The following is a 55,838-nucleotide window of genomic DNA, read 5'->3' on the forward strand; positions in this document are numbered from 1 at the left end:
GTTCCCGCTTCGTAAGCCGTCATTTCTCAACTCGGCCGATCTGCAGAGCTGGATTTTGGCCCGCACAGGCGGGACCATAGGGGAAATAGCTGCTCTGTTGCGTTCGGCTGCGGTTGCCGCGGTCGAAGGCGGGGAGGAGGCGATCAATCAGCGGTCGCTCCGCCAGATGAAATACCAAGGTCCGGCAGACCGCCGACGTCTCACCGAGAAGCTTCTGGTCTGAGGATGGCGACAAGGCTGCCGATTCATCCTCAGCCATTGCCGCAAGAAGCTTTGTCTTCATGGCTGTGGCGGCTCGCTGATGCTTATGACATGGGCGTCGGCGAATTCGCTGAAGCAGCCCTGGGGATCAACAGGCCGGATATCGAATTGGCGGATTTCTGGCCATCGGCTCTTTTGATCCAGAAGCTGGCGGAACGCACAGGTGTTGCTATTGGTCGGATCCGGGCCATGACGATGGCGGCCTATGTGCCCTATCTGTTGGACAGTCTGTCGCCGCGAGGCGACATCTTTCGAGCCTATTGCTGTCAGTTTGGTATCTTTGAGAATCCGGCGTTGCGAGTGCGCCCGGCGCGGGCTGCTTGGTGGCTCCCTTGGATCTCGGACGATCTCGCCGACGGCAAGATGATCGGGTGCATTGAATGCCTGCGGGGCGATCGGCAGCGTTTCGGCCGGCTACATTGGCGAGCGAACTGGATGGCGAGTTGCCCGAAGCACGGCGTCCTGCTGCACGCTGCCAGTCCCGCCGAACAATCCGAGTATCCAGTTTCCAAGGAAACCGCCACAGAACTCGCGGCGCTCGACGGGTTGACCCTGCAGGCCGTTACGAAGGGCAGGGTACAGTTGCCCGGTGGCCGCCTTGTTCACGGAGGCCTTTGGCTTCGTGTTCTGCGTGGCGTTATCGACGAGATCTGCCGCCCGCGCCGCATGAAGGATGTGGCACGTCCGATAATTGAGGCTGCGTGGGAAGCAGCAGGCCTGCCCTATCGCCATGCCCTGGGGCGCTGGGGTATTTACGAGAAGTTGGGTCGTTTGGAGCGGGCGAACGTGCTGAAAGTCGCTGCCTTGGCCATGCGGCCGCTGATCAGGGCGGGCTTCCAGCCTTTGAAAGCATCCACGCGCCCATTGGAGGCTGAAGCGTCACGGGCCGTCTCGCCTGCCGTTCTCGTGCGGGATTTCCAACTGATGCCCATCGAAATCGAGAACATCACCATGCTGGCCCGTGAAAACGACGACGTTGCGATCGATCTGCGCCGAATGCTCAATCATCAGCCGCGCAGTGCACGGTTCGTGGCTCAGACTGACGAAACCCTCAAAAGCTTGGGAATTCCGGTGTTGGCGCCGCTTCTCGTCGCCCGGACGCCTGATCTCGCCGGTGACCCCTACTGAAGTCAGCTTTGTCCCGCCAGTGCAGTCCACTGTGACAAATGACACTCCAACGGCGAAACGAGCGCGGCGTACAATTTCAAAAGACACGAGAAAACGGTCGTTTGATGACGTGGTTTGAGAACGTTGCGTTAATCACCACGCCCGATTGGGCTTCCCTTATCGGGCATTCTCAGCCCTAGAATGGCTCATCTCTGGCGATTCTGGCACGCGATCGCGAATTTGAGCGCGGTGACCGGGCCAACGCGGGCGGCGGTCGTAAATCGGCTGCGGAGGGGCTTCTGAACGCACCCGTCCAGCCCATCTACGAGCCGTAGAAAGCCATTGCTTCGCTTCCGCAAGCAGCTTTAACCTTTGGTGGGTCAACCACTTATGATTCGTGGGGCGCAGCATGGTCGTCGGGGGCAGGATAGGGGATCTCGGTCGCGACGAGGAAATCCGGCCGCAACTCTATGACCTGCCGGATCTGCCCTGGGAGGCGATCGCCGGCCGGCTCGAACGGGTCGCCATCGCGGTCATGAAACTCGATGCGCGGCTCGAGGCCTCCGGTCTTGCGGCCGGCTGGCAATCGCGCTGCGACATGACCGAGGCGGTGCGGGCACTGATCCTCGACGGTCATCTCGTCGATATCGGTGACGTCGTGCTGCACGATGCCGGCATGGATGTCAGAAGTCCGACCCACGAATTGACCCGCGCCGCGACGGCCTTGCGCGCGCGACGAACCGTGATGGTCCGCAAGGCGCCGTGGCCACTCTCGATCGACGGTCTCGCCGCCCTGCGCGGCATCATGCCGGCAAGCGGGGAGGGCAGGGGGGCACGCTCGACCTCTCCCTCGGCCGCGGACGACGATAACAACGACGCGTTTCCGGCCTTCGCCACCGACGCCGATCCGTGGAAGGCGCAGTTCGCCGATATCGATGCCCTGCTCGCACGCACCAACAATGTGCTCGCCGGCGAGACGCCGATCCGCACCAGCCGTTCGCATCTGGTCTATGACCCTGACATCGACGAGGGCGAGGATGAAGACCTCTGGCTCGATGTCGTCAGGCGTACCGCACCATGGCCGGCGGTCGCCGCCGCGGCAATCGCCTGGAAAGCCTGGCTCGATCTCAACCTCTATCCGCGCCAGCCCTGGCTCGGCTTCATCATGGCCGGTTGTATCCTGCGGGCGCGTGGTCTGACCGACCACCTGCTGCCGCTGGCCTCGGGCTTTCGGACCGCGAAATTCCGGCCGCAGGGCAGGGAAGGAGCACCCGAGATTGTGGCGGGCTTCTGCGCCATCGTCGAGGAAGCGATCGCCCAGGGACAGAAGGATCTCGAGCGTCTGCTTCTCGCACGCGAGACCATGGACCGGGTCACCCGAACCCGCCGCAGCAACTCGAAGCTGCCCGAACTCGTCGCGCTGTTTCTGTCGCGCCCGCTGGTGACGGTGGCGCTTGGCGCCAAGCTCCTCAGGGTGACGCCCAAGGCCGTCGACCTGATGCTGATCCAGCTCGGCGGCGCACTGCCCCGCGAACTCACCGGACGGCGCCGCTATCGCGCCTGGGGCATCGTGTGATGTACTCCACCCCGGAACTTGATTCCCGCGCCTTCCGGGCGAAACGCCCGGCCGATATCTTCCGCACCATTCCTGCATTGGCGACGCCAAAGATTTACCCTGCCATGACAACGCCGATCAATCTTCCTCGCCGTTTTCCGCGGAGCATTTCAGACGGCTAGAATCGGAGCTGTGAGGTGACAAGCACGGACCTGCACGACCTATCGTTGAGCTTGGCTATCGTCGCAGGTGGCCTGTCTGTCGTCTTGCACGGAATGGCTTGGCAGGCCCGCAGACGGCTCAGGGCTTCGTTGAAAATTCAGCTCACGGAAGCGGTCGAAGAACTGACACAAAGATGGGAGGGACGCGCTGCTCTTTGGCATAGCATCGGGCTTGCACTGTCCCTTGTCTCAATCCTTTGTGTCGCAGCGTGGCTTCTCCTCAGGCAGTGAGCTGACGTTCCTCACTTCCGCAATCAGGGCGTACCCGACGGGAACGGGTGGCTGAGGGGAGCGTTGCCAACCTACAAAAGGAGCCCAACCATGCTGAATGCCAGCGATCGGGATGACAAACCCGCTGAAATGAAGATCAACAGCGACGAGCGCCAGGACAAGAGGCTCGACCATGGAATCAAAGAGTCCTTCCCGGCCAGCGATCCGGTATCCGTGCAGGTGAGCAAATGCTCCCGGTGATCCTCGCGGCGAAGGGGACACGGCGAGTTCTTCGTTACAAGAGCCTGGCGTCGAAGGTGTTATACCGGGCGTTGCGCAGCAAGCTCGCCAAGCCGCAGCCGCCCTCTCGGACGGAGCACGGGGGGCGGCCGAAAATCTGCTCGCCAAAAGCCGGGAATATCTCCCCGGTCTGGAGAGCAGCGTTCAGAGGAGACAGACCGCAACGGTGGATGCGATCGGCCGGCACCCGATCGGGGTCGCTGTGCATTGTTGATCGGCTTCGGAGTCGGGGTGATTGCCTACGAGTTTATGGCAAGCAGACAACCGCGTCAGTCTCGATCGCGGCAGACCGGGTAGCTCATCTCACAAGAAGCGAGCAGCAATGGTAGCGCGCCAAGGCGCCCGCCCCTCGTCAGGTATAGGTCGAGCTTGCGAGCGCCGCTGTTAAGGGTCGAACCACGGCAGCCTCTTCATAGGAGAGTGGAGAGACCTTCCAGAATAACCAGCGCTAGCGCCTCTTGATGGTCAAGCGGAAGACACGCGAAGGCAGCGGCGAATTGTTGATGGGCGAGTTTGTCCTCCTGTTCAGGGGGAACACTGAGCGAAAGGGCCAAGGAACCGTCCGCCATCTTCGACCTCTCGTCGGGCGCGACGGGTGCCGCTAAAAAACAGGTTCCTGAGGATGGTGAAAAGCTAGGCCCGGAGATTGCCCGCCTCGTATGCTTTATCGCAGACGACATTGAAACCTCGCAAACTCCCCGAGAGCAGACCGACAAGTCGAGGGGCTTAGGGCCAGAGGACTCCCCTTTTGCGCAGAGTGCAGCCGAGGTCCACGCGACGCTTCGCCTCGGCGACGGCTTCGATATCGATCAAATGGTGTCAGAGTACCGCGCCCTGCGCGCGAGCGTGGTCAAGCAATGGATGGCGGGGAAAGAGGCTCTTGCTGCGACAGATCTCGATGAGCTCACTCGTTTCAACGAAGCCATCGATCAGGCTATGACTGAGTCAGTTGCCAAGTACACGGAAATTGTCACCAACTCGCGGAATATCTTTCTCGGCGTCTTGGGGCACGATTTGCGCAATCCTATCGGCGCGGCGTCTATGGCAGCGCAGGCTATGGTCAAAATGGGCGTGACGGGCGCAAGGCAAACTCGTCTCGCATCTCAGATTGTTGACACCACCCAACGTGCGACGGCAATCCTGAATGACCTTCTCGACATTACGCGCTCGGCTTTCGGAGCCGACCTTCCGATGGTGAAGGCGCCGATGAACATGGGGCAACTTGCCATCCAGCTCAGGGATGAAATGCGTGCCCTCTCCGAGGGGCGTTCAATCGAAACTGAAATCATCGGAAACACCGAAGGCGAGTGGGATAGGATCCGGATCGGGCAGGTCTTCTCGAACCTGATTGGCAACGCCATTCAGTACAGTCCGCCAGCATCGACTGTTTCTGTGACGGTTTCCGACCGCCAAGAGAAGGTCGTCGTATCCGTGAACAATGAGGGGGCCCCGATCAGTTCGGAAAAGATCAAAACGATCTTCGATTTCATGACGCGGGGCAACGAGACCGACGTAGGGGGCGAGGTTACCACCAATCTCGGGCTCGGATTGTTTATTGCGAAGAAGATCGTTTCGGCCCACGTCGGCGAGATCACGGTTACCTCAGATGCCAATACCGGAACAACTTTTACGGTCATTCTTCCGAGGCGTTAGCCTGTGAGGTGACTTTGTAATTTGAAGTGGGACGCTCGGACTCATTCTTGCGAGTGTCAATCGACATAGCGTGGATATGGTAGCGTCCGAGATGAAGCATTAACTGAGATCGAATTCGATTCGCCTCACTGATGGCGCGGCGGCACCCTTAAGAAGCCGCGCCGGCCGATCCAGCGAGCAAATGTCGCCGCGACCAAAGCCGTGAGTCGGCCTCTCGTCGGCGACACCGTAGACCCGCGCCAAGCCACGCTCTTTGACCTTCCGATCCCCGATTGGATAGAGCCATGTCTCCCTACGCTCGTCTTGAGGGCACCCACCGGGCCTGAATGGATGCACGAGATCAAATGGGATTGCTATCGTATTTCTATTTTCATCAACCACGGCAAGGTGACTATCCGGACCCGCCGGGGCCGCGACTGGACCGATCGATTTCCCGCTGCACGGCCGATCGAGCGGTGCTCTACGCCTTTTGATCTCCTCTTTCTCGACGGGCACGACTTACGTCCCTGGAAGCTTGAGGATCGGCGGGATGCGTGGAATCCATTGTCGACCTGACCAGCCGCACCATCATGTTGTCGGAGGAGATCGAAGGTGATGGACCCATCATCTGGGCCCATGCCTGCCGTCATGGACTGGAAGGGATCGTCTCGACGCGCCGTACTGCTCCGGCCGGCGCCTCGATTGGCGCAAGACGAAGTGCATCCAGTCCGAGACTTTCCTCGTCATCGGATATGAGACGACGGCAGGCGAGTTGGCGTAAGCGGTGTTCTCAGGCCACGGCCTTGATCTCGGAAGCGGCGATATAGGCCCAAGGCAGGAGATCGTCGATTTGGCTGTTTGGATGGCCGTTGACGATCCTTGCGAGCACGTCGGCGATGTAGCGGAGCGGTTCGACGTCGTTGAGCTTGCAGGTTTCAATGAGAGAAGCGACGACAGCCCAATGCTCGGCGCCACCGTCAGAGCCCGCGAAGAGAGCGTTCTTGCGGTTGAGCGCAATCGGTCGGATCGACCGCTCGACGGTATTGGAGTCGATCTCGATACGTCCGTCGTCCAGGAAGCGGGTGAGCCCCTCCCAGCGTGAGAGCGTATAGCGGATTGCCTCGGCGAGTTTGGTCTTCTGGCTGATCAGGCTGAGCTTCTCGTGCAGCCATGGCTCGAGTTCGGCCAGGAGCGGCCGACTCCTTTCCTGGCGCGCGGTGCGACGTTCGCCTGCCGACTGGCCGCGGATGTCGTTCTCGACGCGATAGATCTCTGCGATGCGCCGGAGCGCCTCGCTGGCGATGGGCGCCGGGCTGGCGGCCGCGAGCTCGTAGAAGCGCCGGCGTACGTGTGCCCAGCAGAAGGCGAGCGTTGCGCCGCTCTTCCCGGCCAGCACGCGATAGCCGCCATAGCCGTCGACCTGCAGGATGCCGGTAAAGCCCGCGAGATGAGCGATCGGTCGCTCCGCCTTTCGGTCCGGCGCATAGACATAGGCGACGCCCGGCGGGTCGCTCCCGTTCCATGGTCGGTCATCGCGAGCGTAGGCCCAGAGCTGCCCGGTCTTGGTCTTGCCGCGGCCGGGATCCAGCACCGGCGCCGTGGTCTCGTCGGCAAAGAGCTTCGGCGAGGCCTTCAGCTTCTCCAACAGCCGCTCGTGGACCGGACGCAGGTGCCAGGCGGCGCGGCCGACCCAGTCGGCGAGCGTGGAACGGTCGAGGTTGATACCCTGCCGAGCATAGATCTGCGCCTGACGATAGAGCGGCAAATGATCGGCATATTTGGAGACCAGAACCTGCGCGACCGTCGCCTCGGTCGGCAGACCGCCTTCGATCAGCCGGGCAGGCGCCGGAGCCTGCACGACCACGTCATCGCAGGCACGACACGCATATTTGGGTCGACGCACGACGATCACGCGCAATTGCGCCGGCACGATATCGAGCCGCTCGCTGACGTCTTCGCCGATCCGATGAAGGTCGTTGCGGCAGCATGGGCAGGCATGGTCCTCGATGTCGACGACCATCTCGATGCGTGGCAGATGCGGCGGCAGCGCGCCACGGTTCGCCCGCCGCTTCGCAGCGCGTTCCCTGCGGATAGCCGGATCAGCGTGTTCGGCTTCTTCCTCGCCCGCTGCTTCGATCTGCTCTGCTTCCTCGAGGCCAAGAAGGAGTTGATCCTCAGGCAGGCTCTCGGCCCGACGACCGAAGCGGTGGCGCTGCAATTCCTTGATGATCTGGGTCAGGCGAGCGTTCTCGACATCGCGCGCCAGGACCATCGCCTTCAGCACATCCGGATCGTCGGGAAGCTGGTCCGCCGTCATCGCCATGACGGGAGCAGACCATATTCGCCGGCTCCGGGCGACAGCGGAATCGAGGCTGATTCACTTCGTCGCGGATCAACTCGCCTGCGTGGGAACGCTTGTCTGGCGGGCTTCATGGACCCGCCGCCAATCGAGCCCCTCAAGCAGCGCCGACAACTGCGCGGCCGTCAGGCGCATCACGCCATCCTGCACCTTTGGCCAGCGGAACTCCCCGTCTTCCAGCCGCTTTGCATAGAGGCAGACGCCGGTACCGTCCCAGAAGATCAGCTTGATCCGATCCGTGCGCTTGGCACGAAACACATACACCGCACCGCTGAACGGGTCGGCGCCCATCGTCTCGCGCACCAACGCAGCCAGCCCCTCCGCCCCCTTGCGGAAGTCTACCGGCTTCGTCGCCACCATGACCTTGACGGCGCCCGTCGGCCCGATCACGAGGTTGCCTTCAGCGCACGGATCACCGCCGCAACCGTCTTGGCGTCGGCGCCTCGGCCAACCCGCATGGCAATGCCGTCTATCTCCAGCTCGATCATCCCAACGTCGCGGATACTCTTGCGCCTCCGCGGCTGTCCAGGACGCTTCGGCGCGGATCCCCGAGGCGGGGCTGTCACCACCGCGGATACGAAGGCCAGGGATTCCTGCTGCACCGAAGCGGCCTGTTTGCGCGCTTCGCGCCGCCAGGCGAACACCTGCTGCGGCCTGAGACCATAACGCCGGGCAACTTCGGAAATGATTGCGGTCGGCTCCAGCGTCTCCGCGACGATCCTCGCCTTGTCATCCATCGACCAGTGACGCCGGCCGCCAGCACCGTTGATCACCTCGAAACGCCGAGGCTGCCGCTCCGGGTCAAGCGTAAGGTCAAGTCCAGACACAAATCTATCTCCGATCCAATACAGGACCGGCAACCTCACAGATCGCGATCACTCCCGAAAGATGGCCCGGAAACACCGCTTACGAGTTGGCGAGCGTTCGCCTAGCTGAAGAGCGGGGAGGGGTGTTGTACCCCGTCGGGGGGGGGCGGCTCGGGCTTTTAGCGGCGCCACGGCGCGCGATCTGGAGCGGCGGCTGGCCCGTTTGGTTGTCGACAAAGCCCCAATCGCGGGCCTGAAGGACAAGGCCGTCATCTGGACAAAGCCTGATGTGCGCGTCGAGATCGAGTACCGCGGAGTGACGAGCGACCGATCTCTTGGCCATGCCGCTTTCAAGCGGCGTTCGAGAAGACTAGCGCAACACAAATGAGGGTTCGGAGACCTTCGTCGCTCCAGGTGTCCTCATTATGTTCTCATCATGAGGACGACATGAGCAGGCCAAGAGAGACATTTCCGTTGACCGTTTCCGCGCGGAGGTCGCTCCGTTCATTCTCAAAGAGATCGAAGGTCTCAAAGAAATCGAAGGTTTGCGCCGGACCGTGAGTGCCGCCTGGTTCCCGCTCAACACTCCAGAGAATAGGGCTAACCTAGCCTTTACGAAGAGCCTCGACGAGTTCGTCGGGGTTCTATGTGGCTATCCTCACGGCCGTTCCAACACTCCGCTCCCAACGGACCCTTGGCCGGTCGTCCCTGGAACAGAAAATGGTGGCGGCGCCGGATTGCGGAGGCGAGGCGTCCTGATTGTCAGCCTCGCCCGCTGGAAGTTGCTTGCGCCTCAGTTTGTTGCGCAGGGGAGAAATAAGACAGGGTCAGCGAACTCTTGCCGTAGTCCTAAGCGCGAAAGCCTCGCGCGTGCCCCTCCTCGACCCGAGTATGGCCGCACCCATGCCAAGCAGCATTGCCAGAAACACTGCGATCGAGGTCCACAATGCGCCCTTAGCGGTGGCGTCAGCCGCCTCTCGCGCACGCTGCACCGTCGCCTCCGCATAAGCGAATAACAGCTTCGCTCCATGCTTGATGAGACCGCCATATTCCTGCGAGGTTCCGGGCAGGAAGCCCGGCACGTCCTCGAACGTGACGACGGGAATGTCGAAGGCGTCGCAGAAGCGGATGAAGCGCGCAGCTTTCCGCGAGGCATCGGAATCGAGCACGCCCGCCAGCACCATCGGCTGGTTCGCCACGATGCCGACGGTGCGGCCCTCGATGCGGCAGAAGCCCGTGATGATGTTGCGCGCGAAGGCTTCCTGAATCTCGAAGAAATCGCCCTCGTCGACGATTTTCAGGATCAGTTCCTTCATGTCGTAGGGCTTGTTGGGATTGTCGGGGATCAGCGTGTCGAGACTGTCATCGACCCGGTCCGGATCGTCGAAGCTCGGAATTTCCGGCACGCCGTCGATGTTGTTGGAGGGCAGAAAGTCGATCAGCCGTCGCACCTGCAGCAACGCCTCGACATCATTGTCATAGGCGCCGTCGGCCACCGAAGATTTGGTGGTGTGGATCTTCGCGCCGCCGAGTTCTTCCGACGTCACGGTCTCGTTGGTGACCGTCTTCACCACGTCGGGGCCGGTGACGAACATGTAGGAGCGGTCGCGCACCATGAAGATGAAATCGGTCATCGCCGGCGAATACACGTCGCCGCCGGCGCAGGGGCCCATGATGACGGAGATCTGCGGAATGACGCCGGATGCGATCACATTCCGCTTGAAGACCTCGCCGTAACCACCGAGAGCCGCAACACCTTCCTGAATACGTGCTCCGCCGGCATCGAACAGGCCGACGATGGGCGCGCGCATCTTCAGCGCCATGTCCTGGATCTTGATGATCTTCTGCGCGTGGGCTTCGGACAGCGAGCCACCGAATACCGTGAAGTCCTTGGCGAAGACGAACACCGTACGGCCGTTGACCGTGCCCCAGCCGGTGACGACGCCGTCGCCGGGAATGCGGGTCTTCTCCATCCCGAAATCGGTCGAGCGGTGCTCCACGAACATGTCGAATTCCTCGAACGAGCCGTGGTCGAGCAACAGCTCGATCCGCTCGCGGGCGGTCAGCTTGCCGCGCGCATGTTGCGCCGCGATGCGCTTCTCGCCACCACCGAGCCGCGCCCGCGCGCGCCGGTCTTCAAGTTGTTCGAGCATCGTTCTCATTGTGCTGGCTACCTCGTGTCGATGGATGCGAGGACGTCGTTCAGTTCCGGCAGGATTGTGAAGAGATCGCCGACGAGGCCGTAATCGGCGACCTGGAAGATCGGCGCCTCCTCGTCCTTGTTGATCGCCACGATGACTTTCGAGTCCTTCATGCCGGCGAGATGCTGGATGGCGCCCGAGATGCCGACCGCGATGTAGAGCTGCGGCGCCACCACCTTGCCGGTCTGGCCGACCTGCCAGTCGTTGGGTGCATAGCCCGCATCGACCGCCGCGCGGGAGGCGCCCATGGCGGCTCCGAGCTTGTCGGCGATCGGCTCGATGTACTTGGCGAAGTTCTCGGCCGAGCCGAGAGAGCGGCCGCCCGAGATGATGATCTTCGCCGAGGTCAGTTCGGGCCGATCGTTCTGGGCGATCTCCTCGCCCTTGAAGCTGGAGAGCAGCGGATCGGCTGCCGCCGCCACCGCCTCGATCGGGGCGGCGCCGCCCTCGGCTGCGGCCGGGAAGGCCGAGATCCGCACCGTGATCACCTTCTTGGCATCGCCCGATTGCACGGTCTGGAGCGCGTTGCCGGCATAGATCGGCCGCTCGAAGGTGTCCGGCGACACCACCTTGGTGATGTCCGAGACCTGCATCACGTCAAGCAAAGCCGCCACCCGCGGCAGCACGTTCTTGCCGGTGGTGGTGGCGGCCGCCACGATGGCGTCGTAGGGGCCGGCGAGCGACACGATCAGCGCCGCCAACGGTTCGGCGAGCTGGTGCTCGTAAGGCGCGGCATCGGCCAGCAGCACCTTCTCGACGCCCGCCAGCTTCGACGCCGCCTCGGCGGCGCCTTGCGCGTTCGCGCCTGCCACCAGCACATGAACCGGGCCGCCCAAAGCGGCGGCGGCGGAAAGGGCCTTGTGGGTCGCGTCCTTGAGGTGAGCGTTGTCGTGTTCGGCGATCAGCAATGTGGTCATGGTCAAATCAATCCTTCTCAGAGCACGCCGGCTTCGGTCTTGAGCTTCTCAACCAGTTCGGCCACCGAGCCGACCTTGACGCCCGCCTTGCGGCCGCCGGGCTCGACGGTCTTGAGCACCTTGAGGCGGGGCGCGATATCGACGCCGAGCGTCTCCGGGGAGGTCTCGTCGAGAGGCTTCTTCTTGGCCTTCATGATGTTGGGCAGGCTGGCATAACGCGGCTCGTTGAGGCGCAGGTCCGTGGTCACGACCGCCGGCAGCTTCAGAGCCACCGTCTGCAGACCGCCATCGACCTCGCGGGTCACGTCGATGGATCCCTCGGCAGGCGTCAGCCGGAACGCGAAGGTGCCTTGCGGCCAGCCCAGCAGAGCCGCCAGCATCTGGCCGGTCTGGTTCGAATCGTCGTCGATCGCCTGCTTGCCGAGGATCACCAGATCGGGCTTTTCCTGCTCGACCACTTTTTGCAGAAGCTTCGCCACCGAAAGCGGCTCCACCGCCGCGTCGGTCTTCACCAGGATGCCGCGATCGGCGCCCATGGCGAGCGCCGTGCGGATGGTCTCGCCCGCTTGCTGCGGGCCGATCGACACCGCCACGATCTCGCTCGCCTTGCCCTGCTCTTTCAGCCGGATCGCCTCCTCGACGGCGATCTCGTCGAACGGGTTCATGGCCATCTTTACGTTGGCAAGCTCGACGCCCGAGCCGTCACCCTTCACTCGAACCTTCACGTTGAAATCAACAACGCGTTTCACACACACCAGAAGCTTCATAGCTGCCCTTCAGGGATAGATTCTGCAGTCGTGGAACTCGCGGGAAATCGAATTTCAATAACGCGTGGCAGATCGGTTAACGCGACGATGGCGCGCGTAGTTGAAAATTTAGAATGAGCGCGGCAAGCCGAGACTTTCTGCGATTGAGTTACGGACCATTTCATTGGTGACTGGGGCTATCCGGAGGATACGTTGATCGCGCCAGTACCGCTGCATATCGGTCTCCGCGGAGTAGCCCATTCCACCAAGGATTTGGATTCCCAGATCAGCGGCTTTGACCGCGTACTCCGACGCCACCAGTTTAAGCATATTCGACTGTACACCGCATGGGCGTCCCTGCGATTGCAGCCAAGCCGTATAGAACGTGAGAAGTTCAACGCTCTTCTGCCAAGAGGCGATGTCAGCGATATAGTGTTGGATCGCCTGGAACGAGCCAATCACTCGACCAAACGCTTTGCGTTGCTTTGCGTACTCGACCGCGTCCTCCAGGACGCCATCAATTGCACCAAGACACTGCGCACCTACGAGGATTCGCTCGTTGTTTAGAGTCGGCAACACCTGCTTCCAGGCGTTGCCCGGGGTACCAAGGACGCAATCGTCCGGTACGAAGACATTGTCGTAGTGGACGGTACAGGAACCGGCGCCACGCATACCAAGCTTCGGAAGGAGCGTCGTCGTGATACCTTTCGACTTGGCGGGTACGAAGAAGACCGTCAGACCGTGATGGCGCTTCTCCACGTTCTTCTCTGACCGTGCAAGAACAAGAAGGTAGTCGGCGACATGTGCGCCGGTCGACCAGATCTTTTCCCCATTGATAACCCAGCCACCGTCGACCTTTTCCGCGAAGGTGCGCATGGCACCAAGCACGTCGGTACCACCGCCTGGTTCGGTGAAGCTGATCGTTACACGTGTGTTGCCTGCCGCGATATCGGGCAGGAATCGCTGGCGCTGTTCCTCGTCTCCAATCTCGCTTATTGCACGTCCGCCAGCAAACGACGTAGGCCCCCAAATCCAAAGCAGACCAGCAAGATTGCGCGCCGCCTCGCGAGCGAAGATCGCCTGCATGATGGGATCTCCGCCTTGACCGCCGTACTTCTCGTCGATGCCGATCCCATGAAAGCCGGCCTCCGACATTTTGTCCCACAGTGCGAACGGAAAATTTTCCTCGTCGCGTTCCAGTTCGCGGCACCAACTTTTTGGCGCTTCGGCGTCAACCCACCGTCGCACCATATCGCGAAACGCGGACTGTTCCTCGGTCAAATCGAAATTCATCGTCCAAACCTCACTTGATATGTCTATGAGCGGTTGTCAGGCTTTCGCTACAAGCTCTGCGAGAATGTCCTCGCGCAGTTTCCCGCGCTGTATCTTGGTCGCGGACATCGGCCAATCAGAAACGATCCGCACGACGCGCGGCACCTTGAAGGAAGCGATTGTTCCTTTGCAGAAGGCGACGAGTTCGGCTTCGGTGACGCTCCTGCCCTCGTGAAGTTCAACGAACGCCACAGGCACCTCGACGAGGCGGGTGTCCGGGATACCGACGACCTGGGCAAGCTTCACGGCGGGGTGCCCTTCAAGGAATTGTTCGACTTCTGCCGGGGCGACGTTCTCGCCCCCGACCTTCAGCATGTCCTTGAGGCGCCCCCGGAAGGTAAGACGCCCAGAGGTGTCGAAATCCCCGATATCACCTGTGTGCACCCAGCCGTCGCCATTGAGCGTCGCTGCGGTCTTCTCAGTATCCTTGTAGTAGCCGCGCAGTGTGTTGTAGCCGCGATACCGTATCTCGCCGGCAGAACCCTGCGGCATCTCGCTCCCGGTCTCAGGATCGACGACCCGTACCTCTACACCCGGCATCGGCAGACCGCCGGTCGTCATTCGCGTCTCATAGTCGTCCTCGGGCGACGTCATCGTGACATAGCCGCCTTCGGTTGATCCGTAGAGCGTCACCTGAGCCGCATTCGGGATCGCTGCCTGCATCCGCCGCAGCGTCTCCGGTGGCGCGACGTTAAGCCACGCAATCGTCTGACTGAAATCCGTCGTCTCAAATTTTGGATGGCTGACCAGATCCATCGTCAGCGGCGGATATGTCGGATAGAGCATATTCGGCTTTTCGGCACTGATCAGATCGAGCGCCTTGCCGGCCTCGAAATGCGTGTCTGTGACAAATGTGCCGCCGAGGGCGAGCGTAAAAACAAGCGGGCCAATTCCGGCGATGTGAAAAAGCGGACACGGGTCCCAGAATTTTACTCCCGGCTTCACACCCCAGCGAAAGCCCGCCATGGTCCAATGGCGAACCAGGGCTTCTTGCGAAAGCATTGCGCCGCGCGGCTGCGACGTCGTGCCCGAGGTGTAAATAATCGCGGCGATGCTCGCCGCTGAAACGCCCTCGCACCAGTTGCGCACGCGGGCTTCATCAGCCTTGGCGGCAAGATCATCGAAAACCTTCTCTCCGACAAACCCGTTCCGTTCCGCCCCGCCAAGGAGGACCACGGCCCCCAGCGCCGGAGCCGCTTCAACCGAGAGCGCGATCGGATTTCTCGCCTCCTTGAGAGCGGGAAGGGCATCGGCAAGGAGATCGGCGTAGTCAGTATAATCCTTTGCCTTGTCGTGTGTGATGATCGCTCTCAGGTCGCAATCTTTTGCGATAAAGCCGATTTCCCAGCTTCGATATCGGTTATTGATCGGCACCGCCACGGCGCCGAGCATCGCAATGCCAAACACAGAAACGACGAAATCGGCGCTATTCGTCATAAGGATGCCGACGTTCTCTCCAGGCTTCACACCGAGCGCGGAAAGACCGAGCGCGATGTGCCAGGCGCGATCTGCAATCGACCGGTAAGTGTGACGTTCGTCGGGCAGAATGAGTGCCTCGTCGTCGGGCCAGGTTTCCGCGCTCCGCAGGATCACGTCGGCTAGAGAAACCGGAGTGGACGGACGCGATGTTGGTAAGAAGTAGGATTTGGTCATGATGAGGTTCGCTCCCTTATATCCCGCCATTCGCGCCAGTCATGTAACTTGCTCGGTTACTCGCCAGGAATGCGACAACTTCGGCGATCTCCTTGGGATCGCCGAGTCGTTTGAGCGACGTCATGGACGAGAACCGTTCAACATGCGCCTCGGTGAGACGAAGGCCCATCCCGGCTTTTATCAGACCTGGCGAGACAGCGTTGACGCGGACACCATGCGGCGCAAGATCGCGCGACCAGCTCTTCGTCAGATTGATCACGGCGGCCTTCGACGCGGCGTAGTCGCAGGCGGTGCTCCCGATCTCACCGGAAATGGACGCCATGTTCACGATCGCACCGGGCTTTCCAGCCGCGATGAGCGTGCGCGCGAAGAGCTGCGCCAAATGAAAGGGAGCAAGGACATTGACCGCTACGGTCTTCTCGAGCTGCTCCATCGGGAGTTCCAGAAATGGCGTGACAGCGTGATAGCCGGCATTGTTGACGAGAACAGTCGGGATCCCCCGCTCGTTTGTGATCCGAGTCATGGTCGCCCTTGCCGCGCCGTGGTCGGTCAGGTCGCAGGAATAGACGGCATCCGCATCGCTCGGTTCATGGAAAGCAATGTCGAGGCCGATCACTACTCGGCCGTCTGCCATTAACCGTCGCACGATCGCCCGGCCGATACCGCCTGCGGCGCCTGTTACGATGGCGACCATACTCTTCTTCTCCCAACCACGACAATCGCAGACCATCGGGGCGATGTCCCGGGCGAACTGATCATGCGGGGAGCCCTGCGTATCGCACCTATCCAGGGATAGGCTGCTGCCGGGCGGCTGCCTGTCTTTGGGTAGGTGTGGCGATCAGGTACGAAGGGCACGAGAAAACATGATGCGATTGCGCCTGAAAGGATTTCCCATGAAGACAGCTTATATCGTCGACGCGGTCAGGACGGCGGGCGGCAGGCGCGGCGGCGGACTGAAGGAATGGCATCCCGCCGATCTGGGCGCGCTCGTGGTGAACGCGCTTATCGATCGCAATTCGGTCGATCCGACACGGGTCGAGGACGTCATTTTCGGCTGCGTCAGTCAGGCTGGCGAGCAGTCGACGAACGTCGCCCGCAATATTGCTCTCTCATCGAAGCTTCCTGATACGGTCCCCGGCGTCACGCTCGACCGACAGTGCGGCTCGTCCCAGCAGGCGGTGCATTTCGCGGCCCAGGCCGTCATGTCCGGCTCAATGGATATCGTGATTGCCGGTGGTATCGAGAGCATGTCCCGCGTTCCAATGGGTATGCCTCTCAGTTTGCCGCAAAAGAACGGCCTTGGTCATTACAAGGGCCGCCGACTTGAGGAACGCTTCCCCGGTATAGACTTCAACCAGTTCCACGGTGCCGAGATGGTTGCGCGGAAGTACGGGCTCGAGAAGGATGAACTGGACCGATTCGGTCTTCTCAGCCAACAGCGCGCCGCTGCCGCTACCAAAGAGGGCGCTTTCAGGGACGAGATCGTTCCCGTCCCGTTCATGGGACCGAACGGTCCCCAGGATCACGTGGTAGACGAAGGCATCAGGTTCGGTGCAAGCCTCGAAGCGATGGCAGGTGTCAAGCTGATCCAGGAGGGCGGGCGCCTGACACCCGCGACGGCGAGCCAGTTCTGCGACGGGTCGGCCGGACTGCTCATCGCAAACGAAGATGGGCTGAAGGCTCTCGGCGCCAAGCCCATCGCTCGCGTTCACCACATGAGCGTGATCGGCGGCGATCCCGTCATCATGCTGGAAACGCCGATCGCCGCCACGCAGCGCGCCCTCGCCAAGACCGGCATGTCGATCGACGAGATTGGACTTTACGAGGTGAATGAGGCCTTTGCCTCGATACCGCTGGCTTGGGCGAAGGCGCTCGGCGCCAATCGGGAACGCATGAACGTTCATGGCGGGGCAATTGCTCTCGGCCATCCTCTCGGCGCCTCTGGCGCCAAGATTATGGCGACGCTGGTCCACGCCATGCGCCGGCACGGCGTCCGTTATGGACTTCAAACCATGTGCGAGGGCGGCGGCCTCGCCAATGTCACGGTTATCGAACGGCTCGGCGGTTAGTGAGGCCGAGAAAAACATTGCCCGACCGCGCGGGCAAGCATGATGCGCGCGGAATATCAAGGCACCCAGTCTTAGCACAAAGGAAGGAGCGCGATTGTGACCGAAGGTTCTGTATTGGTGTTCGGCGGCAGTGGCGGTCTCGGCAGCGCGATCTGCACGCGACTGACCGAGGAGTGGAAGTCTCTGGTCCTTACCTACCACGGCAATGCAGAAAAGGCCGCATCGATCCGAGCTGATCTCGCGAACAAGATCGAGGCCGATGCTGTGCGCGCGGATATTCGCAGCGATTCGGACGTGCAGGCGGCGATCGACAAGGCCGATGCCATGAACAGCGGCTTGAAAGGCGTTATCTTCGCCTCAGGGGCGAATATCCTGCAACCCTTCGTGTCACAGATAGACCAGAAGCAATGGGATGACGTGATCTCCATTGAACTTCTCGGGTTCACCCGAGTGATTCGGCTGACGCTGCCGGTGCTGCGCAAGAACGGCGGCGGCGCTTACGTCAGCGTGGTGTCCTTTGGGACGTACTGGTTCCCGCCCGGTGACGCAATTTCCGCCGTGCCGAAAGCCGGCATTGAAATGCTGACGCGGGCCGTTGCCAAGGAAGAGGGACGTTACGGCATTCGTGCCAATTCTGTCGCGCCTGGCATCATCAATGCGGGTCTCGGCAGCGTGATGCAGGACAAAGTCTACAATGCGAAGATCTGGGAGGATCAGAAGAAACGAGTGCCGCTGCGCCGGTTCGGCGAAGCCTCGGACATCGCCGAGGCGGTGGGATTCTGCGCCTCGCCCCGCTCGTCCTATATTACGGGCCAAACGATCATCGTCGATGGTGGTTTGCGACTTTGATGTGGGAGGATTGCTCATGACCGATTCGCCCCTTACCGTCGGCGCCTCGCTTTTCCGTGCCGCCGGCCTTTGGCCCGATCGGACCGCGCTGATCATTGCCGGTCGTCAGGCCAGCTACCGTGGACTGTTGGATGAGGCCAGTCTCTGTGCACGCGGCCTTGCCGGACTTGGCGTGAAACCCGGGGACCGCATCGGAACATTGATGCACAATTGCTGGGAGAGTGTCATTCTCTTCTACGGCGCAAGCCTGATCGGCGCTGGACTGTTACCGTTCAACGCCCGCTACCGCGGGGACGAGCTCAGCTTCACCGTCGGCTTTTCTGATGTGGTCGGACTGTTCACTACAGCGCATGGACGCGAACACGTCGAGCTGCCGGAACTGCTGCAAGATACGTACCCCATTTTGCGGGAGTGGAAGGCGGGCGAGCCGCTTAAGATCGCCGAGGCTCCGTCGCTTCGCTTCGTTGCGAATCTTGCAGACCCGGAGGAAGAACGCTGGGTAACTGAGAAGCATCTAGCGGAAGCGGCGCAGCGAGTAAGCGCCGAAACCGTCGAGGCCATGGCCGCCGCCGTGAAGCCGGGCGACAACTGCATTACCATGTTCAGCTCTGGCACAACGGCGCGCCCCAAAGCCTGCATGCTGTCTCATGAGAACGTCAGTCGTGTGGGTTCGGCACTTGCCGAGCGCTTCGAAATGACGGCGGATGACCGATTTTGGGATCCGCTGCCGTTCTACCACATGTCGACACTCATGCCCCTGGCCGCCTGCCGGACAGTGGGCGCGACCTTCATTGGCGTCGAGCATTTCGAAGCCGGTGCGGCACTGGCCGAGATCGAGAGAACCCGAGCAACGATCCTGTATCCAGCCTTTCCGACGCTCATGGCATCAATGGTCGCCCATCCTGATTTTCCTCACCGGAACCTTTCGACAGCGCGCTTGATGCTCAATATCGGTGCTCCGGATTTGCTTCGGCGTTTCTGCGAGGCGATGCCAGGCGCCAAACAGGCATCGTGCTATGGACTGACCGAAGGCGGCGGCGTGTCGGTTTGGAGCGACAAGGACGATACACTGGACGAGCGGATCTTTACCTCTGGCAAGCCCATTACGGGAACGAAGGTCCGGGTCGTGGATCCCGACACATTGGAGGACAAGCCGTTTGGTGAGAACGGTGAGATCTGGCTGTGGGGCTACTGCGTCTTCTCTGGTTACTATAAGGATCCGGAAATGACCGCGGCGGTCATCACGCCGGATGGCTGGCTGCGGACGAACGATATCGGACACCTCCTCCCCTCTGGTCACCTTGTCTATAAAGGCCGCCTCAAGGATATGCTGAAGATCGGCGGTGAGAATGTCGCGGCGGTGGAGATCGAAAGCTTCCTCATGAAGCACCCCGCGATCAAGATGGCGCAGGTTGTGAGCGTACCCGACGAGCGCCTCGTCGAAGCGGCAGCCGCCTTCATCGAGTGCATGCCCGGGAAGAGCATCACGCCCGAGGAAGTGGTAAAGTTCTGCGCGGGCCAAATGGCGAGTTTCAAAATACCTCGCCACGTTCAGTTCGTGAACGACTGGCCGATGAGTACGACGAAGATCCAGAAATTCAAGCTTCTGGAGAATTACGTGCCGTCCTCCCCCCTCGATGTCTCTGGGATTGCGAGAGCGTTGAAGCGCGGCGCATAAACGTCTCGGAGAAATACATGGATCTCAACGAAAACGGCGCCCTTCGGCGCCGTCCTTTTGTTTTGAATCTCGCGCTTTAGATCTTCAGCTGGACGCCCGGTGTGGGCGGATCAATGATTTCACCGGCCGGGATCTCGAAATAGGTCTTCAGGTTTGCGCCATCCGGACCCGGAACACTGCCGAGGATGCTGACCGGCCCAACCTGCTGGTGATCCTCCTTGCGGAAATAGATCTCACCCTTCGGCGTAAGAACCTTGACATTTTCGAGCGCGTTAACGACGTCCGCCGTCTTTGTGCTATTGGCGGCTTTGATCGCCGCTGCGTAGCTAAAGACCGCCCCGTATGCCGGACCGGTAAGGCTTGAGGGTGTCTTGTCGCCCGTGCGCTTCAAAATCTCGGCCACGAGATCCTGGTTCGCCTTGTTCGGGTTCGTGTTGCCGAAATACCAATGGAGCACCGACCAAACGTTCTTCGGCATGTCCCTCCCGAGAATGATCGGCAGATCGAGCTCTCCGCCCGCATCGACCACCACTTCGAGCTTGTCGCTCAGACCGAGAGTCTTGGCCTGTTTCCACATCGTGATCATGTCCGCGCCGATCATGACGCTAAGAACGCCCTGGGCCGGAGATTGCAACAGGCGGAAAATCTGCGTCTTGTAGTCCGTGGTTCCGAACTTCGCGGTCGTGACGTCAAGAATGGTGACATCCTTCTTGGCGTATTGTGGATAAAATTCCTTCAATCCGGCGGTGAACTGTTTCCAGGAATCATGGCCCACGGAGAAGTCCGAGATCATGCCGCCCCAAACGGTGACATTCGGGAAGTTCTGGGCCATCGCGCGGGCAAGAGCACGATTGCGAGTGAAGTTATTGTCCGCCAGTCGGAAAAAATTCCGATTAAACAGCTCATGTGTCAGAGGATCAAACGGCGAACTTGGCGTCATCATTACCGCATCGAGTGACTGGATAACGCCGGTCAAGGCGATAGAAAGCGCTGTCAGTGATGGGCCAATAATGAGATTAACGCCGGAACCGGTCATTTCGCGCGCGCGGGCGATGGTCTGATTCGGATCGCCCTTATCGTCGCCGAAGACGATTTCGATTTGGCGGCCGAGCACGCCACCGGCCGCATTAATCTGGTCGCGCGCTATCTCGATCCCGATCCGTTGCTTCGTTCCCACCAGCTCAGCCGTGCCGCTGAGCGGAAGGATCGCACCGATCCGGATTCGGTCGGCGGCGAACACGCGCCGACTGCCGAGTGTCGAAAGGCCTGTTGTCGCTGCTGCACCTAGCACTAAATGTCTGCGATTGATCTGCATGATCGCTCCCAATGTTTCCCCAAAATGCACCGGCTCTTCGGCCAGCCTTTCGTGATGCTCCGCATGAAACCTCGCGCGGGCTCCTATCCTTTGATAGGTCTCCCGCCGATACGAAGTATTCACAGTGCTCGTTTCCCGTTCTCGATCGCCTTCAGGACGAATGCCTGGCGCTCCGGATGCATGCCGTTGCTGAGTGGCATGATCGCAGTCCCCGACCGGGAGGAGAGCGTCGATATCGTATTGGGCAGATCGTCGGTCTCAATCTCGTAGATGGCGAAATAGGTCCATGGGAAGGGCGGCGTCATCCGCTGTGCAGCGCTGAGCTTGTAGCGCTGCGCTGCAACGATACCCGGCACCTGGAGTACATCATCGAGGTGACGGTCGTTATACCATTCGTTGAACTCCTCCTCACGCCCCTCTACGGCGTTCGTCAGAACCAATAGTAGATGTTTTTCCGTGGCCATTTGATCTCCCCTTATGGTGATACGCGATGGTGCCGGCTTAAAAAATCAAGGACTGGCGGCATGAAGGTATCGTTGCTGTCGGCGGTCAACATGTGACCGATATTGGGTATCTCTACCACCTGCAGCGACGGCAGGACGGAACGAAAATGAGCGACATCCTGGTCGCGAACGAGCTCGCTTTTGCCGGCTCGAATTAACAGAACGGGATGCGTCGTTCGCCGCGCCGCGGCCTCCACGATCACAGGTTCAGACGGCGGGCGCACAAAGTCATCCTCGGCGATGCGCGGGTCCCACTGCCAGAAGAGCAGCCCCGACGAGTCCTCGCGCATGATGCGGCGCAGCCCGTCAGCATTCTCGGGCGACGGCCTGTTTGAGAAGGTTGCCAGGAACTCGCTCGCCTCGGCGACGGAGCGGAACCCCCGAGCACTTCGCTTCAGAAACCAGCCGATCTTTTCAGCGCCCTCAGAACTCGTTTGCGGTGTCATGTCGACGAGCACCAGGCAGCTGACACGCGAGGGCTGCTCAACTGCCGCTATCAAAGCGCTTTGACCGCCGCGCGAAGCACCAACGATCGCAATCGGACGAGGATCGTCCCGACCGAGATCGATCAGGAGGCGCTCAAAATCCTCGGCCCAGTGCTGGGCCGCGTAAAGACCGTCTGGCGCCCAATCGCTGTCGCCATGGCCCCGCGTGTCGACCGCGATCGCGTGGTAGCCAGCTTTGGCCAGTTGCATGAGACCGCGGGACCAAGCTCGCCGGCTTTGCGCACCGCCATGCAACAGAAGGACCTTCGGAGCGTCATCAGGGCCGGCCACATCGGCCGCGAGAAAAAAATTATCGGCCAGACGAAAGCGAAGTGACGTAACCCGGATCTCCTCTGTAACAGTCACCTTCCGTGCCTGTGGAACCGTCATGCCGCTACTCCAGGGAACGCCGAAAAAAACGATGCGCCACGTTGTGGCGCATCGCGTGTTAAAGCCTCACTCTTCGGCCGGGTACCATTTCCCGTCGCCCTTGCTCTTGTATGGCTTTGCCACCTCAACCAGCACGCCATGGGCGTGCTTCGGTGAGATCCAGCCCCATTTCTGCCAGCTCATTTCCGGATCGCCGGAAATTTCGCCAACTGAATCGATGCCCTTCTCCTTGAGTGCGGCGAGTGAGCCTTCGACATCATTGGTCGTCAAAGCAATATGATGCACACCCTCGCCGTACTTCTCCAGCCTGCGGCCGAGAGGTGTGTTGGGCGCCGGCTCCATCAGCTGGATCTCGGCACCATGATCGGAAACGAACGTGGCCCAGCGCATACGGTCCTCGCCGCCCTCGAAGCCGTCATAACGCACAACGCGCTTCTCGAGCTGCTTCGGATCGAGAACGGACAGAATCTTCGTCCAATGGTCGACGGCTTCGTCGAGATTGCGGACAAGAAGGCAGACATGGGCAAATGGACCGCTTGGCATCAATAACTCCTATTTTTGATCCGGTTTGGATGGTTGTTCAATGATCGCTTTTCCGCCGAGAACAAGATCACGACCGAGAGTCCTCAGGGTGACATCGCAGGCAATGCGTTTCCTGCCGTCGACAACGGTGACCTCGGTGACCGTTCCCGACGCCTCGACCTCATCGCCGCCGTAGACATTGTCCAGGAATCGAACATCAATCATGGTGATTGCACCGCCCGGGAACGCCCTGTGCAGCGCGTTCATGACATAGGCAACATTGGCGGGCCCTTGGTTGATCACGCGATCTCCCAAACCTTTGGCGTGGACGACCGCTGGGTCGAGATGGATTGGATTCGGGTCATGCAGGAAGTCGGCCCATTCCTTCATCGCTTCGGGTTTCGCCACGATCCGGAAGGGCGGAATCACATCTCCGACAACAATCATCGCAACAATTCCTTTCGAGGAAGAACCCAGGTGTTGGTTGTCTCGAGAACCGGCGTGCCGTCCTGTTCGAGCAGGCGCAGTCGGTATTCGAGGACATCCATGACGCCGAGCTTGCGGCTGGCTTTGCGCACGAGGCTGACAATTTCTCCACTTACCCGGTAGGGCTTTCCGGTCATCAGTGGGCCCATGAACTCAACCTTGCTCGATCCCATCATCGGGCCTTCATTCACGTCGAAATCACATATGTCGCAGATGCCCTTGACCGTCTGGCCCATGCCAACCTGAGTGGCGATGAAGAAATATATCGGGTGGGCGCTGCCATCCAAAGATGGCTCTGCATTCGTCGAACGGCAGAGCGCGGCGTTTTCAGCCGGTTCAATGATGATCGGATCTTTTCCATCTAGAGTAGTTCCGGCAACGGCGGGAGCGGGCGGAAAATCCATGATACACACCCCTCAGAATGACCGAGGCAAGCCGAGGTTTTCGGCAAGCGTATTGCGAACCATCTCGTTGGAAATGGGCGTCATGCGCAGAATACGGTGATCCCGCCAATAGCGTTGCATGTCCGTTTCCGCGGAATACCCCATCCCGCCGAGGATCTGGATGCCGAGGTCGGCAGCCTCAACGGCACGCTCCGTCGCCATCATCTTCAGCATGTTCGCTTCATTGCCGCACGGCTTGTTCTGCGCCTGCAGCGAGGCCGTATAATAGAGCAGGAGCTCCACCTCCTTCTGCCAGCATGCGATGTTGGCGATATAGTGCTGGATCGCCTGGAAGGAACCGATAGGTCGCCCGAACGCATGCCGCTGTTTGGCATAGTCAAGCGCATCTTCAAGGATACCGTCGATTGCTCCAAGGCACTGCGCACCAACCATTGTGCGCTCGTTGTTGAGGGTTGGAAGCAGAGTATACCAAGCCTTGCCGGGCTCGCCGAGCACAAGTTCATCCGGCACGAAGACATTGTCAAAATGAACAATGCAAGATCCGATTGAACGCATCCCGAGCTTCGTTACGGGCGTGATCGTAATGCCTTTCTGCTTCGCAGGGACGAAGAACACGGAAAGCCCATGGTGGCGCTTCTCGACGTTACTGTCTGTGCGAACAAGAGTTAGCAAGTAGTCAGCCACCTGCGACGCTGACGACCACATTTTTTCACCGGTAAGAACCCAGCCACCTTCGACCCGCTTGCCGTTCGTGCGGAGCGCGCCGAGAACGTCGGTGCCTCCGCCTGGCTCTGTGAATGCGATCGAGACGCGAAGCTTCCCTGCGGCGATATCAGGCAGAAACCGCTTCTTCTGCTCATCGCTACCATAAACGCCGATTGACTTGCCGCCTGCGAACGACGTGAGGCCCCAGACCCACAACATGCCGCCAAGCGTTCGTGCCAGTTCACGGGCGAAGATCATCTGCATGACGATGTCGCCGCCCTGGCCGCCATATTCTTCAGGGATGCCGATGCCGTGGAACTCAGCTTCCGTGAACTTGTCCCAGAGAGCAAATGGATACTCGTGCTCGTTCTTTTCAAGCTCGCGCGCCCACGATTTCGAAGCCTCCTTATCGACCCACCGCCGCACGGATTCGCGGAAGGCAAGTTGTTCGTCGGTCAGATCGAAATCCATCTCGGGCCCTTCTCGGCGCTAGCAAATTTGTAGGTTTTCTCTTGGATCGCCGGCTCCGTCACACCTATCCGTAGATAGGGCGTGACGGTTCTCCCTATCTCCGTCACTCCTTCGTCTCGATGAGTGGCAAGCCGTGCGTGGCTCGCATATTGCGACAGCAGCCGGGGGAGCCCGCTCTATTTTTGCGGTCGGGAGGCCCCCATGCAATCTCGATCGACCGGGCGACCACCCGACGCGTGTCGGCTGGTTCGATGATGTCATCGAGAAACAGATGGGCCGCCGCCTCCCAGGGTTCGGATTCGACTGTCCACTGTTCCGTCAGTTCGTCGACGAGTTGTTGCACAGCCGCCTGCCCCCTTCCGCGAAAAAGCTGTTCCATGCGACGGCGGTACACAGTCCGCACGCCCGTCTCCGGCGTCATGAAGCCCATCTCCGCGGACGGCCAAGCAAACAGGAAATTGGGGCGCGTGGGCCTTCCGCCTATAGCGAAATGGCCGCCACCATAGCCCGTGAAGTGCGCCGTGGAAGCATGCAAAGCGGAATCGCCATAGGAAGGGCCGAGGATGGCTGCCGCGCGCGGAACCAAGGCCTGCCCCGGCGCGGGTTTAAAGCGCGGCGATGGAAGCCATCGCCGCGTTCCTTTCGTATCTCCCCTCCAAAGCGCTGGGCCTGTTCGATCAGCCGGTTCTGTTTGCGCATGCTCATCGGTGCGGTAGTGCCCGCAAGGATAGTGGGATCGATGCCGATGACACCAACCGCCACACCGTCGATGCGCCCGAAGCCAGTGACCACGCCGTCGCCAGGCACGAAAGCGCCCGGTCCGAAGTTCGGGCAGAACGAGCGCGCCCGTCTCGAAAAAGGCCCCCCCGTCGAGGAGCAGATCAAGCCTCTCCCGCACGGGTAGACGACCGGATGCGCGATGTTTAGCCACCGAATCCTCGCCCCCCATCGCCGTAACGCGGGCCTAAGAGACCGTTTGAGAATGGGTTGATGTGACGGCTGGGTCATGATTCAAGCTTGGGATGTGGACCCGAGCGAGCCGTAGCCGGATGGCTGGATTTGAGAAGCGATCGAAGCGCTACCCGACCGATCTGACGGACGAAGAATGGCTGTTCGTTGAGCCGTTTCTACCACCGGTGGCCAAGCGTGGACGCAAGCCGGCGACGGACCTGCGTGATGTGCTTGATGCGCTTCGCTATCTGGCGCGCACAGGTGGTGGATGGCGGATGTTGCCGAACGACTTTCCGCCCTGGCAGACGGTGTATTGGTGGTTCCGCCGCTTCGTGCGCCGGCTACTGTTCCGTACGATCCACGACGTCACACTGATGCTCGACCGCGAGCGCGAAGGGCGTGAACAGAGCCCGACGGCCGCCGTCGTTGACAGCCAGTCCATCAAGGCACCAGCTGCGGAAAAGCGGGGCTTTGATGCCGGTAAGAAGGTGGTCGGTCGTAAACGGCACATTGCCGTCGATACCGATGGTAGGTTGCTCATGGTCAATCTGACCACTGCCGACATCTCCGACAGCGCCGGTGCTCAAACGATCGTCGCGGCCGTCCGCAAGCGATGGCCATGGCTCAAGCATCTGTTTGCCGACGGTGCCTACGACCGCACCCGCCTTATGGACGCCGCGGCATATCAGGACTTCGTCCTCGAGATCATCCGTCGCTCCGACAAGGAGCCGGGCTTCAAGGTGCTGCCCAGACGCTGGGTCGTCGAGCGCACCTTCGGATGGATGACGCGCTGGAAACGGCTCGTTCGCGATTATGAGAAGCGGATCGACGTTTCAGAGGCGATGATCCACCTCGCTCTCGGCAGCCTCATGCTCCGAAGAAGTGTCCATCCATGACCATTCTCAAACGGACTCTTACGCGCACGAAGATCGGCGATTTTGGCGTCCATACCTGTGCTTTGATCCTGTTCGCTCATGTCTTGTCCCGGCTCCCATCCCCGGAGGCATCATGTCTGCGGACACTCGGACTGCACATATATCTTTCGATAGGTTGCAGGATGTGCCACCGATCTTATCGTAGGCGAAAGCCTCGCATTTCGCAGCAGCCATGCCCGCTACTATCCTGATCGCTAATCGCGGCGGAATCGCCGTCCGATTAATCCGTGCCTGCCGGGCTTCGGGTCTCAGCCCTGTCGCCGTTTTCAGCGATGCTGACCGCGACGGCAGCATGTCCGTCTTGCCGATCGAGCTGTCGCGTTGGGTGGCACGACGGCGCGAGACTCCTATCGCCGGGGGCATGCCATACAGGCGCGAGTTGCGTCGGAAGATCCACATGCTGATTTCACACCCTCTCCAGGCCAAATCAAAGTGCTGGCCCTGCCATCAGGATCATGGGTTCGGACTGATTTCGGCTTCGAGGCGGGCGATCCGTCCCGCCCTTCTACTCCATGCTCGGCAAGATAATTGTGGGAGGCTCTGACCGTGAAAGCGCGCGCTGCCGCCTGGCCTCGGCGCTTGCGGAGGCGGGTATCACAGGCATCGCAAACAACCTCACCTTTTTGCGGACCCTGGTTGAAAGCGACGCCTTTCAAATCGATACAGCATGACGTGCAAGGGGTCGGCCGGGAGCCGATGCGCCTGGAGGCCCCGGCAGAGGAGCCGAGCGTGGTTGAGGCAGATAGCCGGCCTTCCGTCGAGGATCGGTTCTGCCACGCTGTTCTCAATACGCCGCAGGGTGAGATAATCCTCAATGTCTTCATAGCTCACCCCCGCAGACGCTGCACCCTCGGAAAAGCGTGCGGCTGCGGCCTCGTCGGGATCATTCGGCAACGCTACGCTCAAGCAGGGTCCCCTGGTTCCGATAGATGCGACGGTCGTTCGAATCGAAGTCGCCATTGGCGACAGCGTCGAAGCCGATACGGATCTCGCCGCCGTCGAAGCGATCAGAATGGAAATGCCGATTTCGGCAGGAGTTGCGGGAAGGGTCACAATGGTTCATGCGCAGGTAGGCGATACCCTTCGCGCGGGCACCCTTATCTGCACCATTGAACCGCATGGATGAGAAGAGTTAGGTGAAACTTTCAATGAACGACAGACCCGACATCGCCCTTGTTACCGGTGCAGCCCGAGGTATCGGCGCCGCTATAGCGGCGGCGCTGGAGGAAACCCGTTGGCGCGTGGTTCGCATCGATGTGAGTTATGCACCCGGCGATCCGATGAACCGAGCGGTGGACGTCACTGACTACGACGCGGTCGCTGCCATGGTCAACGACATTGAAAGCGGACTCGGTCCGATCGGCGGACTGGTCAACAACGCAGGGATCACGCGCGACGGCTTTTTCCACCGCCTCGACCCCCGCACGCAATGGGATCCGGTCATCGCCGTGAACCTTACAGCACCGTTTCACATGTGCCGAGCAGTCATCCCCGGCATGCGGGAGCGCCGCTTTGGTCGGATTCTCAGTATGTCCTCCATGAACGGCATCAAGGGCCAAGCGGCGCAGGCGAACTATGCCGCGGCGAAAGCCGGGCTGATAGCGATGACCAAGACGCTGGCCCTTGAGACCGCGCCCCTCGGCATTACGGCGAACTGCATCGCACCGGGCTTCATCGACACCGAAATGACCCGAGCCATCCGGCCCGATATCCGCGAGCTCGAAATGGCCAAGATTCCTGCGGGTCGCTTTGGAACGCCGGAAGAGGTGGCAGCGGTAGCCGCTTTCCTGATGTCGGACGCCGCCGCCTTCATGACGGGCGAGACTGTGTCGCTCAACGGCGGACAGCTGATGGCCTGACAGATCGATCAGCCGCGGGAACAGAAATCCGGCTTTCTCTTGCCGAGGAAAGCAGCAGTACGCTCCTTCATGTCAGGCGATGCTTGCAGGACGGTGAGCGCCTCCGTCGAGAAATCAAAGTCCGCGTGATGCAATCGGCGGTCGATCACTTTCTTTCCGACCTCCAGAGCGAGCGGCGAGCTGGCGGCGATCTCGATCGCCATGGCCCGCGCCGTCGTCATCAGTCGGCGGCGGGAACCACCTCCTCGACAAGACCGATCCTCAGGGCCGTCGCGGCATCGATGCGACGGCGCGTTGCAACCAAGAGCTTGGTCCATGAGCGGCCAATTTTATCGGGGCCCGGATGATCCCATAGCCCGGCACAAGACCGAGCGCCGCCTCAGGCATCCCGAACTCGGCACGGTCTCCGGCGATCACAACGTCGCAGGGGAGCCTCAGTTCGCAGCCACCCCCCAAGAGCCGGTCCGTTGACGGCAGCGATGATGGGTAGGCTTGAGCGCTCTACAGCGAGAAAGGCGCGCATCGCCTCCTTCTGATATTCTCTGCGGTCGATCATCCCCGAGCTCGTGGAGCGACCCTATGTCGCCTCCGGCGGAAAAAGCTCGCTCGCCGGCTCCCGTAACAATGACAACCCGTACCGATCGGTCCCCTTCAAGCTCGCCGATAACGCGACTTATCCCAGGATAAAAGCCACGGCTCATCGTGTTGAGTTTTTCCGGTCGGGCGATCATGACGATGGCGACCGCACCCCTCGTTCGACGATGAGGGGCGTGTCGGGAGATGGTGTCGGCGCGGTCATGGTGGGTGTTCTCTCCTCGAACCGGCCGCCGAGAGACGTCAGGGCGGCTCAACAGGACCGGGCAGGTCTGTGATGGGGAGACGATAGACCTATCCGTGGATAGGTTCGCGCACCTTGCCTGCTGGAGAAATTACCCGGATGCAGCGGCGGGCGCCGGTCAGGTTGGCCGGATGGGCGGAACGTCGTAGCGCCGAGGCGCGAACCAACAGCGCCCACCTGAAGGAGGGTACATGCTGGATCAGATCCTTTTCGCCGTTGCCAATGGCCTAGCTTCCGGCATGGCAGTATTTCTCGTCGCGGCCGGTGTAACCCTCATTTTCGGTCTGTTGCGCATCCTCAATTTTGCCCAGGGCAGCTTCTTCATGGTTGGCGCCTATGTGGCGTTCAGCATCACGGGAACGTCGCCAGGATCGCTCTGGAGCTTTCTGTTTGCCTCCGTCGTGGCGGGCGCGACGGTGGCCGCTCTCGGTCTGCTGACGGAAAAGGCGATCTTTCGCAGGCTCCGCAAGTATGATGAGGCCTATACATTGATCGCCACATTTGCGCTTATGATGGCGCTCGACGGCGCTGTGAAGCTAATCTGGGGCCTGAATTACCATTCAACCAGCTCGCCGCCCGCGCTGGCAGGCGTTTTCATCTTCGGCCCGGTCATCCTCCCTCTGTACTCAGTGTTCCTCATCGGGTTGGGTCTCGCCGTCTTTGTCCTTCTCGAGTTCGGGATCCACCGCCTGTGGATCGGAAAAATCGTCCAGTCGCTCGCGAGCGACCAATGGATGTCCGGATACGTCGGCATCAACGTGCCGGCGATGCTCACGCTCACCGTTGTCGCCGCTTTCTTTCTCGCCGGACTCGCGGGAGGACTACTGCTACCCAACCAGAGCCTGTCTCCCGCGCTCTCCCACGCCTTCCTGTTGCTGGCCTTCATTGCCGTCATCATCGGTGGGCTCGGAAACATCCGCGGCGCGTTCATGGCCTCACTCGTTCTCGGGCTGGTCGACAGCCTCAACGCGGTACTGCTGCCCGATCAGCCCGGCATCGCCATGTATGTCGCGATGGTCGGCTGCATGCTTTGGCGTCCCGCCGGGATCCTCTCTGCCGGAACGGGCGATCAAACCGTCCACAACCATGCTAGCGGTGGAACTCCGATCGACTGGAGCCGCTATCGTCCTTCCTTGATCGCTGCTGGCATCGTCCTTGCTATTGCCGTTGCGGCCATGCCGCTCTGGGCAAATCCCGGCCTCGTATTCCTTGCCGGTATTGCTCTGGTCGCCGCGCTATTCGCGTTATCCTGGAATTTCCTGTTCGGAACGACGGGCCTGGCGACCTTCGGGCACGCAGCCTTCTTCGCCATCGGCGCGTACTCATCTGCACTGATGCTGAAAGCGACCGGGGGACAATGGTTCCTGCTTATTCTTCTCGCGAGTGCCGCAATTGGCTGTGTCGTCGCTGCTGCCGCGGGCAGTATCGCAATCCGTAGGACCACCGGCATCGCTCTGGCGATCCTGACCTTGGCGCTCAGCGAGATCATGAGGCTTCTTATCAGCTCATCGTCGCAACTCGGCCGCGACGATGGCGTCTCTGGCATCCCGCGGCCTCAGTTCGACCTCGGCTTCGTGACAATCAGTTTGCAATCGACCAGCCAGTATTTTTGGTTCTTGTTTGTCGTCTGCGGCCTGACGGCTCTGGTGCTGTGGTGGATCACGGCAGGACGCTTCGGCCGCGTGCTTCGCGCGATCAAGCAGGATCCGGAGCGGACGACCTTCCTCGGCATCAACATCGCCCGGGCGCGCCTCCTGTCCTTCATGCTCTCCGGTACCGTTGCCACATTCGCGGGCGCTCTGCAGACGCCGTGGGTGCAGATCGTCACCCCTGAAGCAGCGAACTATTTGGTCTCGATGCAGCCTATGCTCAGCACACTTCTGGGCGGAGCATCGTTCTTCTGGGGGCCTGTTATCGGTACGATCCTCTTTTTTATCATTGATCAGGCTACACGCTCGCTTGCAGGTCTCTCTGAGGTCGTGACGGGATCGGTGTTGCTCATCTTCGTGATGCTCGCGCCTGATGGGATGCTCGGATTGATCGGCCACCTCAGAAAACAAAAATCAACGCCATCCGCCGCGCGCGGCGGCGCGACCGAGGTGATGCCGTCATGACGCCCGTTCTTAAAGCAGAAGGTCTTTTCAAGAGCTACGGAGCGATCCCGGTACTGCGCGATGTCAGCCTTGAGGTCGCGCCGACCGAAACGATCGCTATCATTGGGCCGAACGGCGCTGGGAAAACGACCTTGTTCAAGACGCTGACTGGCGAGGTCTTCCCGGAACAGGGCCGTATTGCAGCATTCGGCGAGGACGTGACCCGTATGCCCGCTGCAGCGCGCGTCGCCCTCGGCTTTGGTCGGACATTCCAGGTGGCCCGCGTCTATCCCGAAACGACTCTCCTAGGTAATCTCGTCCTGGCGGTCGAGACCCGCAAGCGCATCGCAGACGAAAGGATCAGCGCTCCCTTCGCCTTCCGAGCCTCAGCAGACACACTTGCGGATGCCGAAAACTGGCTCGATGCCGTCGGGCTTGCAAAGCTTAAATCGATGGAAGCGCGTTTCCTTTCGCATGGCGATAAGAAACGTCTCGAGATGGCGCTCACATTGGCCCTGAAACCAAAACTCATGATGATGGACGAACCCACGGCCGGGATGTCACCCTCTGACCGCGGCGAAACTGTCAGTCTGATCCGGAATATCCGTGAGCGGTTCGGCGTCACCCTGTTGTTGACGGAGCACGACATGGACGTCGTGTTTGGCCTCTCGAGCCAAATCATGGTTCTCAACTACGGAGAGGTTATCGCCATGGGGACCGGCGAGGAGATTCGCAACAATCCGGCAGTCCGTGACGTCTATCTCGGTCATCAGGTGCAGCATGCTTGAGGTCACACAGCTTGAGGCCTTCTACGGTGACAGTCAGGTCCTCCACGGTATCAGCCTTACGGTGAGGCCAGGTCAGCGCGTCGCCGTGATCGGCCGGAATGGGGCAGGCAAGTCCACCCTCCTGAAAAGCATCATGGGCGGAGGAACGATAGTCTCGGGCCATTTACGATGGGACGGCGCGGATCTCCGACCGTTGGCAGGCTATCAGCGAACACGCCTCGGCTTATCCTTCGTTCCAGAGGACCGGCGGATCTTCCCACATCTCACCGTCGTCGAAAATCTTGAGATAGCGCGCTACGCCACTGCGAAGGGGAAGACGCCGGCGACACCGGATGAGATGATCAGCTTCTTCCCCATGCTCGATCCGCTTCGGGCACGTCTTGGCAACCAATTGAGCGGCGGCCAGCAACAGCTTCTCGCCGTCGCACGGGGGCTCCTCCCGATGCCCCGACTGCTCCTGCTCGACGAGCCAACCGAGGGACTAGCACCAGTCATCGTCGAGCAAATGGCGCAGTCGATCAATGCCATATGCCTCAAGCAGAATGCTGCCATGCTCCTCAGCGAACAGAACCTCTGGTTTGCCCGTCAATGTACGGACACGCTACACGTTCTCGATACCGGTCGCGTCGTCTTCAGCGGGACTTGGGAAGAGTTCGACGCGCGGCCCGATATACGCAATCGGCACCTGGCCGTTTGACCCATCCCATAACGATCCGTGCATCGCCGATCGAGCCATAGGCGGAGCTCAAATTAAGTCCTGCCCACATTCTCGGGATTATCTGGCCGCCAGAGGAGACGCAAAAATGGATTTCCAGCTATCGGAAGAGCACACAGCCTTCCGCGACATGGTGCATCGCTGGGTCGACACCGGGGCTCCCAAAATGATCCGATAGCGCGGCCGAAGGCTTTGCCGTACGATGAGCGCCTCGGCGAGGTCCCCGTCGCATTCGTCGAACGCAATCTGGACAGTCAAATTGATGCTGACGAACTGATGGCATTTTGCAAGGAAAAGATCGCGACCTTCAAAATCCCGCGGAGAGTAGTGTTCCTGACAGAATGGCCAATGTCTGCAACGAAAGTGCAGAAGTTCAGGCTCAAGGAGCTGCTCTGAGTCAATCACGGTCAGCCGCCGCGAGCGCGGCAGTGTCCCAGTAATACGGGATGATTTCTCGAAGCTGGCCGTCGCGGAACCGCCAAAGCTCCAGCACCGTTGTGTCGAGTGACTTCCCGGTTCGCCGTGAGAATCCGACGAGCGAGAGCCGAATGACGATAGTATCGGGCGTCTCGCCAAGGAACTCAATCGGTGTCGCCTTCACTCCCTTCCAGCTGGTGACGATCGCCTTGCAGAGGGCCTTCCAGCCATCAATACCTCGCCATTTGCCGCCATAGGGGAGACTTTCCGCCTCGTGGCAGACGAAATCTGGGGCGAGCATTGAGCCGAGTGTTTCAAAATCGCCCTTTTCCAGAGCGGCGAAGAATCGTTCACAGAAGTTTTGGTGTGTCATCGTCCGGTCTCCCAAGAAAACGAAATGATTGCAGGGGGGCCGATGGCCTCACCTGTCGAAAGACAGGTGAGGCCATGTGAGCTGTGCTCCTAATTTTCGTTGGCGCGCGCGGACCATGCTGAGATACCCGTTCGATAGACCACTCGATTTCGGCAGTGCGGTGGAAATCGCTCCAGAGCTGTTCTGGATACGCGTACCGTTGCTGTTCGAGATCGAACACGTGACCTGCTATCTGCTTCACAGCGGCCAAGACTGGATCGCTATCGAAGCGGGACCCGACTACGCGCCCGCGCGCGCGATTTGGGTTTGGGATAGCATCTTCTCCTTCATCGGTGGCGCAGACAAGCTTCGAAGGTTGATCTTGACCCATGGTCACGCCGACCACGCCGGTGCAGCTGGCTGGGTTCACGAAGCCACAGGCTGCGAAGCCTGCATCACTGCGCCGGAATTGCGAGACCTCTTAATTAATTCACGTTTCGATACGCCTGAATGGAGATTGTTTTCCAAGCGCATTATCGCCGTATCGGATGTACACCGGCTGAAGCCGCCAAAGCCACGCTGTCGCGGTTGGAGAGCTGGGGTCATATCGGACCCCTGCCCGAAAAGGTCGCGTTGCTACCCGCCGACGGATTCATCGAGACCGGTTCCCGTCGTTGGGAAATCATGACCGGCCCCGGCCGCCACTCGCCAGAGCCCGTGATGCTTTACGATCAAGAAAACGGAGTGTTAATCGCCGGGGATCAGATCCTGCCCGGGGGGACACCTCATCTCGGCGCGACCCCAGAGGATCCAACCGCAACGCCAGCTCGACACTATGCGGCCTGTCTCGATCGCCTCGAAGAGAAAGTGCGCCCGGATGCGTTGGTCCTCCCGGGGCACGGACTCCCTTTTCGCGGGCTTGACCACCAGATCGCCCAAGCTCGTGCATATATGGCGCGGCGCCGTGGCCAGATCAGCGCCCTGTGCAAGAGCCAGCCGATGGGCATCCGTGCATTGGCAGAAGCGGTATTCCGAAGCAAGATCCGTGGATCGCTGATTTTCACGGTCGCGGACATCCTGGCCTGCGTCAATCAGCTGTCCGAGGAGGGTCTCATCGCCCTGTGTGACGCGGACGGGGGTTTGATGGCTCTCGCGAGACCACAGAAGTGAGATGGGCAGCTTTTCTATCCAAAGAAAGGCGCTTCGTGGTGCCGCTCTAATACCTAGGGTGAAGAAACAGTTGGGATCCTGAACAGCCTCATGTCTTCGCCCAATCATGCAATGCCGACACGCCAGCGGCGTTTTGAGCTGCCGAACGGTTTGATTCTTGTTGGCAAGGAGGTGGGCGACCCCTCGGCGTCGCTGGTTTTGCTGTTTCACGGTGGAGCACAGAACCATCGTGCCTGGGAGCGCAGCTTGCAATCGCTTGCGCGCTCCGGCTACCGGGCAATTGCTGTCGACATGCGCGGCCACGGGGATTCCGGCTGGGCGCCGGATGGGCGTTACGGCATAGAAGACTGGGGCGCGGATACTGTCTGCTTGGTCGAACAGCTGTCCCGCGAGAGCAACAAGAAGATCGCGCTTGTCGGTGCATCGCGCGGCGGCCTCGGCGCGTTGCTGACGGCCGCTTCCCACCCCGACCTCGTTTCGTGCCTTGTGATGATTGATGTCGCGCCTAGGATTGACGAGTCCGGCATGGGCGCGATCCGCGCGTTCATGCAGCGTAGCGCGGAAGGTTTTGCGACTGTCGAGGATGCTGCGGCGGCGCTCACCAAATTCATGAACCGCTCACCACGCGGCGACGCCTCAGGGCTCCAGGCGATCATGCGTCGGGCTGAGAACGGCCTTCTATTCTGGACATGGGATCCGCGCATGGCAGCCTCCGAATTTGTGAGGCCGCCGTCGGAGGCGGTTCTCTCCATCGAGGCGGCTCGAAGGCTGACGGTGTCCACGCTCGTCGTCCGCGGCGGGAACAGTGAGTTGATGCGCGATTGCGACGTCGATCATTTCCGCTCGATCACCCCGCACCTTGAAAGCGTCACTGTGCCCGGGATCGGCCATATGCTGACGGGCGATAGCAACGACGCCTTCATGCCGTCCGTGCTGGATTTTCTCCGTCGCCGCCACCCGGCAATTGCCGCCGCTCTGCCCTAGGAATCATCGATGGCTCACCGTTTTGTCCTCCTAAAACGACGAGCCGACCTCGGCCGGGAAGCGATGCACTCCTATTGGGCGGGGCATCACGCGGATTTGGCGTTATCGTTGCCTGGGTTCCACCGCTACGCGTTGCGCTACGTTCAGAACCACCTGTTACCCTCGGCAATCCCGTCCGCAGCGGAAGAGTATGACGGCATTGGCGAGATCTCTTCGACCAGCGACCGCGAAAGACTGGCGGCCTTCCACCAAATTTATCACGATTTTCTCCGCCTGGATGAAGCAAATTTTCTCGACATCGACCAGTGTGTCTCGCTCTACGCAGCACGACGCGTTGTCATGATAACCCCTAGACGGCCGAGCGTGAAGTTCTTCTCCTTCATCCGACGCCAACCGACAATGAGCCATACCGATTTCCTCCATCACTGGGAACATTGCCACGGTCCGCTGGTTCGTGATTTCCCCGATTTCAGAGGCAAAATCGTCGGATACATTCAACATCAGCTCGACCCTGACCGTGAAAAAAGTCTGGGTACCGGAAAACCCGTTTTCAGTTTTGACGGCATCGCCGAACTGCATTTCGAATCAAAGGACGCTTTTCAGGCATTTTTTTCGCTCGGCGAGAAGATGCAACCGATCCGGGATGACGAGAAAAACTTTCTTTTGCAGCCGAGCATGCGAATGCTGGTCCGCGAAATCGACTTCAAATCGCGTCTCAGAGAAACCCCGTGATCTTGTTGAAGCCCGTTAGGACAACTAGCTTATGTTGAGCGGACGGAAGCGCCAGCCTTCTTGATTTGCATATCCCGGGCCACCGTCCCGCCGCATCATTTGGCCGCTCACGAGTTGGCTGCTGACACCCGGCAGTTACTGTCGGGGGCCTGACCTGTGCAGCGAGATCCCCCAAGCTCAGGCGGCTCATCCGCGCCCTGCCTTTCTTTCGGTAGGTTTCTGCGCGGGCTTGGTGGTTGAGATGGCACAGGAACTCTGATTTTTGAACCATGGGATGCTCAGGATGGTTGAGGCATTTATCTACGATCATGTGCGGACGCCGCGCGGTCGCGGTCGTCCGGACGGCGCCCTGCATGAGGTGACCGCGGTCCAGCTCGCGACACAGGTCCTAAAGGCTCTCTCTGATCGCTCATCCTTGGACACGTGCTTTATTGATGACGTGGTGATGGGCTGCGCTCAGCCTGTCGGCGAACAAGGCGGCAACATCGCCCGTGCGGCCGTACTGACCGCGGGCTATGATCAAGGTGTGGCGGCTCAACAGGTGCACCGATTCTGCGCATCGGCGCTCGAAGCTGTGAACAATGCCGCTGCCCAAGTGATGGTAGGCGCGTCGGATGCCGCCATCGGCGCTGGCGTGGAATCCTTGTCCCGGACCTTCATGGGTGCAGATAGCGGAGCTTGGGCTGCTGACCCGGCAGTCGCCTACAACACCTACTTTGCACCGCAGGGCATCGGGGCAGATCTCATCGCAACGCTCGACGGCTTCTCTCGGGAGGACGTCGATTCCTACGCGGTAGAGAGCCAGAAGCGCGCGGCAGCGGCCTGGCGAGAGGGACGTTTTAAGAATGCCATCGTGCCAGTACGTGACGTCCTGGGCGACGTTCTCCTTGATCATGATGAGCACATGCGGCCGGGAACCACTCTCGAACAACTGGGGGCGCTGAAACCTTCCTTCACTTTCCTGGGGGAGCAGGCGGGATTCGACCTGGTCGGCATACAAAAGTATCCACAGATCGAGACCGTCAGCCACGTTCATACCGGTGGTAATTCGTCTGGAATCGTGGACGGCGCTGCCGGCGTTCTCGTCGGCAATGTGGGTTTTGGTAAGAAAACTGGCCTGAAGCCGCGCGCCCGTATCCGCGCGTTTACGTCGATTGGAAGCGAGCCGACCATCATGCTCACCGCTCCTGCGGACGTGACGAACAAATGCCTGGCGCGGGCGAGTATGACGAAGGATGACATCGATTTGTTCGAGGTCAACGAGGCTTTCGCCTCTGTGGTCCTGCGGTTCATGAAGCTGCTCGAAATTGACCATGCGAAAGTCAACGTCAACGGCGGCGCCATCGCGATGGGTCACCCGCTTGGTGCGACGGGAGCAATGCTCGTTGGCACCGTACTCGATGAGCTCGAGCGGCGGAGCCTCGGGACTGCCTTGATCACGCTCTGCGCCGGCAATGGCCTCGGCACAGCGACGATCATCGAGCGCATCTGATTTTCGAATTTGACTGGAACATTTCCAATGAAGCACATCAATCTGACGGTCGACAATGACGGAGTGGCGCTTCTGACGCTCGACCACGCGACCGAGTCAACCAATCTCGTTTCGCCCGAGTGGGTTGCCGAAATGAATGAGGCGATCGAGAAGATCGCATCGGACGACAGAGTAAGAGGCGCCGTCATCACATCAGTCAAACCGATGTTCATGGCGGGCGCCGATCTCAAGATCCTCACCAAGGGATTCACAAAGGCCGAGGCGCTCGAGTTCAGCCTAATGCCGACACAGATGCATCGCCGGCTGGAAACTTGCGGAAAACCTTTCGTCGCGGCGATCAACGGTCTCGCACTTGGCGGAGGATACGAACTCGCGCTCGCCTGCCACCGTCGGATTATCGTCGACAGTCCAGAGACGCTCGTCGGCCTGCCGGAGGTCAATGTCGGGCTCCTCCCTGGCTCTGGGGGAACGCAGCGTCTGATCCGGATGGTGGGCGTGAAGAAAGGTCTCGAGCTCTTGCTGTCGGGAGCGTCGCTTGCACCGGCTGAAGCGCTTAAGGCCGGTCTTGTGGATGAAATTGTACCCGCTGACAGGCTTCTTGACGCCGCGAGTGCGTGGATCCTCTCCGGACCCGATTCAGTCCGTGCCTGGGACAAGAAGGGGTATCCCGTTCCCGAAGGCAGCGGCCTCCTCAACGCGCAGATGGCATCGCTGTTCTCTATGCAGCCCGCCGCAGTCGCCGCGAAGACCTTGCACAACTATCCCGCTCCGGCAGCGATCCTGTCGACGGTATTCGAAGGCATCCAGCTGCCTTTCGACAAGGCGCTCTCGGTCGAAAGCAAATATTTTGCGAAGCTTCTTTGCGAGGTCGAAGCTCGCAATATCATACGCACGACGTTCATTAACAAAGGTCGCGCTGAGAAGCTCGTGGCGCGTCCTGAGGGTGTTCCGAAGGCAAAGGTTGAGAAAGTGGGCGTTCTGGGCGCAGGGATGATGGGTGCCGGTATCGCCTTCGTCAGCGCTCTTGCGGGCTGTGAGGCCGTGCTCATCGACAGATCACAGGCCGAGGCCGACAAGGGGAAGGCCTATTCCGAAAAGCTTCTCGCGCGTGACGTCGAACGGGGCCGCCGGAGCCGCGAGGACGCCGACAAGATTCTGGCTCGTATCTTGCCGACAACCGACTTTGACAAGCTTGCCGGGGTCGGTTTGGTAATCGAGGCCGTTTTTGAAGACAAAGCTATCAAGGCAGACGTGACGCGTCGCGCGCAGGCGGTAACCGGACCCGATGTCCTCTTTGCGAGCAACACGTCGACCTTGCCGATCACAAATCTCGCAGAGGCGGCCGTTCGGCAGGAAAATTTCATTGGGCTGCACTTCTTCTCACCTGTCGACCGCATGGCTCTCGTCGAAGTCATCCTGGGCAAGAAAACGAGCAAAGTAGCTCTCGCCCATGCGCTGGACTTCGTAGCGCAACTCCGCAAGACGCCAATCGTCGTCCACGACAGCCGCGGTTTCTATACGAGCCGCGTATTTCAAACCTTCATTTACGAGGGCATGGCCATGATCGGCGAAGGAATTGCGCCAGCTCTGATCGAAAATGCCGGGAAATTTGCCGGAATGCCCGTTGGCCCGCTCGCCGTGACGGATGAAGTGTCACTGGAACTTCCGATGAAGATCATCGCACAGGCCGAAACTGAACTGGGCCACGCTTTCCGCCGACCGCAGGGCTATGACGTGATGAAAAAAATGGTCGAGGAATTCAAGCGCGAGGGTCGAAAGGCCGGCGCCGGGTTCTACGACTATCCTGACGGAGCGCCCAAACGTCTCTGGTCGAAACTCGTCGAACATTTCCCTCAGAAGACCAGCCAGCCTGATCTCGCTGAACTGAAGAAACGCATTCTCTATATTCAGGCGATTGAGACCGCGCGCTGCCTCGAGGAAGGCGTTCTCACCGATCCCGCAGACGGGGATCTAGGTTCGGTTCTCGGATGGAGTTACCCGACCTACACGGGAGGGACGCTCTCACTAATTGATAGCGTGGGCATCCGCGACTTCGTCGCCGAGTGCGACCGCCTCGCGGAGCTATATGGCGACCGGTTCAGGCCTTCCGAATGGCTGCGCCAGCGGGCCGAGAAAAATATCCCGTTCCACAGCTGACCCTTGGAGGTAATCATGCAAAGGCTCATCTTCGAACCTGAGCACGAAGAATTTCGCGATACGGTGCGGAGGTTTTTCCAGCGTGAGATTGCGCCCCATGGCGAACGCTGGCGAGAGCAGGGCTACGTCGACCGCGAGGCTTATCTGAAAGCCGGAGAGCTCGGTTATCTCTTGATGTGGGCGGATGAGAAGTACGGTGGAGCAGGCGTTAAGGACTTTCGGTATGAGCAGATCGTTTATGAGGAGAATATCCGCAACGGCGAGCTAGGTTTCTACATCAATCTCCACTCCGGCCTTGTTGCTCCCTACATCGGTGGGCTCGGGACCGAGGAACAGAAGGCGCGTTGGTTACCTGGTTGCATCAAGGGTGAGACGATTCTCGCGATCGCCATCACCGAACCAGCGGCGGGCAGTGATATGGCAGGCGTCCGCACCCGTGCCGAGGACCGAGGGGACCATTGGGTGATCAACGGCTCCAAAACCTATATCTCGAACGGTCAACTCGCTGATCTCGTCGTCGTCGTCGCGCGCACTGACCCTGACAAGCGGACCGGCCTCGGTTTGTTTGTCATCGAAGCTGGTATGGAAGGTTTTGAGCGCGGCAAAAGGCTGAAGAAGATGGGAATGGCAGCCCAGGACACATCGGAACTGTTCTTCAACGATGTGAAAGTGCCGAAAGCGAACGTCCTGGGAGACCCGAGGAAGGGTTTTGCCTATCTGTCAAATTTTCTTGCCGGCGAGCGCCTCGTCGCGGCCGTTGGATCCGTCGCGGCGGCTCAAACCGCGTTCGATATTACGCTTGATTACGTCAAAGAGCGCCGAGCGTTTGGCAAGGCGATCGGTGCCTTTCAGAACACACGCTTCGTAATGGCCGATCTACGGACCCAAATCGACGCAGCGCAGACCTTTGTCGACCAGTGCGCCCTCCTGTACAACGTTGACCGGCTGACTCCAGAAATCGCAGCGCAGGCGAAACTGCTTGCGAGTGAGACGGAAGGGCGCGTCATGGATGCGTGCGTGCAGCTGCACGGCGGGGCTGGCTACATGGAAGAGTATCGTATCTGCCGCATGTATACGGATGCGCGCATCACGCGGATCTTCGCCGGCTCGTCGGAGATTATGAAGGAAATCATCGGTCGCGGCCTTGGTCTTGATGAGCGCAAGATGAATTGAGGCTTCCCTTTCCTCGCCCCACAACGCGGGACGGCGGGCAGCACAAATTGACCGTTCTACGTCACAACGAAACCATGATTAACGAGGCGGGAGCGTGCCTCGTCACCGCCCTTCACTGCGCAAACCGTTTTGCAACGATCCGGGGCGCTCTTGTCCTAGAGCCTGACTGGAAAAGGTTGAGTGGCCTCAGGCATTTGTGATTCCGTCGGATTTGTGAAGATTCGATGGAGATCACGATGCCTTGGACAGAGGCCACTCGTCGGCATTATCGGCGGGATGACTTGCGTTATGCAAGCGATCTGACGGACCCCGATTGGGCCTTGATCGAACCGTTCCTGCCGGTGACTGGCCGGATCGGACGACCCCGGATGACGTGTCTGCGGGAAGCAATCCTGGCCGGCCCCCACGAGGTGATCCGCTTTGATTGTTAGTGCATGATTGGTCTGGCGCTACCGTCGGGGTGGCCGGCGGAGCTGGTCGGGGTTGCGCGGCCACCTCTGGTGCGGGTGGTTTGTAGCCGAGCGATGAGTGCGGACGCACGGTATTGTACAACACAACGAAGGAACGCCCACAGGACCGAAGAGCGCGAGCTTCTTTATCGTTGGCATCCTTGGGCCGGACGCCGGGTTCACATTCACGAGGTGATTGAGAAGTCCGGCAGAGGGGTTTTCCGCTGCAGTCGGGCTGGTTCCACCTCCGGGCGATGGCTGGAGATACCGGCCTGGATGTTCGAGCGGGCAGACAGCGCTGCCTGTTGCATTGGCGCGGCGCCCCAAGTCGATATTACGGCGCTCAATGCCTTGGCGACGTTGCTGCAGGAGGTGAGGCCCGCCTCGGGTGCACCATCGCAATTGCGGGATTCAAGCGCAGCATTGGACTCTCACGACGCGAATCGGGGAGATGTCCATGCCACGCCCCCCCACCGTTCATCGCTTTCTCACAGCAAGTCTCATCAGTTCAATCTGTTCCAGGAGCCGCACGACGCCGAGGCGGAACCGCTGGCGCCGCAATGGCAGGCCCTGCCGGCAGAGACGCGCGAGGCGCTGACGAACCTGATGGTTCGACTGATGCTCGACCACGCAGACGGCGGCTGCGTGCGGGACCGGGAGGAGATGCGCTATGATGTCTGAGAAGATCAGGCCGCACCACCTGGAACGCAAGGCGATCCTGTATGTGCGGCAGTCCTCGCCCCATCAAGTCCTGCACAATCGCTAGGTTGTGTGGACTCTAAGGATTCCCATTTTGGCTGAGGTGTGATTCAAGGCTGCTTTTCAGGAGGCAGCCTTGGGGGTGATGGATCGATTGGTGCTGAGCGATGCCGCCTGGGATCGGATGGCGCCGTTGATCATCGGCCGTCCCGACCAGAAGGGTTCGACCGGTCGCGACAACCGGATGTTTGTCGAGGCTGTGTTGTGGATCGTGCGGACGGGCTCCCCGTGGCGCGATCTTCCCGAGGTGTTCGGCGACTGGAACAGCGCGTTCCGCCGCTTCAGCCGATGGAGCACCAAGGGGGTCTGGTGGCGGATATTCGAGGCGATGTCGGATGATCCGGACTTCGAATATCTGATCATCGACTCCACGGTCGTTCGGGCCCACCAGCACGCTGCCGGGGCTAAAAAGGGGGGTCTGAAGATCAGGCCCTTGGTCGCTCGCGCGGTGGCCTGAGCACCAAGATCCACATGGCCGTCCGAGGCCTTGGCTGTCCGGTGCGGTTCACGCTGAGCGCCGGCCAGAAGGGCGACGCGCCGCAGGCCGCGGCCTTGATCGAGGGACTTCCGCCCGACGACGTCATGGCCGACACCGCTTATGACGCCGACGCTTTGCGGCAGGCCATTGCCGACAAGGGCGCACTTGCTGTCATCCCCAATAACCCGTCGCGCGCAGTCAAGCATCCGCTCGACAAGCAACTCTATGCCCAACGTCATCTGATCGAATGCTGCTTTTCCAAGCTCAAGCAATTCAGGCGTGTCGTACGGGTACGACGAAGACCGCCGGATTGGCGCGTGCGCGATGGTGCAGCGGCTTTTATGCTGAGGGGACGTTGTGAAGATCAGGCGGCCTGCTGATCGGAGTGCTTTTCAGCCTCGCGCAGGCTCTTCCACTCCCAAGGTAACAGTTCGTGCAGACGCGAGGCGGGCAGATTCGCGATACGAGCCAAGACATCGGCAAGCCATGCTTTTGGATCGACGTCGTTGAGGCGACAGGTCATGATCATCGTCAGCATGACGGCGCAGCGGTCAGCGCCGCGCTGGCTGCCTGCAAAGGTCCACGACCGGCGGCCAAGAGCAATATTTCTCAATCCGCGCTCGGCGGCATTGTTGCTGAGACAGATTCTGCCATCGTCGAGGAAGCGGGCGAAGTCGGCCAACCGGGACAGCATATAGTTCATGGGCTTCAGGACATCGGAAGAGCGCGAGAGGGTATCGCGCTCGCGCAGCAGCCAAGCGTGCATGTCGTCGAACAGTGGCTTGCTCTTTTCCTGGCGCAGGGCGCGCCGCTCGTCAGCGGTCTTGCCGTTGATCTCGCGCTCGATTTCGAAGAGCGCATCGAGCCGCTTGACGGCCTCCAGCGCGAGCGGGGAGACGGGCTTGCCGTTGCGCTTGCCTTCTCGGGCGTTTTTCTCGATGTCGGCCAGCTCGAAGAAGCCCCTGCGCGCGTGCGCGAAGCAATAGGCCGGCGTGAGCGGCTGGTCCTTTCGTCGCACGTCGAACAGCGCATTAAGACCAGAGTAGCAATCCGCCTGCAGGATGCCCTGCCAATGGGCCAGATGCTTGTGTGGGTGCTCGCCGCGCCGGTCACTCGAGGCATAGTAAACTGCCGCCGGCGGCGCTGTGCCCGAGAAGGGTTGGTCATCTCGCACGTAAATCCAGATCCGCCCGGTCGTGCACTTGCCCTTGGCCAGGATGCGGATGGTGGTGTCGTCGCCATGCAGGCGCTCGGCCGCGAAGACATGCTTTTCGATCAGCTTGAAGATCGGCATGAGAGCGAAGGTCCCGTGGCCGACCTGGTCGGCCAGCGTGCTCACCGGCATGTCGATGCCTTCGCACTTGAAGCGGGTGCTCTGGCGGTTGAGCGGAATGTGCATCCCGAACTTGTCGAAGAGGATCGTCGCCAGTAACTGCGGGCCGATGAAGCCACGCGGCGTGGCATGGAACGGCGCCGGCGCCTGGCTGATCTTCTCGCAGTCGCGGCAGGTGAACTTCTCGCGCACGGTCTCGATCAGTTTGAAGCGGCGCGGGATCTCCTCCAGCGTCTTGTTCACGTCCTCGCCGATTTTGGCCAGCCGCGATCCGCAGCAGCAGGTGCAGGTGGCGGGAGCCTCAATGACAACGCGCTCGCGCTCGATGTCATCCGGCCAGGGCTTACGCACCGGCCGCTTGCGCGCGAAGGCACGCACGATCTGGGCTTTCGCCGCCGCGGCCTGCGCAGCAAGCTCATCCTCGCTCGCCGTGGTGACGAGATCCTCCAGCTCCAATTCCAGTTGCTCGATCAGCCGCGCCATGCGCTCGGAGCGCTGCCCGTACAGTTCGCGTTTGAGCTTTTCGATCCGCAGCTCCAGATGCGCGATCCGGGCCTCGTTGTCGGACAGCTCCGCCCGTGCATTGGCGGCATCCGCGACGGCGACATCGCGTTCAGCCTGCAACGCCTCGCGCTCGGCAAGCAGCGCCATATAGGCGCTCGCCAAGTCCACAGGAAGAGCAACCGCCTTCGAGGTCATGAAGCCAGTGAATCAGATTTCACTCGTAACTTCAAAGTCAAAATGCTATCCAATGCGCGTTGGGCGCCATGTTTCCTGGGGATTTCGCCAGTCGATCCCAGACAGGAGATAGCTCAGCTGGGCTGTCGATATCGTAACGCTCCCGTCTGCTGGGGATGGCCAGATGTAACGGCCGCGCTCAAGGCGCCTCGTAAACAGGCACGATCCTTGGCCGTCGTGCCAAATCACCTTCAACAGATTGCCTCTTTTACCGCGGAAGCAAAAAATATGGCCGTTCAGAGGGTCTTTCTTCAAGATTTCCTGCACGCGTAGAGCCAGACCCGCAAAACCGCAACGCATGTCTGTGTGGCCCGTCGCCAACCAAACTCGCACTCCCGTTGGTACCGGGATCATCGCAGTGCCTTCAATACCGCCGACACCAGCGCGGGGGGCGCCGACGCGCAAATCCTGATCCGACCGCTGCCCGTCAATTCAACCACGATCACGTCGCCGGAAGACGATACTTCAACAGCCAATTCTTCCTGCACCGCCGCAGCCTCCGGCACGATCAGGGCCGGAATGAAGCCGTCAACCGGCGGTGAGCCGAGCCGCCCAACCTCCGCCGCTCTTCGCCAATCGTTCAATTGCGAACGGGTGATCCCGTGCTTGCGAGCTGTCGCAGATCCCATACGCGGGCCCGAATAGCTCTCTGCCACAATCCGAAGCTTCGCCTCATCGCTGAAGTGCCGGCGCCCACCTGCCTCGATGATTTCCAGCCTGCTCACTGATCTGTTCGTATAGACGTCCATACAGACGATTCAACACTCTTGGCTCGCCCTCAACAAGGCGGCCCTGCGCGTAGGCGTACGGCGTGTCGCTACACGGTTCGAGAAAACCGCTCGAAACTACCGCGCGGTCGTTACGCTCGCCGCCATCGTCCTATGGCTCCGATAAGTGTCCACACAACCTAGAGCAGCGCCCTGCAATATGCGATGCGCGACCGCCTGACAGCTCTGGGCTGGTCCCGGATCGAAACGGTGGACGATGACCTCGGCCGATCGGCCGCGGGTGGCGTCACGCGTGCAGGATTCGACCGGATGGTGGCCGAGGTCTGCCTCGGCAAGATCGGCGCGGTTGCTGCTCGGGAGGTTTCGCGCTTCGCCCGCAATAGCCGCGACTGGCAGCAGCTCATCGAGATGTGCCGCGTTGTTGATACCGTACTGATCGATCAGGAGACTGTCTACGCGCCGCGACAGGGGAACGATCGGCTGCTGCTGGGACTGAAGGGCAGTCTCAACGAGTATGAGCTGGATCTCCTGCGGCAGCGCTCTCTTTCGGCACGCTACGAGATGGCCCGACGCGGCGAACTCATCGTCGCTGCCGCGGTCGGCTTTGTGAAGGTTGGCGACAGGCTCGAGAAGGATCCCGATCGCCGAGTCCAGGAAGCCATCACTCTCGTCTTCGACAAGGTGGCCGAACTCGGAAGTGCCCGGCAGGCCCTGCTCTGGTTCCACGAGCACGGGCTCGATTTGCCTGCAAAGCGAAATAACAATGGTGTCATTTGGCGCAGGCCAAATTATGCGACCATCCACCGGATGATCGAGAACCCGATCTACGGCGGCGCCTACGCCTATGGTAAGAGTCAGGTCGCGTCGGGATACGATGCGACGGGCATTCGAGTCAGGATCTGCCGCAAGGCGCGGTCCGAGTGGCTGGCGCTGATCCCGGGCGTTCATGAAGGTTACGTCAGCTGGGAACGGGCGGAAGCGATCCGCGAGATCGTGAGTAACAATGTGCCGACGGGCCGGCATCACGGAGCGCCCAAGCATGGTGAGGCTTTGCTTGCCGCCCTTGTCCGTTGCCGGCTGTGCGGACGCAAGCTGACGGTCCGCTACACGGGAACCAAGCATAACATCCCGCGCTATTCCTGCTGGCGAGGCTTGCTCGACCACGGGGAGCCGCGCTGCATCGCCTTCGGAGGATTGCGTGTGGATGACGCCATTGAAGAAGCGCTTCTGCGCGTCGTTGAACCCGGCGCGATTGCGGCAGCTCTTGAGGCTGAAGCGCAAGCGGCCAGTCGCCTCGATCAGGTTCGCGACGCGCTCGTGCGGGATCTCGAGGCGGCGGCGCGCTACAACGCCGATCGGGCATTCCGGCAATTGACACCGCCGACCCGCAGAACCGGCTTGTCGCGGCGGAACTGGAGCTGCGGTGGAACCGGGCGCTCACACGCGTTTCCCAAGGATGCGCAGGTAATCCTGCACATGCTGAAGATCCAAGCGACGCAAGTCTACCATGATCCGCTCCGCGCCGGCATCAACGACGTGCGGGAACTGTCGAAGACGCATGAGGCGATCGCCAGGACCAAGACCGAGATCCAGCACCGCATCCTGACGCATTACCTGCCGCTGTATTTCCCCGAGATCGATCGCTTCAGGGGAAACAGCCGCAGTGATTGGTTCTTCGCTTTCCTCGATGCCTTTCCGACCCCGGCAAGCATCACGGCGCTGACAAAGGAGGAGTTTGTGGCAGCAGCCTGGGATGTTGTCGGCCGCAAAGTCAGCAAGACGCAGATTCTGATGGGTATTTACGAGACGGCGCGCACGTCGATCGGACTGCCGCTGCCGCTCGATGCCCCTGCCATTCGCATGTTTCGTATGGTCATTGCCGAAGCACGCAGCCTGATCCGGCAACGCAACCAGATCGAGGAACAGGCCGACGAACTGCTGCGGCACAGCAAGGATTACCAGCTCCTGCGCCAGATACCCGGCATAGGGCCCATCAACGCGTTGACGATCATCGCCGACGCCGGAGACCTTCGCCGCTTCCACCATCATCGCCAGTTTCTCAAGTTCTGCGGGCTGGATCTCTCGACACAACAGTCCGGCCAATATCGCGGCCAGACCCGGCTTTCCAAGTTCGGCAACGCTCGGCTGCGCCGCACCCTGTGGATCGCCGGGCAAGTCGTTATCCGCCAGCGCGAGAATGGCTTCCGGCACAAGTTCGAACGCTACATCGCCAGAGATCGCGACAATCCAGATCTGCGCCGCAAGGCGATGACCGCTATTACCGCCAAGATGGCCCGCGTCGTGATCCACGCAGGCGCGGCGGCGGGCGGGGCTTAAAAGTTTCCCCGCGCAGCCTCGGCGAGGATCATCTTGTCGAGCGTCAGATCAGATACCGCCCGACGGAGCCTGGCGTTCTCCGCCTCAAGCTCCTTCAGGCGCTTGACCTGATCTCCTTTGAGGCCGCCGTATTCCTGACGCCACCGATAGTATGTCTCTTCCTTGCCATTCTCTCGTCCTCCAAATGGCTCAATGCCATACATCAGGGAGGACCACTTTAAAGGGGTAGGCCAGTCGTCGAACGAACTTTCGCATGGCTCGGACGCTGCCGCCGTCTCGCCAAAGACTTCGAGACATCCATCGAAAGGGCAGTCGCCTGGATTTTCGTCGCACACATTCGGCCCCTCATAAGAAAACTTGCAAGACTTTGAAATCACGCGCGTCAGGCTCTGAGAGGCAAGAGCGCCGAATGCGTTGGATCGGGAGCTTGTAGAACAGTATGTCGATGACGCACTCCGGCGTCACAGGGACGGCCAATCTTATACGCAGAATCTATGCAATAAGGCCGAATTGCCGCGCTCTTTCAACAGCCTGCGAACGACGGCGAATGCCAACCTTGTCGTACACCTGCTGCATGTACCACTTGACCGATCCCTCAGACAGCCCGAGACGGTTGCCGATTTCGCGGTTACGCATCCCGCAACCAACGAGAGTCAGGATTTCCAACTCCTTGCCACTGAGCCGGCCGTAGAGCCCCTCATAGTTTGATTCGACGATCTCGGGGGTCGACACCGGTTTTCCGGTGAAGGCTGCCAGCACACGGCGCGCGAAAAGGTCCGTGGGATGCTGCGAGTCCATGCTGTCTGTGTAGGCATCGGACAGGAGCTTGAAGACAGGCTGCCCTTCGTCGACGAAACTGCGAATAAGATCCGCCGGCGCAGCCGCGGTGACACCTTCACGCATCGCTCGTTGTGCGGTGCGATGATCCCCACTGATCGAGAGGGTCTGCGCGGCAAGAATGCTCCACCGCACGAAGGCGCGCACGGCTCCGCGGCTCTGGCAGAATGTCCGCCATTGCTTTGTCAGAGCCAAAGCTTCGGCCGCCTGACCGCGGTTGATCGCATAGCGGGCCCAGATCAGCGCTGCCAACTCGTTGAGTGTGGTCGCCCCCTGGTTCGGCGCGAGAGCGCCGGACGATTTCGGCAGGTTCGATTCAGCCATCCGCACAGCCGCGGCATCCGTCATGCCATTTCGCAGCAGGAGGCGAATCTGCTCGTGCAGAACGGCAAGCCGCATGCGCTCGAGATCGCATTCCAGCGCGACATTCATGGCCTGGTCTAGTGCTCGGCGCGCGCCATCTTGATCGCCACGAGCGCCATGGAGACGCGACTTCACGATATGCCCAGCGACCAACTGATCGACGAAGCACAGCTCACGTGCAACCGGCAGATGGCTGTCAACGAGCTCTGCCGACTGCTCGAGTTCATTGGCTTCATAATGGATTTCAGCCAGCGGGAGCGCGATCAGCGCAGCGAGCGGCGAGTTCTTGCCCGCCCAGTGATGGCTTTCGTCCAGCCCTTGGGCCAACGCCTCACGGGCTTGTTCGGTTCGCCCGGCAGCGAACAACGAGATGCCCGCTGCGGCTTGGAACGCCAATACGGAAAAACGATAGCCCGACTGCTCAGCACTGGCGCGCGCTTGCGCATGCAGGCGGTCCAGTCCTTCGAAGCGGAAATGTTCTCGGCGAGCCGACATTTGATAAGCATAGAGCGAGCAGACGACGAACGGGCGCCGCGGCGCGAAATAGCGCAGGAGTGTCGCACAACGCTCCTCCACCTGGGCAAGATTGTCGTGTGCGGCAGCGAAGGTCATCTCACGGTGCTGAAGCGTCATGTCGAGCGCTTCAAGAGCATCGGGATCGGTCTCGGGATCGCGGCGCATTTCCGCCAGTCGTTCGGTTGCAAGATCAAGGAGATGGCGGGTCTGTCTGAAACGCATGCCATAGATCTTATGCCACGCGACCGCGACCGCCGTGTTGGGGCTGCGCGCGAGAATGGCCAGGGGCAATTCCGCGGCGTACTTGGAGATCGTTCCGACGCGACCCGAATAGGTGAAGTCTTCGGCAACCCCTTCAAGATACTCCGAAAGGAGGGTGAAATCACGCGATTTCAGCGCGTGCTCGAGGGCCTGCTCATGGTGACCGCGCGAATGGAACCAAACCGCGGCCTTCCGGTGTGCGACGAATACGGCCTGTGAATCGAGGTCAGCCAGTTTTCGCTGGAGGAACTCGGAAAATAGATTGTGGTAGCGGAACCACTGGCCTTCATCGTCTAGTTGAGCAATAAAAAGGCCAATTTCCTCCAGGTGGCGCAGCGTGGCGCTTGAACCGCGCCGGCCAGTCAAGGTATCGCATAGTTCCGGGGAAAGCCGGTCAAGTACGGCGGTTTCGAGAAGGAACGACCTGATCTCTTCACTTTGTCGGGCAAAGACGTCTTCCGCAAAGAACGCAGCAACGGCGCGGCCTCGACCAGAGAAATGAGCAAAAAAATCACTTCGGTCCGTCGATCGGTTCAGGGCGAAACACGCGAGCTTGAGACCCGTGACCCAACCCTCGGTCTTGGAAAGCAGCATGTCGAGGTGTGCGACCTCGAACTCATGATGGCCGGCGCCTGCGAGCAGCGCGATCGCCTCTTGGCGCGTAAAACGCAATTCCTGATGACCAAGCTCGAGAAGTTGACCATAGGCGCGCATGCTCCCCAGCTCGATAGTATGCAATTGTCGCGTCGCGAGAACGCAATGCGTGTTGAGCGGCACACGTTGGATGAGCAGGGCGAGTAGATCAGCAGTTCTCTGATCCAGAAGATGGACATCGTCGAGAAAGAGGTAGACGGGCTGACGCGTCCGGGCCAGTCGTTCGATGACTGCCGCAATCAGCGCTTCCGCATTGAAATAGGCCTCGTTGAGAAATACGTTCTCCAGACCTTCGCCGATCGGGCCGACGGCATGGAGCATTGCAGCGAGCGAGCGAGCGGTCGCGGTGAGCTATCATTGGTATCAAGTGAGATCCAACCGCATAGGGCGCCGCGCGCCTTCAACTCGTCGAACCATTGCGCCAGTAGTGTCGTCTTGCCGTAGCCGGCAGCCGCCTTGATGATGGTGAGGCGGTGCCGCGCGAGATCGCCGAGATAATCCCTGAGGCGGGGCCGGTCGAGCAAGCCCACCGGTTCGAGCGGCGGGACAAATTTAGTCACGATGGCTTGCATGGCGTTTTGTTTCCCCTGGTGAACCGCTGACGGACGTGGCGCTCTTTGGCGCATTGAACAAAATCTACCATTCGTCTGGTAGAAAATGCAATCAATGGATAGGTGTTTTCTTAGTGACCGCCTGCAATCTCAATCGACGATTCGGTCGCGATGGCGGAGAGGGCGATGAAAGCACTGGTGTTGGAGACAGCGGGCGGACCGGAGAGCGCCGTTCTGCGAGATGAACCGTTACCGACGCCCCGCGCAGGGGAAATCCGCGTTGCGCTGAAAGCGTCATCCCTCAATCATCGCGAGCTTTGGATTTGCCGCGGACAGTACCCCAATATGAAATTACCTTGCATTTTGGGGGCGGATGGCGCTGGGGTGGTTGCGGAAATCGGACCGAATGTCGATCCGGCCCTGAAGGGCCGTGAAGTCGTGCTCTATCCGGGCCTCCATTGGGGCGCTGATCCACGCTTTCCGTCGAAGAGTTTCGCGCTCCTCGGCGTTCCGCTCCCTGGCACCATTGCTGAAGCCATCTGTGTCCCGGCTGAAAATGCTTTCGCCAAGCCCAAGGGCCTCTCGTTCGCCGAGGCTGCAGCGCTGCCCACGGCGGCCCTCACCGCGTGGCGCGGCTTGTTCGGTAAGGGCGGCCTGGAAAGGGGCGACCGGCTTCTCGTCACGGGCATTGGAGGAGGAGTCGCGACTTTCGCGTTGATGTTCGGCGTGGCTGCCGGCGCGGACGTTTACGTGACCAGCGGGTCCGAGGAGACCCTCGCGAAGGCGGCCGCCCTCGGGGCCAAAGCTGGTTTTATTTATCGCGAGGCGGGCTGGCGGAAGGCCCTGCAGCAAGCGAGCGGCGGCGTCAATGTGGTGTTTGATGGGGCTCCCACCACTGGCCTACCTGAGTATTCGCGCGCCCTCGCGATGGGGGCTCGAATCGTGATCTACGGCTCGACCGGGGGCGTAAATATGACAATGGCGGCGCCTGATTTCTTTCTGAGGCACGCCACCATCTTCGGAACTGCGATGGGCGATCTCACCGATTTCGCGGCAATGCTCAGGTTCGTCGAGGAGCACGGGCTGAGGCCAGTCATCGAAAAAACATACCGTCTAGATCAAGCAAAGGACGCTCTGCTCCATCTAGAGGGTGCGCATGGCATCGGGAAGATCGTCATCGAACACTGAAGCGGGGACCTTGGCCATGAAAATCGTCATCACAGGCGCGGCGAGCGGCATCGGACGCGCGACCGCGCGGCTTTTCGCAACCAAACCGCATGACGGACAACCGGCCGTGCTAATGCTCGTCGATCGCGACGCAGCAAGCCTCGCCGATGCGGCTGTCGAAATAGCGCCGCTAGCGGGCCGCGTTGAAACGATCGTTGCCGACCTCGCGAGAGAAGAAGTGCCCGGCTCTGTCGTCTCAGCATCCCTCGCGGCATTCGGGGGCATCGACGCACTGATCAGTAACGCTGGCGTCCTCCACACATTTCCGCTCGCCGAACTGCCCTTGTCGGAATACGAACGCATTTTCGCCATCAATACCCGTGCAACCTTCCTGATGGCGCAGGCGGCCTATCCCGCCCTTCGGAAATCTCGCGGCGCGATCGTCGCGACGGCGTCGATGGCGGCCGAACATCCAGCAACGCCGCTTGGAGCCTACAGCGCAAGCAAGGCCGCGCTGCGAATGCTCATCCGGCAGATGGCGCTCGAATGGGGCCCGGACGGCATTCGGTGCAACAGCGTCTCGCCCGGACCGACCGAAACGGGGATGACGGGGCATGTCTACAGGAATGAGGAACTGCGGCAGTGTCGTTCGCAGGAAATCCCGCTCCATCGGATCGGCACCCCAGAGGATCTCGCCGCGGCAATTCACTTTCTGGCCGGCCCCGGAGCGTCATTCATCAGCGGCGTCGATCTCACGGTTGACGGCGGCCTTAATACGACACTGATGGTATCGAGAAACAGTGCTGCGGCGGCCATGTGATCGAGCGGCTGGAAGATATCTTCGGGCGCCGCGCGCAAATCGGACGCTTGAGGCGAACTATCGATCGATAGGTTGCCTGACTAAGCTCTTATATTGCAATGGCCCCCTTGCTTCTGTCCCTTACCCTGTCCAACTGCCGGAATGCCATGTCACTGAACTTTTCTCCCGCCTCGCTTTTCGAAACGAAAGACAAGATCGTCCTCGTGACCGGCGGCGCCCAGGGGCTTGGGCGCATGATAGCGGAAGGCTTTGTACTGGGCGGTGCGAAGGTCTACATCACCTCGCGCAAGGAGGAGGTCGTGACCGCGGCCGAAGCGGAATTGCGGCGATCGGGCGAATGCGTCGGGATCGTTGCCGACCTTTCATCGCCAGAGGCGTGCTCCGCACTCGCTCAGCGTATCCGAGAATCCGAAACGCGACTTGATGTCCTGATCAACAATGCTGGGCGAACCTGGGGAGCGCCACTGGAAACTTTCCCTGACAAGGCGTGGGCCTCTGTGATGGCGGTCAATGTCCAAGGTCCTTTCACGCTCGTGCGCGATCTTCTGCCGCTTCTGAAGCGCGAGGAACGGGGCGCGGACCCGGCACGCATCATCAATATTGGATCGCTCGCTGGCCTTCGCGCCGAGCCCCTTTCGGCTTTTTCGTACGCCTCCAGCAAGGCTGCGGTCCATCATCTGTCGCGCGTATTGGCCGCCGAGCTTGCCCCTTATGGCATCACCGTGAACACACTTATACCCGGGTATTTTCCCACCCAGATGACCGCTCACATCCGTGGCGAAGAGGAAAAACTTTCCGAACTCGTCGAGCGTGTGCCATTGGGACGTATGGGGACTGCGGAGGATGTGGTTGGGGCGTCCATCATGCTCGCCTCCCGCGCCGGCGCTTACATGACGGGAACCGAGATTATTCTTGACGGCGGCATGTTTGGCTGCAGGTGAGGCGGTTATCGCGATGTCTGCTAGCGGCATTCTCTCTGGAGTCAAAATTGTCGAGTTCGACGGCTTGGGGCCCATTCCGCTCTGCGCGATGATGTTGGCCGATCACGGCGCGGAGATCGTTCGCATCGTGCGCCCAGGGAGCCCGGTGACCGATAATGAGGTCGGAGGCGCCATCCTTCACCGCAATCGTGCCAGCGTTGAGCTCGATTTGAAATCACCTTCGGATCGCGCTCGGGCTCTCGATCTCGTCGCGCGCGCTGACGCAGCTCTTGAGGGTTTCCGCCCCGGCGTCATGGAACGGCTCGGCCTCGGTCCCGAAGCGTGCCACGCCCGTAATCCATGCCTTGTTTATGGGCGCATGACAGGCTGGGGGCAAACCGGCCCCCTCGCGAATCGTGCCGGACATGACATCAATTACCTTGCCATGTCGGGCGCCTTGGCTTTGATGGGCTCCCCCGACCGTCCGCCTTCACCACCGCTCAATCTCGTTGCCGACTATGCTGGCGGCACCCTGTTTCTCGCATTTGGCGTCATCGCCGGACTGCTCGATGTGGCTCGCGGTGGCAAAGGTCATGTCGTCGACGCTGCGATGTGCGACGCTGTCCCGGTTCTCCTCAGTCTGATGCATGCCCTGCGCGCAACGGGCCAATGGAAGGACAGGCGTGGCGCCAACCTGCTCGACGGCGGACGTCCCTTCTATCGGTGTTACAAATGTAAGGATGGAGGCTTCATCGCCGTCGGTGCGCTCGAGCCACAATTCTTTCGCCTCTTTATGCATGGGATCGGACTCGATCCAGGCGCTTTTCCACAGGACGACGAAGCCTGTTGGCCCGTTATGACGGATGCGATTGCCGCACGTTTCCGCGAAAAGACGCGCGATGAGTGGGGGTTGCTGTTCAGTGACGGTGATGCCTGCGTCTCGCCGGTGCTTGGGGTGGACGAAGCAGCCCAAACTCTGCATGCGCAGGCTCGAGGTATTTTCCGTCGCGACGGAGACCGGATCGAGGCAACACGGGCGCCCCGCTTCGGGAATGAAACGACGGTCTTCGAGCCACCATCCCGTTTAGGGATCG

General features: G+C 60.5%; 53 protein-coding genes and 13 pseudogenes (1 of these 66 running past the window's edge). 37 read left to right on the plus strand and 29 right to left on the minus strand.

Going from position 1 to position 55,838, the window contains the following annotated elements; genetic code table 11:
* The 5 genes and pseudogenes from KIO74_RS29560 to KIO74_RS29580 all read left to right on the plus strand — a co-directional run.
* Nucleotides 1-223, plus strand: a pseudogene (locus KIO74_RS29560) (TniB family NTP-binding protein); the annotation flags it as partial.
* A 2-nt stretch (nt 224-225) separates the two neighbouring features.
* The gene (locus KIO74_RS29565; protein WP_249731653.1) at nt 226-1,389 is read left to right on the plus strand and encodes a TniQ family protein; all 1,164 of its coding nucleotides are present in this window, start codon (nt 226-228) and stop codon (nt 1,387-1,389) included.
* Nucleotides 1,390-1,777: 388 nt separating this feature from the next.
* Nucleotides 1,778-2,944 carry an RHE_PE00001 family protein gene (locus tag KIO74_RS29570; RefSeq protein WP_249731654.1) on the plus strand — a complete coding sequence of 389 codons (1,167 nt, stop codon included), beginning with the start codon at nt 1,778-1,780 and terminating at the stop codon, nt 2,942-2,944.
* 521 nt (nt 2,945-3,465) lie between these two features.
* Nucleotides 3,466-3,615, plus strand: coding sequence for a hypothetical protein (locus KIO74_RS29575; protein WP_213339370.1), 150 nt, complete (start codon nt 3,466-3,468; stop codon nt 3,613-3,615).
* Between the two features lie 552 nt (nt 3,616-4,167).
* Nucleotides 4,168-5,307, plus strand: coding sequence for a sensor histidine kinase (locus KIO74_RS29580; RefSeq protein WP_249731655.1), 1,140 nt, complete (start codon nt 4,168-4,170; stop codon nt 5,305-5,307).
* Nucleotides 5,308-6,076: 769 nt separating this feature from the next.
* Here the strand turns inward: KIO74_RS29580 and tnpC (KIO74_RS29585) are convergent.
* From tnpC (KIO74_RS29585) to tnpA (KIO74_RS32740), 3 genes are all read right to left on the minus strand, one after another.
* On the minus strand, nt 6,077-7,609 hold the full coding sequence (gene tnpC, locus KIO74_RS29585; protein WP_213331183.1) for an IS66 family transposase: 1,533 nt from the start codon (nt 7,607-7,609) through the stop codon (nt 6,077-6,079).
* 69 nt (nt 7,610-7,678) lie between these two features.
* Nucleotides 7,679-8,035, minus strand: a complete 357-nt coding sequence (gene tnpB, locus KIO74_RS29590) for an IS66 family insertion sequence element accessory protein TnpB (protein ID WP_213331182.1) — start codon at nt 8,033-8,035, stop codon at nt 7,679-7,681.
* A complete protein-coding gene (tnpA, locus tag KIO74_RS32740) occupies nt 8,032-8,472 on the minus strand; it encodes an IS66-like element accessory protein TnpA (protein WP_213331181.1) in 441 nt (146 codons plus the stop codon). Before tnpA (KIO74_RS32740) ends, tnpB (KIO74_RS29590) begins: the two co-directional genes overlap by 4 nt.
* 154 nt (nt 8,473-8,626) lie before the next feature.
* On the opposite strand from tnpA (KIO74_RS32740), the pseudogene KIO74_RS32745 reads away from it, so the two are divergent.
* A pseudogene (locus KIO74_RS32745) lies at nt 8,627-8,839 on the plus strand (ATP dependent DNA ligase); the annotation flags it as partial.
* 601 nt (nt 8,840-9,440) lie between these two features.
* Here KIO74_RS32745 and KIO74_RS29600 read toward each other — a convergent pair.
* The 6 genes and pseudogenes from KIO74_RS29600 to KIO74_RS29625 all read right to left on the minus strand — a co-directional run.
* A pseudogene (locus KIO74_RS29600) lies at nt 9,441-10,613 on the minus strand (acyl-CoA carboxylase subunit beta); the annotation flags it as partial.
* 8 nt (nt 10,614-10,621) lie between these two features.
* Complete coding sequence (locus KIO74_RS29605; protein ID WP_213339372.1) at nt 10,622-11,569, minus strand: electron transfer flavoprotein subunit alpha/FixB family protein; 948 nt, start codon at nt 11,567-11,569, stop codon at nt 10,622-10,624.
* Nucleotides 11,570-11,586: 17 nt separating this feature from the next.
* On the minus strand, nt 11,587-12,336 hold the full coding sequence (locus KIO74_RS29610; RefSeq protein WP_213339374.1) for an electron transfer flavoprotein subunit beta/FixA family protein: 750 nt from the start codon (nt 12,334-12,336) through the stop codon (nt 11,587-11,589).
* A 108-nt stretch (nt 12,337-12,444) separates the two neighbouring features.
* Complete coding sequence (locus KIO74_RS29615) at nt 12,445-13,608, minus strand: acyl-CoA dehydrogenase family protein (RefSeq protein WP_213339376.1); 1,164 nt, start codon at nt 13,606-13,608, stop codon at nt 12,445-12,447.
* A gap of 36 nt (nt 13,609-13,644) precedes the next feature.
* The gene (locus KIO74_RS29620; RefSeq protein WP_213339377.1) at nt 13,645-15,300 is read right to left on the minus strand and encodes a class I adenylate-forming enzyme family protein; all 1,656 of its coding nucleotides are present in this window, start codon (nt 15,298-15,300) and stop codon (nt 13,645-13,647) included.
* A 16-nt stretch (nt 15,301-15,316) separates the two neighbouring features.
* Nucleotides 15,317-15,994: an SDR family NAD(P)-dependent oxidoreductase gene (locus KIO74_RS29625; RefSeq protein WP_213339379.1), complete on the minus strand. Its 678-nt coding sequence runs from the start codon at nt 15,992-15,994 to the stop codon at nt 15,317-15,319.
* A 199-nt stretch (nt 15,995-16,193) separates the two neighbouring features.
* Between KIO74_RS29625 and KIO74_RS29630 the strand changes: the two genes are divergently transcribed.
* From KIO74_RS29630 to KIO74_RS29640, 3 genes are all read left to right on the plus strand, one after another.
* Nucleotides 16,194-17,369: an acetyl-CoA C-acetyltransferase gene (locus KIO74_RS29630; protein WP_213339381.1), complete on the plus strand. Its 1,176-nt coding sequence runs from the start codon at nt 16,194-16,196 to the stop codon at nt 17,367-17,369.
* Nucleotides 17,370-17,465: 96 nt separating this feature from the next.
* On the plus strand, nt 17,466-18,218 hold the full coding sequence (locus KIO74_RS29635; RefSeq protein WP_213339384.1) for an SDR family NAD(P)-dependent oxidoreductase: 753 nt from the start codon (nt 17,466-17,468) through the stop codon (nt 18,216-18,218).
* A gap of 16 nt (nt 18,219-18,234) precedes the next feature.
* On the plus strand, nt 18,235-19,896 hold the full coding sequence (locus KIO74_RS29640; protein ID WP_213339386.1) for an AMP-binding protein: 1,662 nt from the start codon (nt 18,235-18,237) through the stop codon (nt 19,894-19,896).
* 76 nt (nt 19,897-19,972) lie between these two features.
* Here KIO74_RS29640 and KIO74_RS29645 read toward each other — a convergent pair whose 3' ends face one another.
* From KIO74_RS29645 to KIO74_RS32750, 9 genes are all read right to left on the minus strand, one after another.
* Nucleotides 19,973-21,211 (minus strand): ABC transporter substrate-binding protein, encoded by a 1,239-nt coding sequence (locus KIO74_RS29645; protein ID WP_213339388.1) that lies wholly within the window; start codon nt 21,209-21,211, stop codon nt 19,973-19,975.
* 119 nt (nt 21,212-21,330) lie between these two features.
* Nucleotides 21,331-21,675, minus strand: a complete 345-nt coding sequence (locus KIO74_RS29650; protein ID WP_213339390.1) for an EthD domain-containing protein — start codon at nt 21,673-21,675, stop codon at nt 21,331-21,333.
* An 11-nt stretch (nt 21,676-21,686) separates the two neighbouring features.
* Nucleotides 21,687-22,454: an alpha/beta fold hydrolase gene (locus KIO74_RS29655; protein ID WP_213339392.1), complete on the minus strand. Its 768-nt coding sequence runs from the start codon at nt 22,452-22,454 to the stop codon at nt 21,687-21,689.
* 201 nt (nt 22,455-22,655) lie between these two features.
* On the minus strand, nt 22,656-23,132 hold the full coding sequence (locus KIO74_RS29660; RefSeq protein WP_213339394.1) for a VOC family protein: 477 nt from the start codon (nt 23,130-23,132) through the stop codon (nt 22,656-22,658).
* Between the two features lie 9 nt (nt 23,133-23,141).
* Nucleotides 23,142-23,558, minus strand: coding sequence for a MaoC family dehydratase (locus KIO74_RS29665; RefSeq protein ID WP_213339396.1), 417 nt, complete (start codon nt 23,556-23,558; stop codon nt 23,142-23,144).
* The gene (locus tag KIO74_RS29670) at nt 23,555-24,001 is read right to left on the minus strand and encodes a hypothetical protein (RefSeq protein ID WP_213339398.1); all 447 of its coding nucleotides are present in this window, start codon (nt 23,999-24,001) and stop codon (nt 23,555-23,557) included. Before KIO74_RS29670 ends, KIO74_RS29665 begins: the two co-directional genes overlap by 4 nt.
* A 12-nt stretch (nt 24,002-24,013) precedes the next feature.
* Nucleotides 24,014-25,177, minus strand: coding sequence for an acyl-CoA dehydrogenase family protein (locus KIO74_RS29675; RefSeq protein WP_213339400.1), 1,164 nt, complete (start codon nt 25,175-25,177; stop codon nt 24,014-24,016).
* 103 nt (nt 25,178-25,280) lie between these two features.
* Nucleotides 25,281-25,763 carry a carboxyl transferase domain-containing protein gene (locus KIO74_RS29680; protein ID WP_249731656.1) on the minus strand — a complete coding sequence of 161 codons (483 nt, stop codon included), beginning with the start codon at nt 25,761-25,763 and terminating at the stop codon, nt 25,281-25,283.
* Nucleotides 25,658-25,984: a carboxyl transferase domain-containing protein gene (locus KIO74_RS32750; RefSeq protein ID WP_213339404.1), complete on the minus strand. Its 327-nt coding sequence runs from the start codon at nt 25,982-25,984 to the stop codon at nt 25,658-25,660. Before KIO74_RS32750 ends, KIO74_RS29680 begins: the two co-directional genes overlap by 106 nt.
* Between KIO74_RS32750 and KIO74_RS29690 the strand changes: the two genes are divergently transcribed.
* The 6 genes and pseudogenes from KIO74_RS29690 to fabG all read left to right on the plus strand — a co-directional run bounded on the left by KIO74_RS29690 (nt 25,917) and on the right by fabG (nt 28,922).
* The gene (locus KIO74_RS29690) at nt 25,917-26,081 is read left to right on the plus strand and encodes a hypothetical protein (RefSeq protein WP_213339560.1); all 165 of its coding nucleotides are present in this window, start codon (nt 25,917-25,919) and stop codon (nt 26,079-26,081) included. The genes KIO74_RS32750 and KIO74_RS29690 overlap by 68 nt on opposite strands.
* Nucleotides 26,082-26,199: 118 nt before the next feature.
* Nucleotides 26,200-27,024, plus strand: coding sequence for an IS5 family transposase (locus tag KIO74_RS29695; RefSeq protein WP_213331959.1), 825 nt, complete (start codon nt 26,200-26,202; stop codon nt 27,022-27,024).
* 211 nt (nt 27,025-27,235) lie between these two features.
* Nucleotides 27,236-27,301 (plus strand): annotated as a pseudogene (locus KIO74_RS32755) (hypothetical protein); the annotation flags it as partial.
* Nucleotides 27,302-27,384: 83 nt separating this feature from the next.
* Nucleotides 27,385-27,734, plus strand: a pseudogene (locus tag KIO74_RS32760) (hypothetical protein).
* Between the two features lie 275 nt (nt 27,735-28,009).
* Nucleotides 28,010-28,189, plus strand: coding sequence for an acyl-CoA carboxylase biotin carboxyl carrier protein subunit (locus KIO74_RS32765; protein WP_502762141.1), 180 nt, complete (start codon nt 28,010-28,012; stop codon nt 28,187-28,189).
* Between the two features lie 22 nt (nt 28,190-28,211).
* The gene (fabG, locus tag KIO74_RS29715; protein WP_213339413.1) at nt 28,212-28,922 is read left to right on the plus strand and encodes a 3-oxoacyl-ACP reductase FabG; all 711 of its coding nucleotides are present in this window, start codon (nt 28,212-28,214) and stop codon (nt 28,920-28,922) included.
* 8 nt (nt 28,923-28,930) lie between these two features.
* On the opposite strand, the gene KIO74_RS29720 is transcribed toward fabG, so the two are convergent.
* The 3 genes from KIO74_RS29720 to KIO74_RS32775 are packed head-to-tail and all read right to left on the minus strand — an operon-like array spanning nt 28,931 to nt 29,773.
* Nucleotides 28,931-29,125, minus strand: a complete 195-nt coding sequence (locus KIO74_RS29720) for a Clp protease/crotonase-like domain-containing protein (RefSeq protein WP_213339414.1) — start codon at nt 29,123-29,125, stop codon at nt 28,931-28,933.
* A gap of 58 nt (nt 29,126-29,183) precedes the next feature.
* Entirely contained in the window at nt 29,184-29,339 is a 156-nt protein-coding gene (locus KIO74_RS32770; protein WP_213339415.1) for a hypothetical protein, read from the minus strand.
* A 17-nt stretch (nt 29,340-29,356) separates the two neighbouring features.
* Nucleotides 29,357-29,773, minus strand: coding sequence for an enoyl-CoA hydratase/isomerase family protein (locus tag KIO74_RS32775; RefSeq protein ID WP_363317732.1), 417 nt, complete (start codon nt 29,771-29,773; stop codon nt 29,357-29,359).
* A gap of 178 nt (nt 29,774-29,951) precedes the next feature.
* Between KIO74_RS32775 and KIO74_RS29735 the strand changes: the two genes are divergently transcribed.
* The 4 genes from KIO74_RS29735 to KIO74_RS32780 all read left to right on the plus strand — a co-directional run bounded on the left by KIO74_RS29735 (nt 29,952) and on the right by KIO74_RS32780 (nt 33,752).
* The gene (locus KIO74_RS29735; RefSeq protein WP_213339418.1) at nt 29,952-31,874 is read left to right on the plus strand and encodes an ABC transporter permease; all 1,923 of its coding nucleotides are present in this window, start codon (nt 29,952-29,954) and stop codon (nt 31,872-31,874) included.
* Entirely contained in the window at nt 31,871-32,641 is a 771-nt protein-coding gene (locus KIO74_RS29740) for an ABC transporter ATP-binding protein (RefSeq protein WP_213339553.1), read from the plus strand. Before KIO74_RS29735 ends, KIO74_RS29740 begins: the two co-directional genes overlap by 4 nt.
* Complete coding sequence (locus tag KIO74_RS29745) at nt 32,634-33,338, plus strand: ABC transporter ATP-binding protein (protein WP_213339419.1); 705 nt, start codon at nt 32,634-32,636, stop codon at nt 33,336-33,338. The genes KIO74_RS29740 and KIO74_RS29745 overlap by 8 nt, the downstream gene beginning before the upstream one ends.
* A gap of 210 nt (nt 33,339-33,548) precedes the next feature.
* Entirely contained in the window at nt 33,549-33,752 is a 204-nt protein-coding gene (locus tag KIO74_RS32780) for an AMP-binding enzyme (protein ID WP_213339420.1), read from the plus strand.
* 1 nt (nt 33,753) lies between these two features.
* Here KIO74_RS32780 and KIO74_RS29755 read toward each other — a convergent pair whose 3' ends face one another.
* Nucleotides 33,754-34,146, minus strand: coding sequence for a nuclear transport factor 2 family protein (locus tag KIO74_RS29755; protein WP_213339421.1), 393 nt, complete (start codon nt 34,144-34,146; stop codon nt 33,754-33,756).
* A gap of 115 nt (nt 34,147-34,261) precedes the next feature.
* Between KIO74_RS29755 and KIO74_RS32785 the strand changes: the two are divergent.
* The 8 genes and pseudogenes from KIO74_RS32785 to KIO74_RS29795 all read left to right on the plus strand — a co-directional run.
* Nucleotides 34,262-34,588, plus strand: a pseudogene (locus KIO74_RS32785) (MBL fold metallo-hydrolase); the annotation flags it as partial.
* 47 nt (nt 34,589-34,635) lie between these two features.
* The gene (locus KIO74_RS32365; protein WP_283772226.1) at nt 34,636-35,295 is read left to right on the plus strand and encodes an MBL fold metallo-hydrolase; all 660 of its coding nucleotides are present in this window, start codon (nt 34,636-34,638) and stop codon (nt 35,293-35,295) included.
* 90 nt (nt 35,296-35,385) lie between these two features.
* Entirely contained in the window at nt 35,386-36,279 is an 894-nt protein-coding gene (locus KIO74_RS29770) for an alpha/beta fold hydrolase (protein ID WP_213339426.1), read from the plus strand.
* Nucleotides 36,280-36,288: 9 nt separating this feature from the next.
* On the plus strand, nt 36,289-37,011 hold the full coding sequence (locus KIO74_RS29775) for an EthD domain-containing protein (protein WP_213339429.1): 723 nt from the start codon (nt 36,289-36,291) through the stop codon (nt 37,009-37,011).
* A gap of 283 nt (nt 37,012-37,294) precedes the next feature.
* Nucleotides 37,295-38,503 carry an acetyl-CoA C-acetyltransferase gene (locus KIO74_RS29780; protein ID WP_213339431.1) on the plus strand — a complete coding sequence of 403 codons (1,209 nt, stop codon included), beginning with the start codon at nt 37,295-37,297 and terminating at the stop codon, nt 38,501-38,503.
* Nucleotides 38,504-38,530: 27 nt separating this feature from the next.
* Nucleotides 38,531-40,660 (plus strand): 3-hydroxyacyl-CoA dehydrogenase NAD-binding domain-containing protein, encoded by a 2,130-nt coding sequence (locus tag KIO74_RS29785; protein ID WP_213339433.1) that lies wholly within the window; start codon nt 38,531-38,533, stop codon nt 40,658-40,660.
* A 15-nt stretch (nt 40,661-40,675) separates the two neighbouring features.
* Entirely contained in the window at nt 40,676-41,833 is a 1,158-nt protein-coding gene (locus KIO74_RS29790) for an acyl-CoA dehydrogenase family protein (protein WP_213339435.1), read from the plus strand.
* A gap of 236 nt (nt 41,834-42,069) precedes the next feature.
* Nucleotides 42,070-42,228 (plus strand): annotated as a pseudogene (locus KIO74_RS29795) (transposase); the annotation flags it as partial.
* A 32-nt stretch (nt 42,229-42,260) separates the two neighbouring features.
* Here the strand turns inward: KIO74_RS29795 and KIO74_RS29800 are convergent.
* Nucleotides 42,261-42,427 (minus strand): annotated as a pseudogene (locus KIO74_RS29800) (integrase core domain-containing protein); the annotation flags it as partial.
* Nucleotides 42,428-42,558: 131 nt separating this feature from the next.
* On the opposite strand from KIO74_RS29800, the gene KIO74_RS29805 reads away from it, so the two are divergent.
* Nucleotides 42,559-42,963, plus strand: a complete 405-nt coding sequence (locus KIO74_RS29805; RefSeq protein WP_213339561.1) for a hypothetical protein — start codon at nt 42,559-42,561, stop codon at nt 42,961-42,963.
* Between the two features lie 154 nt (nt 42,964-43,117).
* A protein-coding gene (locus tag KIO74_RS29810; RefSeq protein WP_502762139.1) for an IS5 family transposase occupies nt 43,118-43,899 on the plus strand; the annotation gives its coding sequence in 2 pieces (ribosomal slippage) (nt 43,118-43,453 and nt 43,456-43,899; 780 coding nt in all).
* Here the strand turns inward: KIO74_RS29810 and tnpC (KIO74_RS29815) are convergent.
* The 3 genes from tnpC (KIO74_RS29815) to tnpA (KIO74_RS29825) are packed head-to-tail and all read right to left on the minus strand — an operon-like array spanning nt 43,884 to nt 46,315.
* Nucleotides 43,884-45,551 carry an IS66 family transposase gene (gene tnpC, locus KIO74_RS29815; protein ID WP_213339440.1) on the minus strand — a complete coding sequence of 556 codons (1,668 nt, stop codon included), beginning with the start codon at nt 45,549-45,551 and terminating at the stop codon, nt 43,884-43,886. The genes KIO74_RS29810 and tnpC (KIO74_RS29815) overlap by 16 nt on opposite strands.
* Nucleotides 45,552-45,596: 45 nt before the next feature.
* Entirely contained in the window at nt 45,597-45,944 is a 348-nt protein-coding gene (gene tnpB / locus KIO74_RS29820; protein WP_213339441.1) for an IS66 family insertion sequence element accessory protein TnpB, read from the minus strand.
* Nucleotides 45,941-46,315: an IS66-like element accessory protein TnpA gene (gene tnpA, locus KIO74_RS29825; protein ID WP_291980276.1), complete on the minus strand. Its 375-nt coding sequence runs from the start codon at nt 46,313-46,315 to the stop codon at nt 45,941-45,943. Before tnpA (KIO74_RS29825) ends, tnpB (KIO74_RS29820) begins: the two co-directional genes overlap by 4 nt.
* 82 nt (nt 46,316-46,397) lie before the next feature.
* Between tnpA (KIO74_RS29825) and KIO74_RS29830 the strand changes: the two are divergent.
* The 3 pseudogenes from KIO74_RS29830 to KIO74_RS29840 all read left to right on the plus strand — a co-directional run.
* Nucleotides 46,398-46,484: pseudogene (locus KIO74_RS29830) on the plus strand (IS5/IS1182 family transposase); the annotation flags it as partial.
* 38 nt (nt 46,485-46,522) lie between these two features.
* Nucleotides 46,523-47,485 (plus strand): annotated as a pseudogene (locus tag KIO74_RS32050) (recombinase family protein); the annotation flags it as partial.
* A 282-nt stretch (nt 47,486-47,767) separates the two neighbouring features.
* Nucleotides 47,768-48,655: pseudogene (locus KIO74_RS29840) on the plus strand (IS110 family RNA-guided transposase); the annotation flags it as partial.
* On the opposite strand, the pseudogene KIO74_RS29845 reads toward KIO74_RS29840, so the two are convergent.
* Nucleotides 48,620-48,816: pseudogene (locus KIO74_RS29845) on the minus strand (transposase); the annotation flags it as partial. The pseudogenes KIO74_RS29840 and KIO74_RS29845 sit on opposite strands and share 36 nt — an antisense overlap.
* Nucleotides 48,817-48,882: 66 nt before the next feature.
* Here KIO74_RS29845 and KIO74_RS29850 point away from each other — a divergent pair.
* Nucleotides 48,883-49,026: pseudogene (locus KIO74_RS29850) on the plus strand (IS5/IS1182 family transposase); the annotation flags it as partial.
* 121 nt (nt 49,027-49,147) lie between these two features.
* On the opposite strand, the gene KIO74_RS29855 reads toward KIO74_RS29850, so the two are convergent.
* The gene (locus KIO74_RS29855; RefSeq protein WP_213339445.1) at nt 49,148-51,607 is read right to left on the minus strand and encodes a winged helix-turn-helix domain-containing protein; all 2,460 of its coding nucleotides are present in this window, start codon (nt 51,605-51,607) and stop codon (nt 49,148-49,150) included.
* The gene (locus KIO74_RS29860) at nt 51,526-51,858 is read right to left on the minus strand and encodes a hypothetical protein (RefSeq protein WP_213339447.1); all 333 of its coding nucleotides are present in this window, start codon (nt 51,856-51,858) and stop codon (nt 51,526-51,528) included. The genes KIO74_RS29855 and KIO74_RS29860 overlap by 82 nt, the downstream gene beginning before the upstream one ends.
* Before the next feature lie 165 nt (nt 51,859-52,023).
* On the opposite strand from KIO74_RS29860, the gene KIO74_RS29865 reads away from it, so the two are divergent.
* The 4 genes from KIO74_RS29865 to KIO74_RS29880 all read left to right on the plus strand — a co-directional run.
* Nucleotides 52,024-53,025, plus strand: coding sequence for a zinc-binding dehydrogenase (locus KIO74_RS29865; protein WP_213339448.1), 1,002 nt, complete (start codon nt 52,024-52,026; stop codon nt 53,023-53,025).
* 16 nt (nt 53,026-53,041) lie between these two features.
* The gene (locus tag KIO74_RS29870; protein ID WP_213339449.1) at nt 53,042-53,824 is read left to right on the plus strand and encodes an SDR family NAD(P)-dependent oxidoreductase; all 783 of its coding nucleotides are present in this window, start codon (nt 53,042-53,044) and stop codon (nt 53,822-53,824) included.
* Between the two features lie 146 nt (nt 53,825-53,970).
* Entirely contained in the window at nt 53,971-54,765 is a 795-nt protein-coding gene (locus KIO74_RS29875) for an SDR family oxidoreductase (RefSeq protein WP_213339450.1), read from the plus strand.
* 13 nt (nt 54,766-54,778) lie between these two features.
* Nucleotides 54,779-55,838, plus strand: the 5' portion of a protein-coding gene (locus KIO74_RS29880; protein WP_213339451.1) for a CaiB/BaiF CoA transferase family protein. The gene runs 29 nt beyond the window's last position; 1,060 of the gene's 1,089 nt are visible here — the first part of the coding sequence; the start codon lies at nt 54,779-54,781; its stop codon lies beyond the right edge, outside the window.

It is taken from the genome of Chelatococcus sp. HY11, assembly GCF_018398335.1.
In the GTDB taxonomy this organism is placed as follows: Bacteria; Pseudomonadota; Alphaproteobacteria; order Rhizobiales; family Beijerinckiaceae; genus Chelatococcus.

Coding starts and splice junctions, on each gene's coding strand:
- KIO74_RS29565 (WP_249731653.1), top strand. CDS start 226: ATGGCGACAAGGCTGCCGATTCATCCTCAGCCATTGCCGCAAGAAGCT.
- KIO74_RS29570 (WP_249731654.1), top strand. CDS start 1,778: ATGGTCGTCGGGGGCAGGATAGGGGATCTCGGTCGCGACGAGGAAATC.
- KIO74_RS29575 (WP_213339370.1), top strand. CDS start 3,466: ATGCTGAATGCCAGCGATCGGGATGACAAACCCGCTGAAATGAAGATC.
- tnpC (WP_213331183.1), bottom strand. CDS start 7,609: ATGGCGATGACGGCGGACCAGCTTCCCGACGATCCGGATGTGCTGAAG.
- KIO74_RS29605 (WP_213339372.1), bottom strand. CDS start 11,569: ATGACCACATTGCTGATCGCCGAACACGACAACGCTCACCTCAAGGAC.
- KIO74_RS29610 (WP_213339374.1), bottom strand. CDS start 12,336: ATGAAGCTTCTGGTGTGTGTGAAACGCGTTGTTGATTTCAACGTGAAG.
- KIO74_RS29615 (WP_213339376.1), bottom strand. CDS start 13,608: ATGAATTTCGATTTGACCGAGGAACAGTCCGCGTTTCGCGATATGGTG.
- KIO74_RS29620 (WP_213339377.1), bottom strand. CDS start 15,300: ATGACCAAATCCTACTTCTTACCAACATCGCGTCCGTCCACTCCGGTT.
- KIO74_RS29625 (WP_213339379.1), bottom strand. CDS start 15,994: ATGGTCGCCATCGTAACAGGCGCCGCAGGCGGTATCGGCCGGGCGATC.
- KIO74_RS29630 (WP_213339381.1), top strand. CDS start 16,194: ATGAAGACAGCTTATATCGTCGACGCGGTCAGGACGGCGGGCGGCAGG.
- KIO74_RS29640 (WP_213339386.1), top strand. CDS start 18,235: ATGACCGATTCGCCCCTTACCGTCGGCGCCTCGCTTTTCCGTGCCGCC.
- KIO74_RS29645 (WP_213339388.1), bottom strand. CDS start 21,211: ATGCAGATCAATCGCAGACATTTAGTGCTAGGTGCAGCAGCGACAACA.
- KIO74_RS29650 (WP_213339390.1), bottom strand. CDS start 21,675: ATGGCCACGGAAAAACATCTACTATTGGTTCTGACGAACGCCGTAGAG.
- KIO74_RS29660 (WP_213339394.1), bottom strand. CDS start 23,132: ATGCCAAGCGGTCCATTTGCCCATGTCTGCCTTCTTGTCCGCAATCTC.
- KIO74_RS29665 (WP_213339396.1), bottom strand. CDS start 23,558: ATGATTGTTGTCGGAGATGTGATTCCGCCCTTCCGGATCGTGGCGAAA.
- KIO74_RS29670 (WP_213339398.1), bottom strand. CDS start 24,001: ATGGATTTTCCGCCCGCTCCCGCCGTTGCCGGAACTACTCTAGATGGA.
- KIO74_RS29675 (WP_213339400.1), bottom strand. CDS start 25,177: ATGGATTTCGATCTGACCGACGAACAACTTGCCTTCCGCGAATCCGTG.
- KIO74_RS29690 (WP_213339560.1), top strand. CDS start 25,917: ATGCCGATGACACCAACCGCCACACCGTCGATGCGCCCGAAGCCAGTG.
- KIO74_RS29695 (WP_213331959.1), top strand. CDS start 26,200: ATGTGGACCCGAGCGAGCCGTAGCCGGATGGCTGGATTTGAGAAGCGA.
- fabG (WP_213339413.1), top strand. CDS start 28,212: ATGAACGACAGACCCGACATCGCCCTTGTTACCGGTGCAGCCCGAGGT.
- KIO74_RS29720 (WP_213339414.1), bottom strand. CDS start 29,125: ATGGCGATCGAGATCGCCGCCAGCTCGCCGCTCGCTCTGGAGGTCGGA.
- KIO74_RS29735 (WP_213339418.1), top strand. CDS start 29,952: ATGCTGGATCAGATCCTTTTCGCCGTTGCCAATGGCCTAGCTTCCGGC.
- KIO74_RS29740 (WP_213339553.1), top strand. CDS start 31,871: ATGACGCCCGTTCTTAAAGCAGAAGGTCTTTTCAAGAGCTACGGAGCG.
- KIO74_RS29745 (WP_213339419.1), top strand. CDS start 32,634: ATGCTTGAGGTCACACAGCTTGAGGCCTTCTACGGTGACAGTCAGGTC.
- KIO74_RS29755 (WP_213339421.1), bottom strand. CDS start 34,146: ATGACACACCAAAACTTCTGTGAACGATTCTTCGCCGCTCTGGAAAAG.
- KIO74_RS32365 (WP_283772226.1), top strand. CDS start 34,636: ATGGAGATTGTTTTCCAAGCGCATTATCGCCGTATCGGATGTACACCG.
- KIO74_RS29770 (WP_213339426.1), top strand. CDS start 35,386: ATGTCTTCGCCCAATCATGCAATGCCGACACGCCAGCGGCGTTTTGAG.
- KIO74_RS29775 (WP_213339429.1), top strand. CDS start 36,289: ATGGCTCACCGTTTTGTCCTCCTAAAACGACGAGCCGACCTCGGCCGG.
- KIO74_RS29780 (WP_213339431.1), top strand. CDS start 37,295: ATGGTTGAGGCATTTATCTACGATCATGTGCGGACGCCGCGCGGTCGC.
- KIO74_RS29785 (WP_213339433.1), top strand. CDS start 38,531: ATGAAGCACATCAATCTGACGGTCGACAATGACGGAGTGGCGCTTCTG.
- KIO74_RS29790 (WP_213339435.1), top strand. CDS start 40,676: ATGCAAAGGCTCATCTTCGAACCTGAGCACGAAGAATTTCGCGATACG.
- KIO74_RS29805 (WP_213339561.1), top strand. CDS start 42,559: ATGTTCGAGCGGGCAGACAGCGCTGCCTGTTGCATTGGCGCGGCGCCC.
- tnpC (WP_213339440.1), bottom strand. CDS start 45,551: ATGACCTCGAAGGCGGTTGCTCTTCCTGTGGACTTGGCGAGCGCCTAT.
- tnpB (WP_213339441.1), bottom strand. CDS start 45,944: ATGATCCCGGTACCAACGGGAGTGCGAGTTTGGTTGGCGACGGGCCAC.
- KIO74_RS29855 (WP_213339445.1), bottom strand. CDS start 51,607: ATGCTCCATGCCGTCGGCCCGATCGGCGAAGGTCTGGAGAACGTATTT.
- KIO74_RS29860 (WP_213339447.1), bottom strand. CDS start 51,858: ATGCAAGCCATCGTGACTAAATTTGTCCCGCCGCTCGAACCGGTGGGC.
- KIO74_RS29865 (WP_213339448.1), top strand. CDS start 52,024: ATGAAAGCACTGGTGTTGGAGACAGCGGGCGGACCGGAGAGCGCCGTT.
- KIO74_RS29870 (WP_213339449.1), top strand. CDS start 53,042: ATGAAAATCGTCATCACAGGCGCGGCGAGCGGCATCGGACGCGCGACC.
- KIO74_RS29875 (WP_213339450.1), top strand. CDS start 53,971: ATGTCACTGAACTTTTCTCCCGCCTCGCTTTTCGAAACGAAAGACAAG.